This window comes from Tepidimonas fonticaldi, assembly GCF_007556755.1.
Lineage (GTDB): Bacteria > Pseudomonadota > Gammaproteobacteria > Burkholderiales > Burkholderiaceae_C > Tepidimonas > Tepidimonas fonticaldi.
Genome location: NZ_VJOO01000011.1, coordinates 1 through 53,081, shown reverse-complemented (window position 1 = coordinate 53,081; position 53,081 = coordinate 1). Strand labels below are relative to the sequence as shown.

The window sequence follows — 53,081 nt, the reverse complement described above, 5'->3', positions numbered from 1 at the left end:
TGGAGGACGTCGGCATCACCCTCGGGCAGGCGGTGGCGCGCGCGGTCGGTGACAAGCGCGGCATCCGCCGTTACGGCCACGCCTACGTGCCGCTGGACGAGGCGCTGTCGCGCGTCGTGGTGGATTTTTCCGGCCGTCCGGGCCTGCACATGGACGTGCGCTTCACGGCCGGTATGATCGGCCAGCTCGACACCCAGCTCGTCTACGAGTTTTTTCGGGGCTTCGTCAACCACGCCGGCGTGACGCTGCACATCGACAACCTCAAGGGCCACAACGCGCACCACCAGTGCGAGACCATCTTCAAGGCCTTTGCGCGCGCCCTGCGGGCCGCGCTGGAGCGCGACCCCCGGCTGGGGGATGCCATCCCCTCGACCAAGGGCAGCCTGTGAGGCCAGTGCACGCCGAATCTCCCCCCACCACGATGAACATTCCGGTCAGGCGCGAGACGGTTGCGGTCGTCGACTACGGCATGGGCAATCTGCGCTCGGTGGCGCAGGCGGTCATCCATGCGGCGCTGGCCACCGACCATGTCGAGGTGGTCGTGACCGCCAGTCCGCAGGTGGTGCGCGATGCGCACCGCGTCGTGCTGCCGGGGCAGGGCGCCATGCCCGACTGCATGGCCGAGCTGGAGCGCAGCGGCCTGCGCGAGGCGGTCCTGCACGCCGCGGCCACCAAGCCGCTGTTCGGGGTGTGCGTCGGCATGCAGATGCTGCTGGAGCACTCCGAGGAAGGCGACACTGCCGGCCTGGGCCTGATCCCCGGTCAGGTGGTTCGGTTTCGCCTGGAGGGCCAGAGTCAGCCCGATGGCAGCCGCTTCAAGGTGCCGCAGATGGGCTGGAACCGGGTCTGGTACGGCTTCGAGCACGGCGCTGCCGAGCGGCCCGCGCCCCATCCGCTGTGGGCCGGCATCCCGGACGGCAGTTACTATTATTTCGTGCACAGCTACCACGCCCATCCGGCCGACCCGGCCCATGCCGCCGGTATGACCGAGTACGGCGTGCGCTTTGCCAGCGCCATCGCGCGCGACAACCTGTTCGCCACCCAGTTCCACCCCGAAAAAAGCTCGGCCCAGGGGTTGGCGCTGTACCGCAACTTCCTGCACTGGAACCCCTGAAGCCCCACCCCCGACGAGCCATGCTGCTGATTCCTGCCATCGACCTGAAAGACGGTCAATGCGTGCGCCTCAAGCAAGGCGACATGGACCAGTCCACCGTGTTCAGCGACGACCCCGCCGCCATGGCCCGCCACTGGGTCGAGCAGGGCGCGCGCCGCCTGCACCTGGTGGACCTCAATGGCGCATTCGCCGGCAAACCCCGCAACGAAGCCGCCATCCGCAGCATCCTGCGCGAGGTCGGCGACGAAGTCGATGTGCAGCTCGGCGGCGGCATCCGCGACCTCGACACCATCGAGCGCTACCTGGACGCCGGCCTGCGCTACGTCATCATCGGCACCGCGGCGGTCAAGAACCCCGGCTTCCTGCAGGACGCCTGCACGGCGTTTGGGGGACACATCATCGTCGGGCTGGACGCCAAGGACGGCAAAGTCGCCACCGACGGCTGGAGCAAGCTGACCGGCCACGAGGTGGTGGACCTCGCGCGCAAGTTCGAGGACTACGGTGTCGAGTCCGTCATCTACACCGACATTGGCCGCGACGGCATGCTCACCGGCATCAACATCGAGGCCACGGTGCGGCTGGCGCAGGCCCTGTCCATCCCGGTCATCGCCTCGGGCGGGCTGTCCAACCTGGACGATGTCCGTCGGCTGTGCGAGGTCGAGTCCGAAGGCGTGGAGGGCGTCATCTGCGGCCGCGCCATCTACAGCGGCGACCTGGACTACGCCGCGGCGGTCCGCCTCGTCGACGGCGTGGGCGCCTGACGATGCTGGCCAAGCGCATCATCCCCTGCCTGGACGTCACCGGCGGGCGCGTCGTCAAGGGCGTCAACTTCGTCGAGCTGCGCGATGCCGGAGACCCGGTGGAAATCGCCGCGCGCTACAACGAGCAGGGCGCCGACGAGCTGACGTTTCTGGACATCACCGCCACCAGCGACGGGCGCGACCTGATCCTGCCCATCATCGAGGCGGTGGCGAGCCAGGTGTTCATTCCGCTGACGGTGGGCGGCGGCGTGCGCACCGTGGAGGACGTGCGCCGGCTGCTCAATGCCGGGGCGGACAAGGTCAGCTTCAACTCCGCTGCCATCGCCAATCCCCAGGTCATCCGCGATGCGTCGGGCAAGTACGGCTCGCAGTGCATTGTCGTGGCCATCGACGCCAAGCGGCGCACGCCCGACGAGTGCCAACGCCCCGGCCCGGACGGCCAGCCTCTGGGGCCGGGATGGGACGTCTATTCCCACGGGGGGCGCAAAAACGTTGGGCTGGATGCGGTCGCCTGGGCGCGCCAGATGGCGGACTTTGGCGCGGGCGAAATCCTGCTCACCAGCATGGACCGCGATGGCACCAAGGCGGGCTTCGACCTCGAACTCACCCGTGCCGTCAGCGATGCGGTGGATGTGCCCGTGATCGCCTCGGGCGGGGTGGGTAACCTGGATCACCTGGTGGATGGCATCCGGGTCGGCGGTGCCGACGCGGTGCTCGCGGCCAGCATCTTCCACTACGGCGAATACACCATCGCCCAGGCCAAGCAGCGCATGGCCGAGGCGGGCATCCCCGTGCGGAGGTGAGCGGCATGGCTGACTGGCTCGATCGCATCAAATGGGACGCGCAGGGCCTGGTGCCCGTGATCGCCCAGGAGCGCGGGACTGGCGACGTGCTGATGTTCGCCTGGATGAATCGCGAGGCCCTGCAAAAGACCGCCGAACTGGGCCGCGCCGTCTACTACAGCCGCTCGCGCGGCCGCCTGTGGTACAAGGGGGAGGAATCCGGCCATGTGCAGCAGGTGCACGAAATCCGCCTCGACTGCGACGACGACGTGGTGCTGCTGCAGGTGACGCAACTGGGCCACGAGCCGAGCATCGCCTGCCACACCGGGCGCCACAGTTGCTTTTATCAGCGCCTGGACACGCAGCGCGGCGAGTGGCAGGCCGTCGATCCCGTGCTCAAGGATCCGCAATCCATCTACCGCTGACCATGACCGACATCCCGCCGCTCGACACCCTGCTGCGCCTGGCCGCCGTCATCGACAGCCGCAAGCCGGCCGCCGGGGGCGACCCCGAGCGCAGCTACGTCGCGCGCCTGCTGCACAAGGGGCCGGATGCCTTTCTGAAAAAAATCGCCGAGGAGGCGGGCGAGGCCGTGATGGCCGCCAAGGACCTGCAGCACGGTGCCGGCAGCGCGCAGGCGTTCGTGGGCGAGGTGGCCGACCTCTGGTTCCACAGCCTGATCGCGCTGGCGCATTTCGGCCTTGGGCCGGCCGATGTGGTGGCCGAGCTGGCGCGCCGCGAGGGCCTGTCCGGGCTGGAAGAAAAAGCCCTGCGCAAGGCCCGCGCGCGCGAGGCCGAGGCGCAGTCCCCGCTCCCCCAACCCTGAGCCCGACCTGCAGGAGGCGCCCATGTCGACCCCGCCCGTGATCGACGTCACCCCCAAGACGCCCGAGCAGCTCGCCAGCCTGCGCCGGCTGACGCTGGCGGTCTACATCCTCTATGCGGCATCGTGGTTCGTCGCCGTGACCGCGCTCGTGGGCATCATCGTCAACTACGTCAAGCGCGAGGATGTCGCCGGCACCCTCTACGAGAGCCATTTCACCTGGCAGATCCGCACCTTCTGGTGGAGCCTGCTGTGGGCCGCGCTCGGCTTTCTCACGCTCGTCCTCGGGGTGGGCGCGGTGATTCTGCTCGCCGCGGCCGTCTGGTCCCTGTACCGGTTGGTCAAAGGTTTTCTGTACTGGAACGACCGCCGGCCCATGCCCGTCTGATCCGCACTCCTTCCGATCCCGACCCGACCGACCATGTCGCACGACCCCAACTGCATTTTTTGCAAGATCGTCGCCGGCCAGATCCCCAGCCGCAAGGTGTACGAAGACGACGAGCTGTACGCCTTCCACGACATTCAGCCCTGGGCGCCGGTGCATTTTTTGATCGTCCCCAAGGCGCACATCCCGTCCATGGCCCAGTTGACCGCCGAGCACGAGCGCCTGATGGGCCGCCTGATGGTGCTCGCCCCGCGTCTGGCGCTGGAGCAGGGCTGCCAGCCGTACCCGGAAGGGGGGTTTCGCATCGTCGCCAACACCGGCGAGCACGGCGGGCAGGAGGTGCACCACCTGCACGTGCACGTCATCGGCGGCCCGCGCCCCTGGCGCAAGGGCTGACCCCATCCCCGAGCCCTTTCGGGCACAATCGCGGCATTCCCGCGTCCGGGCGAACCCCCGGCGCTGCGTAGAATCAAACACGGCATCGGGGCCGGCTGCCCCGTCGTTGGAGTAGAACATGGGCAGTTTTTCCATTTGGCACTGGCTGGTCGTCCTGCTGATCGTGGTGCTGGTCTTCGGCACCAAGAAGCTCAAGAACATCGGGTCCGACCTGGGCAGCGCGGTCAAGGGCTTCAAGGACGGCATGCGCGACGGCAGCGCGCCGGAGTCGTCGTCCACCGCCACGGCGCAGGTGGGACAGGACAAGGCGGCCGAAAAGACCACCATCGACGTCGACGCCAAGACCAAGTCGTGAGCGCGGCCACCCCCGCATGATCGACCTCGGTATCTCCAAGCTCGCCCTCATCGGGGTCGTGGCGCTCGTCGTCATCGGCCCCGAGAAGCTGCCGCGCGTGGCCCGCACCGTGGGCGCGCTGCTGGGCAAGGCGCAGCGCTATGTGGCCGAGGTCAAGGCCGAGGTCAACCGCACCATCGAGCTCGAAGAGCTCAAGCGCATGAAAGAGGCGGTCGAAAAGACCGCCCGCGACGTCGAGACGCAGGTCAGCTCGACCGCGGCCGAGTTCGAGCGCGAATGGTCCGAAGTGACGGCCGGGCTCGAAGGCCAATCGTCGTCGAGCGCATCGACGTCCTACGACGATCTGGCGTCCATCGGTGCGCCGGTCTATCCCGAATATCGGCGGCCGAAAAAGAACTTCCGCCTCAAGCGCCAGGCCGTGCCCCAGTGGTACAAGGCCCGCGCCGGCGTGCGCACCCGGGCCCTGTCCGGCGCGGCGCGCGTGGCGCGCTACCGTCCCAAGACTCCCCTGCGCTGATCCATGGCCGATCCCCGAGACTCCGCCGACGAGCTCGCCGGCACCGAGCAGCCGTTCGTCGCGCACCTGATGGAACTGCGCGACCGCATCCTATACGCCCTGGGGGGCGTGGGGGTGTGCATGGTGCTGCTCGCCATCTGGCCCGGCCCGAGCGGCCTGATCGACCTGATCGCCGTGCCGATCCGGGCGCACATGCCGCCGGATGTCAAGCTCATCGCGGTCGGGGTGTTCACCCCGTTTTTCGTGCCGCTCAAGGTTCTGATGATGGCGGGGCTGCTGCTGGCGCTGCCCTGGGTCATCTACCAGATCTGGGCGTTCGTCGCGCCGGGCCTGTACAGCCACGAAAAGCGCTTTGCCCTGCCGCTCATCATCATCGGCAGCCTGCTGGCCTACCTGGGCATCGCGTTCGTCCAGTTTTTCGTGCTGGACAAGATGTTCGCCTTCATCCAGGGCTTTACCCCGGCCAGCGTCAACGCCACGCCGGACATCGCGTCTTACGTGGAGGCGATTCTGTCGCTCTACCTGGCCTTCGGTCTGGCCTTCCAGGTCCCGGTGGTGGTGATGCTGTTGGTCCGCTTCGAGATGGTGTCCATCGAGAAGCTCAAGTCCTTTCGCGGCTACTTCATCGTCGTGGCCTTCATCATCGCGGCGGTGGTCACCCCGCCCGACGTGATTTCGCAGCTGGCGCTGGCCATCCCGATGTGTTTGCTGTACGAATTGGGCATCATCGGCGCGCGCTGGTTCGCGCGCGGCAAACCCAGCGCCGAAGCGGACGAAACCGCTTCCGCGACCGACGGCCCCTCGTCGTCGTGACCGCGTCAACGCGCGGCGGCTGACGGCCGGCGCGCGGGGACGACGGTCAGTGTGCGCGCGCCGTCTCGCCGCTGTACTTCCAGCTCGGCGGGTGTGCCGGGTTTGAGCGCCGCCACCGCGGCGAGCAGGCCCGCCACATCCCGGATGGGCGTCTGCTCGACGCGGCCGATGACATCCCCCGGGCGGATGCCGGCATTGGCCGCAGGCCCGTCCTGCAGGACGCCCGTCACGATCACCCCGCTGGCCTGCGGCACGCCAAAATGCTCGGCCAGCTCGGGTGTCAGCTCCTGCGGCTCGACGCCGATCCAGCCGCGCGTGACGGCGCCGTCGCGCACGATGGCCTCCATCACCTCCCGCGCCGTCGCCATCGGGATGGCAAAGCCGATGCCCATCGAGCCGCCCGAGCGGGAATAGATCGCCGTGTTGATGCCGACCAGGTGCCCCTCGGCGTCCACGAGCGCCCCGCCGGAGTTGCCCGGGTTGATCGCCGCATCGGTCTGGATGAAGTTTTCGAAGGTGTTGATGCCAAGCTGGCTGCGCCCCAAGGCACTGACGATGCCCGCCGTCACCGTCTGGCCCACGCCGAACGGATTGCCGATGGCCAGCACCCGGTCGCCCACCTCGAGCGATTCGGATCGCCCCAGCACGATCACCGGCAGATCGGGCAGGGCGATGCGCAGCACCGCCAGATCGGTATCGGGGTCGGTGCCGATGACCTGGGCCGGTGCCTGCCGGCCGTCGCTGAGCTGCACGAGGATCTCGTCCGCCTCTTCGACCACATGGTTGTTGGTCAGGATGTAGCCGGCGGGGCTGACGATCACGCCCGATCCCAGCCCGGCCTGGGGTTGGAATTCCGGCCGTTCGCCAAAGAAGAACCGGAACCACGGCTCCTGGGCATGCGGGTGCCGCACCGCCTTGCTCGTGCTGATGCTCACCACCGCGGGAGCGGCCGCCCGCGCCGCGGCACTCAGGCTGGCCCCGGCGATGGTGGGGCTGCGCGTGTCGGGCCCGACCTCGAAGACCGGCACCACGCTCGACAGCGAGGGCCGCTGGGTCAGCCAGTGCGGTTTGAGCGTCGCCACCACGAACCAGATGGCCAGCAGCACGGTGACGGTCTGGGAGAAGATCAGCCAGTGGCGCTTCATGGACACTTTCCGCCGGCAGCCCGCCGGCCAAACCCCTGTTTGCATCAGGGTTGATATGGGTCAATGCGCCTGTCGCCGTCCGCGGCTCCAATAGGCAAGCGGTTCAAATGACGCAGGAGCGCAGTATGAAAGCAATTGTGGACCTTTTTTCGACCGATTACGGGCTCATGAGCGCGGGGGTGATTGCCTTCATCGTCGTCATGGCGGTGTGGTTCTACCGCTTCTTCTCGCGCAAGATGGCCGAGTCCGAGCGCGCCGCTGGCAAGTCCTGACGATCGGCGCGCGGGCGGTGCGACAATCCGCCCATGCAGGATCTGCCCCTCTCCGCCGCGGACGTTGCGTCCGGTGGCACCACCCGTGACGCGCTGTTGGCCGCGCTGGACGCGCTGCTGGAGCCGGCGCGCTTTCAGGACTATGGCCCCAACGGATTGCAGGTCGAGGGGTGCCGGCCGATCCGCCGCCTGGTCAGCGGCGTCACCGCCAGCCTGGCCTTGATTGAAGCGGCCATCGACGTCGGTGCCGATGCCATTTTGGTGCACCACGGCTTGTTTTGGCGCGGACAGCGCGGCACCGTCACCGGCTGGATGAAAACCCGCCTGCAGCGGCTGCTGGCGCACGACATCAATCTGTACGCCTACCACCTGCCGCTCGATGCGCATGCCGAGCTGGGCAACAACGCCCAACTCGGGCAGCGCCTGGGCTTCGCGCCGCTGGGCGAGGGGTGGGGACGGTTTGGCGAGCAGCAGCTCGGCTTCCTGGGCGGGTGCGACGCGCCGGATGCGGCGGCACTGGCCGCCCGCGTCGAGGCGGCGCTGGGCCGGCGCGTCACCTGCGTGGCGGGGGACGGCCGGCCGATTCGCCGCGTGGCCTGGTGCAGTGGCGGGGCGCAGGGCTATTTCGAGGCGGCCATCGCCGCCGGCGCCGATGCCTTTTTGACCGGCGAGATCTCCGAACCCCAGGCGCACTTGGCGCGCGAGTGCGGCGTGGCTTTCCTGGCGTGCGGGCACCACGCCACCGAGCGCTACGGCGCGCCCGCCGTTGGCGCGCATGTGGCCGCCCAGCTCGGCATCGAACACCGTTTCATCGACATCGACAATCCCGCCTGATGGACGCGCCCCGCTTGTCCGCTGACGGGGGCGACGCCCCCATCGCCATCACCATGGGGGATGCGGCCGGCATCGGGCCGGAGATCGTGGCCGAGGTGTTCCGGCGCTGGCCCGAGTGGTCGTCCCGCTGCGTGGTGGTGGGGGATGTGGCCGTGATGCGGCGGGCGGCGCAGGTGGGCGGGGGGCTGCTGCCGATCGCCGTGCTGGACGGGCCGGCGCAGGCGGGGCGTGTGCCGCCGCGGTGCGTGCCCGTGTGGCCCGTGGTGTCGATTCCGGCGCTGCCGCGCTTTGGCGAGGTCAGTGCCGTGGCGGGCCGGGCGGCCGCCGATGCCGTCATCGCCGCCGCCCAGGCCGCGCTGCGCGGGGAGGTCAGCGCCCTCGTCACGGCCCCCCTGCACAAGGCGGCGCTGGCCGCTGCCGGCGTCGATGTGCCCGGCCACACCGAGCTGCTGCAGCGCATCGCCGCGCAGGCGCGCGGCCTGTTGCCTGCCGAGCTGCCGGTGCGCATGATGTTGTCGAACGATGTGCTGCGCACCGTGCTCGTCAGCATCCACATCCCTTTGCGCGCCGCGATCGAGGCCGTCACCGAGGCGGCGGTGTGGGAGACGCTGCGCATCACCCACGACCATTTTTGCGGGCTGCTGGGCTGGCCGCGCTGCCGCATCGCTGTCGCGGGGCTCAATCCGCACGCGGGCGAGGGCGGGCTGTTCGGGCGGGAGGAGATCGACGCCATTGCCCCGGCCGTCGCTCGCGCGCAGGCCGCCGGGTGGGCGGTCACCGGCCCGCACCCCCCCGACACCGTGTTCATGCGCGCGCGGGCCGGGGAGTTCGACGTGGTCGTCGCCATGTACCACGACCAGGGCCTCATCCCGGTGAAGTACCTGGGCCTCGAGCGGGGCGTCAACACCACGCTGGGCCTGCCGTTCGTGCGCACCAGCCCCGACCATGGGACGGCGTTCGACCTGGCGGGGCGGGGGCTGGCCGATCCCTCCAGCCTACTGGCGGCGCTGGAGTCGGCCTGGGCGATGCGTGCACGGCGGGCGACGGCGGCGGTTTGACCTGCCGACGTCACGGATCAGGGTTTGTCCGAACGGCGATCCCTTACAATGCGCAGCGGCTTTTGTGCGCAGGCCGCCCGGTGGCGGTGCGCGCGTCCCGTCTTGCTCCAGCATTTCAGAAAGACCTCCCCCATGAGCGAAGCCAACCTAGACCAAGACCGCCGGACCTGGCTGATCACCTCGTGTGCCGTGGGTGGCGCGGGCGTGGCCGCCGCTGCGGTCCCCTTCGTCCGTTCGTTCTCGCCGTCCGAGCGCGCCAAGGCCGCCGGCGCCTCGGTGGAGGTGGACGTGTCCAAGCTCCAGCCTGGCGAGAAGGTCGTCGTGGAATGGCGGGGCAAGCCGGTGTGGGTGATGCGCCGCACGCCGGAGCAACTGGCGTCGCTGGAGCAAGTCGAGTCTCAACTGGCCGACCCCGCATCCGACCGCAAGGCGTATCCGACGCCGCCGTATGCGAAGAACCGGCACCGCTCGATCAAGCCGGAAATCCTCGTCGCGGTGGGCATTTGCACGCACCTGGGCTGCTCGCCCGTGGACAAGCTGCAGCCCGGTCCGCAGCCGTCGCTGCCGGACGACTGGAAAGGCGGTTTCCTGTGCCCCTGCCACGGCTCCACCTTCGACATGGCGGGCCGGGTGTTCAAGAACAAGCCGGCGCCGGACAACCTCGAAGTGCCGCCGCACCACTACGTCTCGGACACGGTCGTGCTGATCGGCGAAGACCCGCCCAAGGCCTGATCCGCCGCGTTTGCACCGAATCCACGCACTAGGGAACCACCATGGCCGAATTCAAGGAAGCCCCCCCCAACGCGTCGCGCGGCGAGCAGCTCCTGACCTGGATCGACAACCGCTTCCCGTTGTCGAAGCTCTACAAGGAGCACCTGTCCGAATACTACGCGCCGAAGAATTTCAACTTCTGGTACTTCTTTGGCTCGCTCGCCCTGCTGGTGCTGGTGATCCAGATCGTCACCGGTATCTTCCTCGTCATGCACTACAAGCCGGACGCCTCGCTCAACGCGGCAGGCGTCCCCGTGGCCTTCGCCTCGGTCGAATACATCATGCGCGACGTGCCGTGGGGCTGGCTGATCCGCTACATGCACTCCACGGGCGCTTCGGCGTTCTTCATCGTGGTGTACCTGCACATGTTCCGCGGCCTGATCTACGGCTCGTACCGCAAGCCGCGCGAGCTGGTGTGGATCTTCGGCTGCGCGATTTTCCTCGCGCTCATGGCCGAGGCCTTCATGGGCTATCTGCTGCCCTGGGGCCAGATGTCGTACTGGGGTGCGCAGGTGATCGTCAACCTGTTCTCCGCCATCCCCTTCATCGGCCCCGATCTGGCGATCCTCATCCGTGGCGACTTCGTCGTCAGCGATGCGACGCTCAACCGCTTCTTCAGCTTCCACGTCATCGCCGTGCCGCTGGTGCTGCTGGGTCTGGTGGTCGCGCACATCATCGCGCTGCACGAGGTGGGCTCCAACAACCCGGACGGCATCGAGATCAAGGCCACCAAGGGGCCGGACGGCAAGCCGCTGGACGGCATCCCCTTCCATCCGTACTACACCGTGCACGACATTCTGGGCGTGTCGGTGTTCCTGATGGCGTTCTCGGCGATCGTCTTCTTCGCGCCGGAGCTGGGCGGCTACTTCCTCGAATACAACAACTTCATTCCGGCCGATCCGATGGTGACGCCGCCGCACATCGCGCCGGTGTGGTACTTCACGCCGTTCTACTCGATGCTGCGCGCGACCACGACCGAGATGATGTACGTGCTCGTCGCGGTGGTGCTGATTGCGGCCGTGCTGGGGGCGATCAAGTCGTCCATGGGCCCGGTGGGCAAAGGCGGCCTGCTCGGCGGCGCGGTGGTGCTGTCCGCGCTGATGCTCAGCATCGACGCCAAGTTCTGGGGCGTGGTCGTGATGGGCGGCGCGGTCATCATCCTGTTCTTCCTGCCCTGGCTGGACTACAGCCCGGTCAAGTCGATCCGCTACCGCCCGAGCTGGAACAAATACCTGTACGCGCTGTTCGTCGTCAACTTCCTGATCCTGGGCTACCTGGGCGTGCTGCCGCCGTCGCCGGTGGGTGAGCGCGTCTCGCAGGTGGGCACGCTGTTCTACTTCGGCTTCTTCCTGCTGATGCCGTGGTGGAGCCGCCTGGGCGAGTTCAAGCCCGTTCCGTCCCGCGTCAACTTCCAGGCCCACTGAAACTCGAGGAGTCGAATCCCATGAAGCGATGGATTGCCACGGGTCTGGTGGCCCTCGGTGCGATGTTCGGGGCGTCCGGCGCGCTGCACGCCGCAGGCGCAGGCTTCCCGATGGACAAGGCCCCGCGCCTGACCAACGATCTGGCTGCGCTGCAAAACGGCGCCAAGATCTTCACCAACTACTGCCTGAGCTGCCACTCGGCGTCGTTCGTGCGCTACAACCGGCTGACCGAAATCGGCCTGACGGAAAAGCAAATCCGCGAGAACCTGATGTTCACCACCGAAAAGGTGGGTGACCAGATGATCGCCGCGATCGACCCCAAGCAGGCCAAGGCCTGGTTCGGCGCGCAACCGCCGGATCTGTCGCTGGTGGCCCGCTCGCGCGCCGCGCAACTGAGCTACAGCGGCACCGACTATCTGTACACGCTGCTGCGCGGCTACTACCGCGACCCCAACCGCCCCACGGGCTGGAACAACGTCGCCTTCCACAACATCGGCATGCCCCACCCGTTGTGGGAGCTGCAGGGCGAGCGCAAGCCGGTGTTCGAGAAGGTCTCCAGCCACGGCCACGAGGTGGAAGTCTTCCGCGGGTGGGAAGTCGTCAAGCCCGGAAAGCTGACCGAGGCGGAATACGACCGCACCGTCGCCGAGCTGGTCGCGTTCCTGGAATGGATGGGCGAGCCCGCCAAGAATGACCGCATCCGCCTTGGTGTGTGGGTGCTGATCTTCCTGGGCGTGTTCACCTTCATCGCCTGGCGCTTGAACGCCGCCTACTGGAAGGACGTCAAGTAATCCCCATCTGACCGCGTGCCAGCGCGCGGTCCGCGCAGTGGGTGAGCCAGCCGGCAGGCGGCCATCCACTGTTTTCTTTTGTCGAGGAGCGAACACACCATGATGGTTCTGTACTCGGGCACCACCTGCCCGTATTCGCACCGTTGTCGTTTCGTGCTGTTCGAGAAGGGCATGGATTTCGAGATCCGCGACGTGGATCTCTACAACAAGCCCGAGGACATCGCGGTCATGAACCCCTACGGCCAGGTACCGATCCTGGTCGAGCGCGACCTGATCCTGTACGAATCCAACATCATCAACGAGTACATCGACGAGCGCTTCCCGCATCCGCAGCTCATGCCGGGCGACCCGGTGGACCGTGCGCGCGTGCGGCTGTTCCTGCTCAACTTCGAGAAGGAGCTGTTCTCGCACGTCTCGGTGCTGGAGCAGCGCACGCCCAAGCCGACCGATAAACAGATCGAGAAGGCCAAGGCCCACATCCGCGACCGCCTGACCCAGTTGGCCCCCGTGTTCCTGAAGAACAAGTTCATGCTGGGGGACAACTTCTCCATGCTGGACGTGGCGATCGCCCCGCTGCTGTGGCGCCTGGACCACTACGGCATCGAGCTGAACAAGAATGCCGCCCCGCTGCTGAAGTACGCCGAGCGTATCTTCTCGCGGCCGGCCTACATCGAGGCCCTGACGCCGTCCGAAAAGGTCATGCGCAAGTGATGGACACCGATCTGCCCTCCACGCGCCCGTACCTCATCCGTGCCCTGCACGAATGGTGCACGGACGGGGGCTTCACGCCCTACATCGTGGTCGCGGTGGACGAGCGCGTGCAGGTGCCGCGCGAGTTCGTGCGCGACGGTCAAATCGTCCTCAACGTCAGCTTCGACGCCACCAGCGGCCTGCGGCTGGGCAACGACGTGGTCGAGTTCAAGGCCCGCTTTGGCGGGGTGCCGCGCGACGTGGTGGTGCCGGTGGACCATGTGATCGCCATTTACGCGCGCGAGAACGGGCAGGGCATGGCCTTTCCCGCCCCGCAGCCGGCCTCGGCGGATACGCCGTCCCAGCGGCTGCAGGTGGTGGCCAGCGACGAGGCACGTGAGCCGACCGATACCCCGGCCGACGCCCCCGCTGAGACCGCCCACGACGGCGGCGATGGTGATGGCCACCCGGCACGTGGCGGCAAGCGCCCGACGCTGACCCGGATCAAGTGATCCCGGCAGGGCTACAATGGAGCCCTGCCCGACGGGCGACCCTGCGCACGGGTTGCCCGCTCAGCCGCTTTAGCTCAGTTGGTAGAGCACCCGCCTTGTAAGCGGTAGGTCGTCTGTTCGAGTCAGACAAGCGGCACCAAGCAACGTGCGCACTCCCGCCTCTCTTGTCGAGGCAGTTCCCCGCCATCCCACGAAGCCACGCTGAAAAAACAAAACCCTTTCCGGCTGTCGTCGGAAAGGGTGGATTCGTGGCGGAGAGAGAGGGATTCGAACCCTCGATACGGGGAAGACCCGTATACCGGATTTCGAGTCCGGCGCATTCGACCACTCTGCCATCTCTCCGCGGTCGACAAGCCTGCTATTGTAGCAGGCTAGAGGGAGCGGTTTTTGGGGGCGATCGGCCCGCAGCGTTCAGGCCTCGCGCAGCAGGGCCAGAGCAGCATCGATGCGTTCGGCCGGCGCGTACGCCTCGAGCAGTGCGTGCAGATCCGGGGAGCCGCTCCAGCCTTCGGCCTTGAGGCGGGCGACGGCCTGTCCCGCGGCCTTGGGCGAGTCGAACCCCGTGCTTTGCAGCAGCACATGGCCCTTGGCGTCGGTCAGCTTGAAATAGAAGCGGCCGTCGCTTTCGCGGTACTGCTTGAAAACCGGCGGTGCGACCTTGGTGCCGGTTGCCTCGGCGGCGGGGGGCGGGGCCAGGTCGTCCAGGGGCCGCAGACCGACGGCGGCGCGCAGCCGTGCGGTGAACGGCGTGGCCTGCACGCGCGCCTTGGCCGCGCCCGCGCGCAGCAGGGCCTCCACCCGCTGCGGGTGCGCCATCAGGTCGTCGTAGGTCGCGCGCATGGGGGCGATTTCGCGGTCGATGCGCTCGAACAGCCGCTCTTTGGCCTCGGCCCAGGCGATGCCGGCAGCAAAGTCGCGCGCCAGGGCGGCGGTTTCCTCGGCCGTGGCGAAGGCCTGGTAGATCTGGAACAGCGCCGAGCCCTCGGTGTCTTTGGGTTCGCCCGGCGCGCGGGAGTCGGTGACGATGCCCATGATGAGCCGCCGCAGCTGCTCGCGCGGGGCGAACAGCGGGATGACGTTGTCGTAGCTCTTGCTCATCTTGCGGCCGTCCAGGCCGGGCAGGGTGGCCACCTGTTCGTCGATCACGGCCTCCGGCAGCGTGAAATGCTCGCCGTAGTGGTGGTTGAAGCTGGAGGCCAGATCGCGCGCCATTTCGATGTGCTGGATCTGGTCGCGGCCCACGGGCACGCGGTGCGCATTGAACATGAGGATGTCGGCCGCCATCAGCACGGGGTACATGAACAGGCCCATGGTGACGCCGTCGTCGGCGTCGCGCCCGTCGGCGGTGTTTTTGTCCACCGCCGCCTTGTAGGCGTGGGCGCGGTTGAGCAGCCCCTTGCCGCAGACGCAGGCCAGCAGCCAGGTCAGCTCCGGGATTTCGGGGATGTCGGACTGGCGGTAGAAGGTGACGCGCTCGGGGTCCAGTCCGCAGGCGATCCAGGTGGCGGCGATTTCCAGCGTGGAGCGCTGCACGCGCGCCGGGTCGTGGGTGGAGATGAGGGCGTGGTAGTCGGCGAGGAACAGGTAGCTGTCGATGTCCGGCTCGCGGCTGGCACGCACCGTGGGGCGGATGGCGCCGACGTAGTTGCCCAGGTGCGGGGTGCCGGAGGGTTTGATGCCGGTGAGGACGCGGACGGTGGTCATGGGGGAACGGTGGGGGTGGAGCGGGCCGGGGCCCGCACTCAGAACAGCAGCCAGCGCAGCGGCGTGAGCAGCCACTCGATGGCTTGGGCGGTGATCTGCATGAGCGGGCGCAGCCACAGGGTGCTGACCACGCCGGTCACGACCAGCGCCAGGACGATGAAAAAGCCATACGGCTCGACGCGCGACAGCGTCATGGCCGGGCGCATGGGCAGCAGGCCGACCAGGATGCGCCCGCCGTCCAGCGGCGGCAGCGGGAACAGGTTGAAGGCGAACATCACCAGATTGACCAGGACGCCTGCGCGGGCCATGCCGTTGAAGAACGGCTCCTGCACGTCCAGCGCGACGAGCAGGTAGCCCGCGGCGGCCCAGGCGATGGCCTGCGCCAGATTGGCCGCCGGGCCCGCCAGGGCCACCCAGACCATGTCGCGCTTGGGGTGGCGCAGCCGACCGAAGTTGACCGGCACCGGCTTGGCGTACCCGAACAGAAAGGCCCCGGCCGTGGCGAAGTACAGCAGCAGCGGCATGGCGATGGTGCCGATCGGATCGATGTGCCGCATGGGGTTGAGCGTGATGCGGCCCAGCCGCTCGGCCGTCGGGTCGCCAAAGTGGCGCGCGGCGTAGCCGTGCGCGGCTTCGTGCACGGTGATGGCAAACAGTACCGGCAGCGCGTAGATCGCGACGGTCTGGATGATCTGGGCCAGGTCCATGGCGGGATTGTCGCAGGTGGCGCGGGTGCGGGCCTTACAGGCCCAGCGGTGCGAGCGGTCCGCGCCCGATGCGCAGCACCTCGGGGTCGCCGCCGGTGCCCATCGGCGTCAGATCGACGACGGTGGTGGGCTCCAGCGGGCAGGCGCCGGCGTCGATGACGGCGGCCACGGCGTGTTCCAGCCGTTCGCGGATGGTGTGCGCATCGTTCAACGGCCCCTCGTCGCCCGGCAGGATCAGCGTGGTGCCGAGCAGAGGGGCGCCGTGCAGGGCCAGCAGTTCGCGCAGGGCGCGGTGTTCGGGCACGCGCAGGCCGATGGTCTTGCGCGAGGGGTGGCTGACGCGGCGCGGGACTTCCTTGCTCGCCTCCAGGATGAAGGTGTACGGCCCCGGCGTGGCGGCCTTGAGCAGGCGGTACTGGCGGTTGTCTACCCGTGCATAGGCGGCCAGCTCGGACAGGTCGCGGCACAGCAGCGTCAGGTGGTGGCGCTCGTCCACGCCGCGGATGCGCCGCAGCCGTTCCACGGCCGCCTTGTCGTCCAGGTGGCACACCAAGGCGTAGCTGGAGTCCGTGGGCACGGCCAGCACGGCGCCGCCTTGCAGGGCCTGGGCCGCCTGGCGCAGCAGGCGGGGTTGCGGGTTGTCCGGGTGGACTTCGAAAAACTGGGCCATGCGCGCCGTCCCCGGCGTCAGTGCTGGATGCGGTGGGCCAGCAGCTCCCACACGGGGGTCAGTCGACCGTCCAGGTAGGGCAGGGCGCCCAGGTCGGTGTGCGACTCGTCGGGGCTGTGGAAGTCGCTGCCGCGCGAGGCGGCCAGCCCAAACTCCAGCGCCATGTCGGCATAGCGCACGGCCTCGGCGCTGCTGTGGCTGCCGGTGACCACCTCCACCGCCCGGCCGCCGTGCGCCGCGAATTCGGCGAACAGCGCGTATTCCTGCGTGGGGTTGGGGTGGGCATAGCGCGCCGGATGGGCGATGACGGCGATGCCGCCGGCCTGGGTGATCCAGCGCACGGCGTCGCCCAGGGTGGCCCAGTGGTGTTCCACGTAGCCAGGTTTGCCCTCGGTCAGAAAGCGCCGAAACACCTCGTGCGTGTCGTGGCAGACGCCCGCCTCGACCAGAAACCGCGCAAAGTGCGTGCGCGAGATGAGCTCTGGGTTGCCCACGTATTTGAGCGCGCCTTCGAACGCGCCCCGGATGCCGACGGCGGCGAGCTGGTCCGCCATCTCGCGCGCGCGCCGCTCGCGCCCGCCGCGCGTGTGTGCGAGGCCCTGCATGAGTTGGGGATCGTCCGGGTCCACCCCCAGGCCGACGATGTGCACCGTCAGGCCGGCGAAGGTGACCGAAATTTCCACGCCGCTCAGGTAGGGCAGGCCGAGTGCGTGGGCCGCCGCTGCCGCCCGGTGCTGGCCGCCGACCTCGTCGTGGTCGGTCAGCGACCACAGCTCCACCCCGTTGGCTTTTGCGCGCTCGGCCAGCGCCTCGGGCGCAAGCGTGCCGTCGGAAACCGTGGAGTGGCAGTGCAGATCGGCGTTCAGAATGGTCATGTCGGGCCATTGTAGGCGCGCGGCTACACTCGCGCCGTGTCGCTGTTCAAATCCGCTTCGATCGTCTCGCTGCTGACGCTGGCGTCGCGCATCACCGGCCTGGTGCGGGAGCTGCTGATCGCCGCTACCTTCGGGGCCAGTGCGCTGACCGACGCCTTCAATGTCGCGTTTCGCATCCCCAATCTGCTGCGCCGCTTGTTTGCCGAGGGGGCGTTTTCGCAGGCGTTCGTGCCGGTGCTGGCCGCCACGCGCGAGACGGATGGCGACGCCGCCACGCGCGAGCTGATCGACCGCGTGGCGACGCTGCTGGTCGCGGCGTTGCTGCTGACCTGCGTGATCGGGGTGGCTGGCGCCCCGCTGCTGGTGTGGGCGATGGCGGCGGGCCTGCAGCAAAACCCGCACGGCTTCGACGTGGCCGTGGTGCTGACGCGCTGGATGTTCCCCTACATTGGCTTCATGTCGCTGGTGGCGCTGAGTGCCGGCATCCTCAACACCTGGCGGCGCTTTGCGGTGCCGGCTGCGACCCCGGTGCTGCTCAACGTGGCCATGATCGGCGCGGCGTGGTGGGGGGCGCCGGTGCTGGGGCGCTGGGGCCTGGAGCCCATCTATGCCCTGGCCGGTGGCGTCATGCTGGGGGGGGTGCTGCAGCTGGGCGTGCAGATCCCCGCGCTGGCGCGGCTGGGGCTGCTGCCCCGTGTGCGGTTGACCCGCGCGGGGCTGCGCGCCGGCTGGCAGCACCCGGGCACGCGCCGCATCCTGACGCTGATGGGGCCGGCCCTGCTGGGGGTGAGCGTGGCCCAGGTGTCCCTGTTGATCAACACCCAGATCGCGTCGCATCTGGCCACGGGCAGCGTGTCGTGGCTGACCTACGCCGACCGGTTGATGGAGTTTCCCACGGCGCTGCTGGGGGTGGCGCTGGGGGTGGTGCTGTTGCCGCAGTTGGCGGCGGCGCAGGCGGCGGGCGACGGTGACCGGTACAGCCGCCTGCTGGACTGGGGGTTGCGCTGGGTGGTGCTGCTGGCCGTGCCCAGCGCCGTCGGGTTGCTGGTGTTTGCCCAGCCGCTCGTGGCGGTGCTGTACCACTACGGTGCTTTCACGGCGGCCGATGTGCGGCAGACCGCGCAGGCGTTAATGGGGTACGGCGTGGGGCTGCTCGGGCTGATCGCCATCAAGGTGCTGGCGCCGGGCTTCTATGCCCGGCAGGACATCCGCACGCCGGTGCGCATTGCCGTGGTGGTGTTGATCTTCACCCAGGTGATGAATGCGGTGCTGGTGCCGCATCTGGCCCATGCGGGACTGGCGCTGGCGATTGGCCTGGGGGCGCTGCTCAACGCCGGGTGGCTGCTGACCGGGCTGGTGCGGCGGCGGGCCTATGTGCCGCAGCCGGGCTGGGGCCGTTTTGCGTTGCAGGTGCTGGCCGCCGCCGTGGTGCTGGCGGTGTACCTGCTGTGGCTGGCGCAGGCGTATGACTGGACCCACCCCGACGGTCGCGCGTTGCGCGCGGCGGTGCTGACCGCCGGTGTGCTGGGGGCCGGCGCGGCCTACTTTGGGGTGTTGGCCCTGGCCGGTTTGCCGTTGCGCCAGTTTGTGCGAAAGTAGCGGCATGAACTGGGCCGCGCGGGCACCTTCTTCGCTCGACTACTTCGCCTCGCTGGTGGCGCAGGACGAGGGGTTTCCGTTGCTGGAGGCCACGGCCGCCGTCGCTTTGGATGAGTATCCCGACCTCGACGTCCAGGCGGTGCTCGACGGGGTGGACCGGCTGCTCGAGCGGCTGCGCCGGCGCCTGCCGGCAGACGCGGGGCACCTGCACCGGCTGCGCGTGCTCAACCAATTTTTCTTTCACGATCTGGGGTTTGGCGGCAACGTCAACGACTACTACGACCCGGAAAACAGCTATCTGCACACGGTGCTGCGCACCCGCCGCGGCATCCCGATCAGCCTGGCGGTGATCTGGCTGGAACTGGCGCAGGGCATCCGTTTGCGCGCGGCCGGGGTCAACTTCCCCGGGCACTTTTTGGTCAAGGTCAATCTGCCGCAGGGGCAGGTGATTCTGGATCCGTTCACCGGCCACTCCCTCAGCCGCGAGGATCTGGCCGAGCGGCTGGAGCCCTACAAGCGCCGCAACGGGCTGGTGGACGACTTCGATGTGCCGGTGGGCCTGTATCTGCAGGCCGCGGCGCCGCGCGACATCGTGGCGCGGGTGCTGCGCAACCTGAAGGAGATCCACCGCACGCAGGAGGACTGGCAGCGCCTCATTCCGGTGCTCGACCGCCTGATCGTGCTGCTGCCCGAGGCCTGGACCGAGGTGCGCGATCGCGGACTGGCCTGGGCCGAACTGGGGCAGCCCAGCCGGGCGCTGCCGGATCTGGAGGCGTACCTGGCCCACGCCGACGATCCGCTGGAAGCGGATGCGATTGCCCAGCGCGTGCGCGAGCTGCGCGGCGGGGCGGCCTGACGGCGAGGGGTTGGAGGATGGATGGGGCGGCCGCCCCCGTGGACGATAGGCCCGTCAGCGCACGATGACGGCGGCCCCGTCGCCGCGCGGCGCGATGGTGCCGATGGGATAGACCGTCTCGCCCTGCGCGCGCAGGGTCGCCGCCGTGGCGTCGGCGTGGTCGGCTGCGACCACCACCACCATGCCGATGCCGTTGTTGAAGGTGCGGTTCATCTCGTGGTCGTCGATGCCGGCGGTGCGCTGCAGCCAGCCGAACAGTTCGCTCTGCGGCCAGCTGCCCTTGACCAGGTGCGCCGCCAGCCCCTCGGGCAGCACACGCGGGATGTTTTCCAGCAGGCCGCCGCCGGTGATGTGCGCCAGCGCCTTGATCGGGTGTTGCTGCAGCGCGGCCAGCACCGGCTTGACGTACAGCCGCGTCGGGGCCATGACGGCCTCGCGCAGCGGCCGGCCGTCCAGCGTGGCCGGCAGGTTGGCGCCGGCGCGCTCCAGGCACTTGCGCACCAGGCTGAAGCCGTTGGAGTGCACGCCGTTGGAGGCCAGGCCCAGCACCACGTCGCCGGCGCGCACGTCGGCGCCGGTGAGGATGCGCGACTTTTCCACCACGCCGACGCAGAACCCCGCCAGGTCGTACTCGCCGGGCGGGTACATGCCGGGCATCTCGGCGGTCTCGCCGCCGATCAGCGCGCAGCCGGATTCCTCGCAGCCGCGGGCGATGCCGGCCACCACGCGCGCGGCGGTGTCGACGTCGAGCTTGCCGCAGGCGAAGTAGTCGAGGAAGAACAGCGGCTCGGCCCCCTGCACCAGCACGTCGTTGACGCTCATCGCCACGAGGTCGATGCCGACGCCGTCGTGCATGTCCCACTCGAAGGCGAGCTTGAGCTTGGTGCCGACGCCGTCGGTGCCGCTGACCAGCACCGGCTCGCGGTAGCGCTTGGGGACCTCGAACAGCGCGCCGAAGCCGCCGATGCCGGCCAGCACCCCCTCGCGCATCGTGCGGCGGGCCAGCGGCTTGATGCGCTCGACGAGCGCGTCGCCGGCGTCGATGTCCACGCCGGCGTCTTTGTAGGAGAGGGGTGTCGTGTTCATGGGGTCGGTAGAATCCCCGCGATTGTACGGGTGCCCCGGTCGGCCGCGATGGGGGCGTTTGCCCGCCGCCGTGACCGCCCCGATGCTGCTGACCGATTCCCAACGACAGGTTCTGCTGTGGCTGGCCCTGGCCGTCGCCGGCTGGTGGGGGGTGTCGCTGCTCGCGCCGGTGTTGTTGCCGTTCGTGGTGGCGGCGGTGTTGGCCTACGCGCTGCGGCCGGTGGTGGCGTGGTTGGCCGCGCGCCGGGTGCCCCAATGGCTGGGCGCCGGGCTGGCCATCGCCCTGCTGATGCTGGTGCTGTTGGCAGTGGTGCTGATCATCGTGCCGGTCGTCACCCAGCAGTGGCCCTTGCTGCGCGAGCAGATTCCGCCGCTGTTGGAGCGGCTCAATACCTGGCTGGTGCCGCTGGCGCAGCGCCACGGGTTCGACATCGCCATCGACGTGGAGGGCGTGCGCGCGCTGCTGCGGCGCCTGATCAGCGGCCATGAGGGGCAGTTGCTGGACCATGTGCTCGCGTCGCTGCGCATCGGCGGCAGCGCGATGCTTGCGGTGCTGGGCAATCTGGTGTTGATGCCGGTGGTGGCCTACTACCTGCTGATCGACTGGGAGGCGGTGGTGACGCGCTGCCGCGCGCTGGTGCCGCCGCCGTGGCGCCCGGCCGTCGGGCGGTTTCTGGCCGAGGCCGATGCGGTCCTGGGGCAGTACCTGCGCGGTCAGTTGCTGGTCATGGGGGCGCTGGCGGTGTTCTACGCCGTCGCCTTGGCGCTGGTGGGCCTCAAGCTCGCGGTGCCCATCGGGGTCTTCACGGGGCTGGCGGTGTTCGTGCCGTATCTGGGCTTTGGGCTGGGGCTGGTGTTGGCCCTGCTCGCGGCGCTGTTGCAGTTTCAGAGCCTGCTGGGCGTGCTGCTGGTCGCGGCGGTGTACGGGGCGGGGCAGGTGATCGAGAGCTTTTTTCTCACCCCCCGGCTGGTTGGCGAGCGCATCGGGCTGCACCCCATCGGCGTTATCTTTGCCCTCATGGCGTTTGGGCATCTGTTCGGCTTCGTGGGCGTGTTGATCGCGCTGCCCGCATCGGCGGTGCTGCTGGTGGCCGTGCGGCGCGTGCAGGGCTTGTACGTCAGCAGCCCGTTGTACCGCCCGCGCGACGCGGCGCACTCGCCGGAGGAGGACTGAGTGGAGCAGCTCGTCCTCGACCTGGGGCTGGCGCCCATGCCGACCCTGGCCAACTTCGTGCCCGACGGCAACGAGCCGGCCTGGGAACACCTGCGGCTGTGGGTTCAGGCGCAGCCGCGCGCGCCGCTGCCCATTTATCTGTGGGGGCCGGCCGGCAGCGGCAAGACGCACCTGCTGCGCGCCGTGGCCCAGTCGCTGCTGGGGCGGGGCGAGTCGGTGGGCTGGCTGGGGGCCGAGGTGACCCGTCCGGCGCCTTTCGACGAACGGTGGTCGGCCGTGCTGCTGGACGATGTGCAGCTCTACACGGCCGCTCAGCAGGCCGCGGCCTTCAATTGGTTCGTCAACGCCCAGTCCCCGGCGGTTGGGCCGCAGCGTGCGGTGCTGGCGTGCGGCGACCGCCCCCCGGCCGATCTGCCGTTGCGCGAGGATTTGCGCAGTCGCCTGGGCTGGGGCCATGTGTTCCAATTGCAACCGCTGGACGAGCCGGCGCGCCGCGCCGTGCTGCGCCGCGCGGCCGATGCCCGGGGCATCGCGCTGTCCGACGAGGTCATGGACTTCATGCTCAACCGCTTTGCGCGCGATCTGTCCAGCCTGATGGCGCTGCTGGACCGGCTGGATGGCTATGCGCTGCGCACCCAGCGCGCCATCACCATCCCGCTGGTGCGGGCGATGCTGGCGGCCGAGTGAGCGCGCATCGACCGTGCATGGACCGCCGAATGACGCCGATGGATTGCCTCGCTACGATGACCCCGACCGCCGTACCCGTTCCGTCACCTGCCGCCACCTCGCCACAAAGCACGAGGGGCCGAGTGGGCATCGCCCTGTTCGACCTGGACCACACGCTGCTGCCGCTCGATTCGGACTACGCCTGGGGTGAGTTCACCACCCGCATCGGGTGGACCGATCCGGTGGATTTTGCGCGGCGCAACGACGCCTTTTTTGCCGATTACCAGGCGGGCCGGCTGGATGTGCATGCCTATGTGCGCTTTGCCACCGACGCGGTGCGCGTGCGCGGCCCGCAGGCGGCCGCCGAGGCGCACGCGCGCTTCATGGCCGAGGTGATCGAGCCGGCGATTCGGCCCGCTGCCCGCGCCTTGCTGGCCGCGCACCGCGAGCGTGGCGACCGGGTGGCCATCGTCACCGCCACCAACGAGTTCGTCACCCGACCGATTGCCCGCGCGCTGGGGGTCGAGACGCTGATCGCCGTGGAGCTGGAGCGCGGCCCCGACGGCTGGATCACCGGGGCCATCCGTGGCGTGCCCTCGTTTCGCGAGGGCAAGGTCACGCGCGTGGCGCAATGGCTGGCGGCCCAGGGGCTGGACTGGGACGGCGTGCATGTGACCTTTTATTCCGACTCCACCAACGACCTGCCCCTGCTGGAGCGCGCCGACGTGCCCGTCGCCACCAATCCGGGGGCGGGTTTGCGTCAACTGGCGCGCGAGCGCGGCTGGCGCATCCTGGACCTGTTCGACCCTCTCCCATGATCAAGACGCTGATCGACAAACTGCTGGACAAAACGGTGCGCCCCACCTTGCGCCGGTCCCGCTTTGGCAAGCGCGAGGACGTGCCGGTGTCCGTGCACGGCATCGACCCCTCGCTGGTCGATGGCCGGGCGCTGGACGTGGTGCACACCCTCAAACGCGCGGGCTACGAAGCCTACATCGTGGGCGGCGCGGTGCGCGACCTGCTGCTGGGCCTGCGGCCCAAGGACTTCGACGTTGCCACCAACGCCACGCCGGAGCAGGTCAAGGCGCTGTTTCGGCGCGCTTTCATCATCGGGCGGCGTTTTCGCATCGTGCATGTGGTGTTCGGCCGCGGGCGGGAGCACGAGGTCATCGAGGTTTCCACCTTCCGGGCCTACCTCGATTCGGCGGCGGCCGAGCCCGTGGTGGGGGATGAGCGCTCCAAACGCGCCCTGGCCGGGGTGTCGCTGGCGGTGGACGCCAGCGGCCGCGTGCTGCGCGACAACGTCTGGGGGCCGATCGAGCAGGACGCGGCGCGGCGCGACTTCACCATCAACGCCATGTACTACGACCCGGAGACCGAGACCGTGGTCGATTTCCACCAGGGCATTCGCGACGCCCGCAAACGCGTGCTGCGCATGATCGGGGACCCGCCCACCCGCTACCGCGAGGATCCGGTGCGCATCATCCGCGCCGTGCGTTTTGCGGCCAAGCTCAGCGGGCTGGGCTTCAAGCTCGACGACAAAACCCGCGCGCCCATGGCGGCGCACCTGCCGCTGCTGGCCGACGTGCCGCCGAGCCGGCTGTTCGACGAGATGCTCAAGCTCCTGCAGACCGGGCACGCGATCGCCAGCGTGGAGGCGCTGCGCGCCAATGGGCTGGCGCGCGGCATTTACCCGCTGCTGGATGTGGTGGTCGAGCGGGGGGAGGATCCCTTCGTGCGCGCGGCGCTGCAGGACACCGATCGCCGCGTGGCCGAGGGCAAGCCGGTGGCGCCGAGCTTTTTGCTCGCCTGCGTGCTGTGGCAGGACGTGCGCACGGCGTGGCAGCGTCGCTTGGGCGAGGGGGTGCCGCCGTTTCCGGCCCTGGCCGAGGCGGTGGACGAGGTGTTCGAGTCGCGCATCGGCGATGTCTCCGGCCGCGGCAAGCTCGGCGCCGACATGCGCGAGATTTGGATGATGCAGCCGCGCTTCGACAAGCGCACGGGGCAGAGCCCCTTCACGCTGGTCGAGCAGCCGCGCTTTCGGGCGGGCTTCGATTTTTTGCGCCTGCGTGCGCAGGTGGGCGAGGTGGAGGAAGAACTCTCGCACTGGTGGGAGACCTTCAGCCTGGCGGGCGAAGCCGTGCGGCGCGACATGGTGGAGGCCGTCCGGCTGGAGCAGCAGCGTGCCAAGGCGCCCGGCAAAGCCCCGCGCAGCCGCCGCCGGCGCGCCGACGACCCCACCGGGGACGAGGCCATGGCACCCGTCGCACCCGCCGTACCGGAGGCGGTGGTGCCGTCCCCGGATGGTCCGGATGGCGAGGCGCCAAGCCCGACCGCACCGCGCAAGCGTCGCCGGCGTCGGCGCAAGCCCGCTGGCGGCGGCGAGGGTGGGGGCACCCCGGCCGATGGCGGGGCACCCGATGCGTGATGCCGTCACGGCCTACATTGGCATCGGCGCCAACCTGGGCGACGCCCCGGCGCAGGTGCGGGCCGCGCTGCAGTGGTTGGATGAGCTGCCGCAGACACGGCGCATCGCCGCTTCGGGCCTGTGGCGCACCGCGCCGGTGGATGCCGACGGGCCGGACTATTGCAATGCGGTCGCCGCGGTGTCCACCCACCTGAGCGCCCCGGCGCTGTTGCAGGCGTTGCATGCGCTGGAGGCCCGCGCCGGCCGCGAGCGTCCGTATCGCAATGCCCCGCGCACGCTGGATCTGGACCTGCTGCTCTACGGCAGCGCACGCATCCAGTCCCCGCACCTCACCGTACCCCACCCGCGCATGGGGCAGCGCGCGTTCGTGCTGATGCCGCTGGCACAGATTGCGCCCGACCGGGTGCCGGCCGATGCGCTGAAGGCGGTGGCGGGCCAGGCCATCGAGCCGATGGCGTCCCCGGCCTGATCGACCTCCGTCGGGGTGGCAACCGGCGGGATCTCAGCCCAGGTAGTGATACCGCAGCTGTGCAATCAGCAGCGCGTCCGCCTCTGTCCTATACACCATCCGGTGTTCGTCGGTGATGCGCCGTGACCAGTAGCCTGTCAGGGCGTGTTTCAAGGGTTCGGGCTTGCCGATGCCGCTGAAGGGCTCGCGCTGGACTTCCTTGATCAGTTTGTTGATGCGCTCGACCATCCGCCTGTCTTGCTGCTGCCAGTGGAGATAGTCCTCCCAGGCGGCATCGGCAAAGATCCGCTTCATTCCGCCAGCGCCCGTTCGCTGCCACCCCCTGCGTTGAGCTGCTCGATGGCCCCGAGCAGCCGTTGTGCGTTGGCGGGGCTGCGCAACAGGTAGGCGGTCTCTTCGAGGGCGTTGTAGTCTTCGAGGGACAGCATCACCACCGACCGCTCACCCTTGCGGGTGATGATCAGCGGTGCGTGGTCGTTGCACACACGGTCCATGGTGCTGGCCAAGTTGGCCCGGGCGGCGGAGTAGGTGATGGCGTCCATGGGAGTGCATTGGTCATGTTGTACGTGCAATTGTACGTTTGCGGGCTCCCGATGTCGAGACCGCTCACGAGGGTAAGGATGGCCGACATGGCAGCCCGGTTGGACTCGATGGGACCGAAGCAGCCCGACGCCGCGGGCCGGGCTCAGGGCGCCAGCCGCTCCCGGATCCAACGCCCGCTCTCCAGCCGGTAGCGCAGCCGGTCGTGCAGCCGGCTCTTGCGGCCCTGCCAGAACTCCCAGGCGTCGGGTTTGAGGCGGAAGCCGCCCCAGTGCGGCGGCCGCGGCGGGTTCATCAAAAATTGCGCGGCATATTTGGCGGCGTTGGCCACCAGCACGCCGCGCCCGTCGATCACCTGACTCTGGGGGCTGGCCCAGGCGCCGATGCGGCTGTCCAGGGGGCGGCTGGCGTAGTAGGCGTCGCTTTCCTCGGGGCTGACTTTCTCGACCACGCCCTCGATGCGCACCACGCGCTCCAGCTCCACCCAGTGGAACTGCAGCGCCGCGTACGGGTTGCCGGCCAGCTCACGGCCCTTGCGGCTGTCGTAATTGGTGTACCAGACGATGCCGCGCTCGTCGTAGCCCTTGATGAGCACCACGCGGGTGCTCGGGCGCAGGTCGCTGCCGACGGTGGCCAGCGTCATGGCGTTGGGCTCGGGCAGCTCGGCGCGGATGGCCTCGTGCAGCCACTGCTCGAACTGGCGCAGCGGATCGGCGTGCGAGGCGTCCTCGCTCAGCTCGGCCTTCTCGTAGCTCTTGCGCAGATCGGCGATGTTCATGGCGGCAGTATGGCATGGCTGACCCGGCGGGGGATAATCCGCCGTATGCGTGTCCCCAACCCCCATGCCGCCGAGCCCCATGACTGGATCGACGTCGATGCGCTGACGCGCCGCGGCGACGGCCTGTCGGGGGTGTTTGCCCTGATCCGCTTGCCCCGCGTGCTGGCCGACGCCCCCGATCTGCCCGGGCAGGCGCAGGAGGCCGTCCGCTGGCGCGTGCATGCCGAATGGCGCGATCCGCCGCCGGCGGTGGCGGCGGCCGTGCGTGCGCTGGCCGGTGGGCGACGCGCGGCGGTGCCGCGGCAGTTGTGGTTGCATCTGCAGGCGGAGGGTCGGGTGCCGCTGGTTTGTCAGCGCTGTCTGGATCCGTACTGGCAGCCGGTGATGGTGGATCGCTGGTTCCGCTTCGTCGCCAACGAGGCCGCGGCCGAGGCGGAAGACGAATCCTGCGAGGAAGATTTGCTGGTGCTCGACGGTCCGCGCTACCCCTTGCTGGAGCTGGTGGAGGAGGAGCTGCTGCTGGCTGCGCCGCTGGTGCCGCTGCACGAGGTGTGCCCGCGCCCCCTGCCGCTGGCGGTGGGCGATGCTCTCGGGGCGGGTCTTGGGGCGGGAGGGGAGGCCGCGGCCCCCGTATCGCCCGCATCGCGTCCGAATCCCTTCGAGGCGCTGGCGGCCCTGAAGGCTGGGCGCCGCTCCTGACCGAAGGGATCCGCCCGCCCATGGAATTTGTGCTCGCAAGAACGGTCCGGGTATAATGCAGGGTTTTCTTAGCCAGCACTCGTATTCCAGGAACCGATCATGGCCGTTCAGCAAAACAAGAAGTCGCCGTCCAAGCGCGGCATGCACCGCTCGCACAATGCGCTGTCGGCGCCGGGCATCGCCGTCGAGCCCACCACCGGCGAGACGCACCTGCGCCACCACATCAGCCCCAACGGCTTCTACCGCGGCCGTCAGGTCCTCAAGAACAAGTCCGAGGCTTGATCTCCACGGCGGACATGGGCGGCGCGGCGTCGAGCGTGCGGTCGCCTGAAACTGCCGTGATCCGGATCGCCGTCGATTGCATGGGGGGGGATCACGGCCCCTCCGTGACTCTGCCGGCCTGCGCCGCCTTTTTGGCGGCGCACCCTCAGGCGCGCCTGCTGCTGGTGGGTCGCCCCGAAGTGCTGTCCGCGCTGCCGCCGGGGCTGGACGCCAGACGTTGCACCGTCGTGCCCGCGGCGGAGGTCGTCGAGATGGACGATCCCGTCGAGGTTGCCCTGCGCCGCAAGAAAGATTCGTCCATGCGCGTGGCCATCGCGCAGGTCAAGGACGGGGCGGCGGATGTGGCGGTGTCGGCCGGCAACACCGGGGCGCTGATGGCCATCGCGCGCTATGTGCTCAAGACGCTGGACGGCATCGACCGCCCGGCGATCGCCACCCAAATGCCCAACGCGGCCGGCGGCGCGACCACCGTGCTGGATCTGGGGGCCAACGTCGATTGCTCCGCGGAGCATCTGCTGCAGTTTGCCGTCATGGGCTCGGCCCTGGTCGCCGCCAATGGCCGCGAAAACCCGAGTGTGGGCCTGCTCAACATCGGGGAAGAGGTCATCAAGGGCAACGACGTCATCAAGCGCGCCGGCCAGTTGCTGCGCGAGGCGGCCGCCCGCGGCGACCTCAATTTCCACGGCAACGTCGAGGGCAACGACATCTTCAAGGGCACCACGGACATCGTCGTCTGCGACGGCTTCGTGGGCAATGTCGCGCTCAAGGCGAGCGAGGGCCTGGCCAGCATGATCGGGGCCTTCCTGCGCGAGGAGTTCGGGCGCGGCTGGCATTCGCGGCTGGCGGCGCTGGTGGCGTGGCCGGTGCTCGCGCGCTTCAAGCGCCGCGTGGATCACCGCCGCTACAACGGGGCGGCGTTGCTTGGTCTGCGCGGACTGGTTTTCAAGAGCCACGGCTCGGCCGATGCGTTTGCCTTCGAGCAGGCGCTGCGGCGCGCGTATGATGCGGCCGAGGCCCGGTTGCTCGAGCGCGTGCAGCGCCGCATCGCCCGGGCGGCGCCCCTGATGGCGACGCCGTCGGGCGAGTCGCCGGCTGCCACCCCCCTCTGAGCGGGCGCTCCGTCGTCCATTGCCAGGAATCTGATCGCCGATGAGTCTGTACGCCCGCATCACCGGGACGGGCAGCCACCTGCCCGACAAGCGCCTGACCAACCACGACATGACGGCCCTGCTCGCCGCGCGTGGGCTCGAGACCAGCGACGACTGGATCGTCGAGCGCACCGGCATCCGCGCGCGCCACTTCGCCGCCGATGGCGAGATGGCCAGCGACCTGGCGCTGCAGGCCAGCCTCAAGGCGCTGGCTGCCGCCGGCCGCCAGCCGCACGAGGTGGACCTGATCGTCGTGGCGACCTCCACGCCGGACATGGTCTTTCCGTCCACCGCCACGATCCTGCAGCGCAAGCTGCACGAGGCGGCGCAGGCCGCCGGCGCTCACGGGCCGATCGGCGCCGCGGCGTTCGACGTGCAGGCGGTGTGCACCGGCTTCATCTACGCGCTGACGGTGGCCGACGCGCTGATCCGCACCGGCGGCGCGCGCCGCGCGCTGGTGGTGGGCGCGGAGGTGTTCTCGCGCATCCTCGACTTCGACGACCGCACCACCTGCGTGCTGTTCGGCGACGGCGCCGGTGCGGTGGTGCTGGAGGCCGTCGAGCACGACGGCGACGGCCCCGGGGTGCTGGCCACCGACCTCCATGCCGATGGCCGCCACACCGGCATCCTGTGCGTGCCGGGCACGGTGGCCGGAGGCCACGTGCTGGGCGAGCCGCTGCTGCGCATGGACGGGCAGGCGGTGTTCAAGCTGGCGGTCGGTGTGCTGGAGGAGACGGCTCGCACCACGCTGGGCAAGGCCGGCAAGACCGAGGCCGATGTCGACTGGCTGATTCCACACCAGGCCAACATCCGCATCATGCAAAGCACGGCGCGCAAACTCAAACTGCCGCTGGAGCGGGTCGTCGTCACCGTCGATCAGCACGGCAACACGTCGGCGGCGTCGATTCCGCTGGCGCTGGACCACGCGGTGCGCGCCGGGCAGGTGCGACCGGGCCAGTTGCTGTTGCTGGAAGGGGTGGGCGGCGGCTTCACCTGGGGCTCGGCGCTGGTGCGCTACTGACGACACAACACGCGGGAGCATTCGCAAGATGACGACGTTCGCATTCGTGTTTCCGGGCCAAGGTTCGCAATCGGTGGGCATGCTCGACGCCTGGGGCGACCACCCGGTGGTGCGTGCCACGCTGCAAGAGGCCTCCGACGCGCTCGGTGAGGACCTGGGCCGCCTGATCCACGAGGGGCCGAAGGAGGCGCTGGCGCTGACCACCAACACGCAGCCGGTGATGCTGGTGGCGGGCGTGGCGGCCTGGCGCGTCTGGAAGGCCGAGGGCGGGGCGGACCCCATCGCCGTGGCCGGCCACTCGCTGGGTGAGTACTCGGCCCTGGTGGCGGCCGGGGCGCTGACGCTGGCGCAGGCCGCGCCGCTGGTGCGGCTGCGCGCGCAGGCCATGCAGCAGGCCGTGCCGGTGGGCGCCGGGGCGATGGCCGCCATCCTGGGGCTGGACGCCGAGGCGGTGCGCGCCGGCTGCGCCGAGGCACAGGCTGCGTTTGCGCCCGACAGCGGCGAGATCGTCGAGGCGGTCAACTTCAACGACCCGGCGCAGACCGTGATCGCCGGCTCCAAGGCCGCGGTGGACAAGGCCTGTGAGGTGCTCAAGGCGCGCGGCGCCAAGCGCGCGCTGCCGCTGCCGGTGTCGGCGCCGTTCCACTCCAGCCTGATGCGCCCGGCCGCTGAGGCGCTGCGCGCGGCGCTGGCCGAGGTGACCATCCAGACCCCGGCGATTCCGGTCGTCAACAACATCGACGTCGCGGTGGAGACCGACCCGGCGCGCATCCGCGACGCCCTGGTGCGCCAGGCCGCCGGCCCGGTGCGCTGGGTGGAGTGCGTGCAGGCGCTGCGCGCGCGCGGCGCGCAAGCCATCGTCGAGTGCGGCCCCGGCAAGGTGCTGGCCGGGCTGACCAAGCGCATCGCGCCGGAGCTGCAGGCCGCCGCCCTCTACGACCCCGCGACGCTGGCCGAGGTGCGCGCCCTGCTGGCGGGCTGATCCGCGCGCCGCTGGCACCCCATCGAATTCGCAGGAGGATATCGTTCCATGTCTGAACCGGTTTTCGCGGGCCAGGTGGCCTTGGTCACGGGCGCGTCGCGCGGCATTGGCGCGGCCATTGCGCGCGAGCTGGCCGGCCGTGGCGTGCGCGTCGTCGGCACCGCCACCAGCGAGGAAGGCGCCCAGCGCATCACGCAGGCGCTCGCCGGCTTCGAGAGCTGCCGCGGCGCGTGCCTGGACGTCAACGACGCCCCCGCCGCCGAGGCGCTGGTGGACGCGCTGGTCAAAGAGCACGGGGCGTTGCACATTCTGGTCAACAACGCCGGCATCACGCGCGACATGCTGGCCATGCGGCTCAAGGATGAAGACTGGGACGCGGTGCTCGACACCAACCTGAAGGCGGTGTTCCGTCTGTGTCGCGCCGCCATCCGCCCGATGATGAAGCAGCGCTACGGCCGCATCGTCAACATCACCAGTGTCGTCGGCGCCTCGGGCAACCCCGGGCAGGCCAACTATGCGGCGGCCAAGGCCGGGGTGGCGGGCATGACGCGCGCCCTGGCGCGCGAGCTGGGCAGCCGGCGCATCACCGTCAACTGCGTGGCGCCGGGCTTCATCGAAACCGACATGACCGCGAGCCTGCCGCCGGAGCAGCAGCAGGCGCTGCTGGCGCAGATTCCGCTGGGCCATCTGGGCAAACCGGCCGACGTGGCGCATGCCGTGGCCTTTTTGGCCAGCCCGCAGGCCGGCTACATCACCGGGCAGGAGCTGCACGTCAACGGCGGCATGTTCATGGCCTGATCCCCGTCCGATCGCCGGCTGGCGGGCCCGCAGCGGCGGGGCCGCTACAATGCCGGGGCTGTTTTCAACCACCCGCAGAGGGAACTATGAGCGACATCGAAGCACGTGTGAAGAAGATCATTGCCGAGCAACTCGGCGTGGAGGAGAGCCAGGTCACCCCCGAGAAGGCGTTCGTCGCCGACCTGGGTGCCGACTCCCTCGACACCGTGGAGCTGGTGATGGCCCTCGAAGACGAGTTCGGCATCGAGATCCCTGACGAGGACGCCGAGAAGATCACCACCGTGCAGCAGGCGATCGACTACGCCAAGGCGCACCAGAAGGCCTGATCCCCCATGAGCCGCCGCCGTGTCGTCGTGACCGGCTTGGGCTGCGTCAGTCCCGTGGGCAACACGGTGGAGGCGGCCTGGGCCAATTTGCTCGCGGGCCGCTCGGGTATCGACCGCATCACCAAGTTCGATGCCAGCGCCTTTGCCTGCCAGATCGCCGGTGAGGTCAAGAACTTCGACCTCGAGTCCTACATCCCGCCCAAAGAGGCGCGGACGATGGACACCTTCATCCACTACGGCATCGCTGCCGCGGCCCAGGCCGTGGCCGACGCGGGCCTGCCGGTGGGCGAGGCGCTGTCCGAGGACGAAGCCTGTCGCATCGGCTGCGTGATCGGCTCGGGCATCGGCGGCCTGCCGCTCATCGAGGCGACGCACACGGAACTCACCAACCGCGGGCCGCGCCGCATTTCGCCGTTCTTCGTGCCCGCCTCCATCATCAACATGGTGGCCGGCCACGTGTCCATGCGCTACGGCTTCAAAGGCCCCAACCTGGCGGTCGTCACGGCCTGCACCACCGGCCTGCACTGCATCGGCGAGGCGGGGCGCATGATCGAGTATGGCGACGCGGACGTGGTCATCGCCGGCGGGACGGAATCCACGGTATCCCCGCTGGGCATCGGCGGCTTTGCCGCGATGCGGGCCTTGTCCACGCGCAACGACGATCCGCAGGCCGCCTCGCGCCCGTTCGACAAGGACCGCGACGGCTTCGTGCTGGGCGAGGGGGCCGGTGTGTTGGTGCTGGAGGAGTACGAACACGCCAAGGCGCGCGGCGCCAAGATCTACGCCGAGCTGGCCGGCTACGGCATGAGCGCCGATGCGGGGCACATGACCGCCCCCAACATGGACGGCCCCCGCCGCGCCATGCTCAACGCCCTGCGCAACGCCGGCGTGAATGCGGACCAGGTGGACTACCTCAACGCGCACGGCACCTCCACCCCGCTGGGCGACGTCAACGAGACCAACGCCATCAAGGCCGCGCTGGGCGATCACGCCCGTCGCATGGTCGTCAGCTCCACCAAGTCGATGACCGGCCACCTGCTGGGCGGCGCAGGCGGGCTGGAGAGCGTCTTTACCGTCCTTGCCGTGCATCACCAGAAGATTCCGCCGACCATCAACCTGGCCGAGGCGGACGCCGAGTGCGATCTGGACTACTGCGCCAACACGGCGCGGGATGCCCGCATCGACGTCGCGCTGAAGAACAACTTCGGCTTCGGCGGCACCAACGGCACGCTGGTCTTCAAGCGCGTCTGACGCCCATGGCCCGCACCGGGGCAGCCGGCATCCGCTACCCGGCCGGCTCCGCCCGGCTGGACACCTGGGCCGCCGCCCTCGGCGTGTCGAGTGGTGTGGCCATACTGGGCCTGTGGGCCTGGGCGCGGCCCGATCTGCCTGCGGCATGGTGGGGGCTGGCGGCCGGGGTGCTCGCCAGCACGCTGTGGGCGGTCTGGAGCCTGCGCCATACCCGGTACGGCGAGTTGGCGTGGCAGCCGGCGCCCGGCCCCGACGGTGCGCGCGGCGGCACCTGGCGCTGGTTCGGCGCGGCGCGGCCGTCCGGGGTGCCCTTGCTCGATGTGCGCATCGCATGGGACATCACGGATGTGCTGCTGCTGGAGGGCCGAACGCCCGACGGGCAGCGCCTGTGGTTGTGGTGCCAGCGGGCCGCCGCCGGCGACGATCCCGCGGACTGGCTGACCTTGCGCCGGGCCCTGGCGGCCGCGGCCGACCCCGAAAGGCGATCGGGTATATTCGGGCGCCCCGCGCCGACGCCATGATGGACGAAACCCGCCGCTCCCCCGACGCCGACGCCGCGCTCGTGCAGCGCGCGATCGCTGGCGACCAACGGGCGTTCGAGCTGCTGGTCATCAAATACCAGCGCCGGGTCGAGCGCCTGATCGGGCGTCTCGTGCGCGACACCGACCTCGTCCCCGACTTGGCGCAGGAAACCTTCATTCGCGCCTACCGGGCGCTGGGGCAGTTTCGGGGCGATGCGCAGTTCTACACTTGGCTGTACCGCATCGCCGTCAACACCGCCAAGAAGGCGCTGCAGGAGCTCAAGCGCGATCCGCTGGTGCTCATGAGCGCCCTGCACAACGGCGACGATGGCGATGAAACTTCCGCCCTGGAGCAGGAACTAACCGCGCAGGTGGCCGATACCGAAACCCCGGACGCGGTGCTGGCGAGCAAGGAGATCGCCCAGGCGGTGCAGGCGGCGGTGGATGCCCTGCCGACCGAGCTGGCCCAGGCGATCACGCTGCGCGAAATCGATGGTCTCAGTTACGAGGAGATCGCGCAGGCGCTCGACTGCCCGATCGGAACGGTGCGCTCGCGCATCTTCCGCGCCCGGGAGGCGATCTCGGCGCGCATCAAGCCCATGCTGGAGCGCCAGTCCGGCAAGCGTTGGTAGCGTGCCTGTGCAGGGTCACCAGATTGGATGTCCGACCATGAAGCCTGTAGCCCTATCGAACGATCCGTCCGCCGCCGACGCCGCGCGGCGGGAATGGCTGTCGGCGCTGTTCGACGGCGAATGCGGGCCGTCGCAGGTGCAGACCGCGCTCGACGGGGCCGACGCCGGCGCCGACCGGGCGGCGTGGGATGCGTACCGTTGCATCGGCGATGCCCTGCGCGCCCGCGCGGGCAGCGCCGAGGGCGGGGCGGACCCCGCCTTCGTGCGCGCCGTGATGGCGCGCGTGGCGGCCGAGCCCGCGCCGCCGCGCAGCGAGGCGCCGCCGGTCGTGGCCGACCCGCTGCCGGTCGCGGCCAACGATGCCGTTTTCCGCTGGAAGATGGTGGCGGGTGTGGCCGCACTGGCCGCCGTGGTGGCCGTCGCGTGGCAGGTGGGGGCGGTGCCGGGGGCGGTCGAGACCGCGCCGCGCATGGCCCAGGCCGAGCCGCCCCAGACCGTGACCGTCAGCCTGCCGAGTGCCCCCGCCCCGGTGGCGGGTGTGGTGGTGCGCGATCCCCAGCTCGAGGAGCTGATGGCCGCGCATCGCCAGTGGGGCGGGGCGTCGGCGCTGCAGACCAGCGCCGGTTTTCTGCGGGCGGCCAGCTACGACGTGCCGGCGCGCTGAGGCGGGGTGAAACGGTCCATGACGATGCGACACGCGTACCCCACCCGCTGGGGCCAACGCTGGGCGGGTCGGGTGGCGGCGGCCGCTTTGGGCTTGTCCGTGCTCACGGTCGGGATGCAGACCGCCCAGGCTGAGGCCCCCGAGCCCGCGGGCGACATCCAGGCCTGGATCGAGCGGCTGCACGACGCCACGCGCAACCGCGCCTACAGTGGGACGTTCGTCGTCACGCGCGGCAGCGAAATCGCGGCGGCGCGCATCGCGCACGTCTGTGACGGGCGGCAGCAGATCGAGCGCATCGAGGCGCTCAACGGGCCGGCGCGCATCATCTGGCGCCGGGACGACGAGGTCATGACCCTGCTGCCGGACAAGCAGTGGGCGGTGCGCGATCGGCGCGAGCTGCTGCGTCTGTTCCCGGGGCCCGTGCGGGTGCCGGGCATCGAAGTTGCCGGCTTTTACCGCGCGGAAGTGCGCGGCAGCGAACGGCTGGCCGGCTTCGATGCCTGGGTGGTGGAGTTTCAGCCCCGCGATGCGCTGCGCTACGGCTACCGCATCTGGTCCGAGAAGCGCACCGGCCTCGTGCTCAAACTGCAGACGCTGAAGGCCGACGGCGAGGTGCTGGAGCAGGTCGCGTTCACGGAGCTGCAGCTCGATGCGCCGTTGCGGATGGAGGTGATGGCGCGGCAGATGGACGACACGCGCGGCTACCGCATCGAGCGCCCGACACTGCGCAAAACCACACCGGAGGCCGAGGGCTGGCGCCTGAAGACCGAGGTGCCCGGGTTCCGCCCCGTCACCTGCTGGGCCCGGGCCGAGGAGCCGGCGCGGGCGCGTCCGCCGCTGCAGTGCGTTTATTCGGACGGATTGGCGTCGGTGTCGCTGTTTTTCTCGGCGGCTGACGGGCCCCCGGTGCACCGCACCCAGGCGGGGGCCACGCATGTGCTGTCGCAGCGGGTGGGCGGCTATGCGGTCACCGCGCTGGGCGAAGTGCCGCTGGCCACGCTGGAACGTTTTTTGGGCGCGCTCGAGCGCACGCGATGAGCCGTCCGCGGAACCGGCCCCGCCCAGCGGCCGGGACCCTTGTATCCGACGAGGATTCCACATGATGAACCGATCTGAACCTTCCGTGGCGGCCGGGATGCCGCAGCGGCGCCGTTCCGTGGCGCTGGCGGGTGTGTCGCTGGTGGCGGCCGTGGCCCTGCTGTGGGGCGCGGCGCAGCATGTCGTCGGCGCCCAGCCGGCGGCGGGGGCGGCCGCACCGCCCAGCACGTCGGCGGCCGCGCCACGCCTGACCGGGTTGCCGGATTTCACCGTGCTGGTCGACGAGGTCGGCCCGTCGGTCGTCAACATCCGCACGGTCGAGCGCGTGCAGCCCCGCGAGTCGGACCCGGCTGCGCCGGACGAGGACATGCGCGAGTTTTTCCGCCGCTTTGGCATTCCGCTGCCCCCCGGCGCGCTGCCGCGCGGGCCCCAGCGCCCCGACCGGGGGCCGGAGCAGCGCCAGCGCGGGGTCGGCTCCGGCTTCGTCTACAGCGCCGACGGCTTCGTCATGACCAATGCGCACGTCGTCGACGGGGCGGACGAGGTGATCGTCACGCTGCCGGACAAGCGCGAGTTCAAGGCACGCGTGGTCGGCGCCGACAAGCGCACCGACGTGGCGCTGGTCAAGATCGACGCCACGGGCCTGAAGCCCGTGCGCATCGGCGATGTCGAGCGGCTCAAGGTCGGCGAGTGGGTGATGGCGATCGGCTCGCCGTTCGGGCTGGACAACACCGTCACCGCCGGCATCGTCAGCGCCAAGCAGCGCGAGACCGGCGACTTCCTGCCGTTCATCCAGACCGATGTGGCGATCAATCCCGGCAACTCCGGCGGCCCGCTGATCAACATGCGCGGCGAGGTGGTCGGCATCAACAGCCAGATCTACTCGCGCTCGGGCGGTTTCATGGGCATCAGCTTCGCCATCCCGATCGACGAGGCGGTGCGCGTGGCCGAGCAGCTCAAGGCCAGCGGCAAGGTCACGCGCGGGCGCATCGGTGTGGCCATCGAGCCGGTGGACAAGGACGTGGCCGAGTCGCTGGGCCTGCCGCGGCCGGGCGGGGCGCTGGTGCGCGGGGTGGAGGACGGCTCGCCCGCAGCCAAGGCCGGCATCGAGCCGGGCGACATCATCCTGCGCTTCGACGGCAAGGCGATCGAGAAGTCGGCGGATCTGCCGCGCATCGTCGGCAACACCAAGCCGGGCACCCGTGCCGCGGTCGAGGTGTGGCGGCGCGGGGCGACCAAGTCCCTCACCCTCACCGTGGGCACGTTCGAGGACGAGTCGGCCGCCGCCCCGGCGACGGAGGAGCCCAAGACCGCCAAGGCCGGCCCGCTGGGCTTGACCGTGCGCGAGCTGACCGCCGCCGAGCGGCGCGAGCTGAAGGTGGCCGGCGGCGTGCGCGTCGCCGAGGTGGCGGGCCCGGCCGCGACGGCGGGCCTGCGGCCGGGCGATGTCATCGTCGGGCTGGGCAACCAGACCATCGCCAGCGTGCGCGAATTCGAGCGCGCGGTGGCCGAGTGGCCCAAGGGCCGGCCGGTGAGCCTGCTCATCCGCCGCGGCGACTGGGCGCAGTGGGTGCTGGTGCGGCCCTGAACGGCGCCGTCCGCGGCCACGGCCGCACTGAACGCCTACAATCGCGGCTTTGAACCGATCGGGCGCGCTGCTTGGGGAGCGCGCCCTTTTTCTGTGGCCATGAAGCACATCCGCAACTTTTCCATCATCGCGCACATCGACCACGGCAAGAGCACGCTGGCCGACCGCCTGATCGCGCGCTGCGGGGGCTTGAGCGAGCGCGAGATGACCGAGCAGGTGCTCGACTCCATGGATCTGGAGAAAGAGCGCGGCATCACGATCAAGGCGCAGACCGCGGCGCTGCAGTACACCGCGCGCGACGGGCAGGTCTACAACCTGAATCTGATCGACACGCCCGGCCACGTGGACTTCTCGTACGAGGTCAGCCGCTCGCTGTCGGCGTGCGAGGGCGCGTTGCTGGTGGTGGATGCGAGCCAGGGCGTCGAGGCGCAGACGGTGGCCAACTGCTACACCGCGCTGGACCTGGGGGTCGAGGTGCTGCCGGTCCTCAACAAGATGGACCTGCCGCAGGCCGACCCCGAGCGCGCCCAGCAGGAGATCGAGGACGTCATCGGCATCGATGCCTCCGAGGCCATCCCCTGCTCGGCCAAGACCGGCATGGGCATCGACGACATTCTGGAGGCGGTGGTGGCCAAGATCCCGCCGCCGCATGGCAACCCGGATGGCCCGCTGCGGGCGATGATCATCGACTCGTGGTTCGACAACTATGTCGGCGTGGTGATGCTGGTGCGGGTGGTGGATGGCTGCCTGAACCGGGGCGACCGCATCCGGCTGATGGCCACGGGCGCACAGTACCCGTGCGAGAAGGTGGGCGTCTTCACCCCCGCCAACCAGCCGCGCGAGCGCCTGCAGGCGGGCGAGGTGGGCTATGTCATCGCCGGCATCAAAGAACTGAAGTCGGCCAAGGTGGGCGACACCATCACCTCGTTCAAGACCGCCAGCGGCGCCAACCTGGCCGCGGCCACCGAGCCGCTGCCCGGCTTCAAGGAGGTGCAGCCGCAGGTGTTTGCCGGGCTGTACCCCACCGAAGCGAGCGAATACGACCAGTTGCGCGACGCGCTGGAAAAGCTCCAGCTCAACGACGCGTCCCTGCACTTCGAGCCGGAGGTGTCGCAGGCGCTGGGCTTTGGCTTTCGCTGCGGCTTTTTGGGCCTGCTGCACATGGAGATCGTGCAGGAGCGCCTTGAGCGCGAGTTCGACCAGGACCTCATCACCACGGCGCCGAGCGTCGTGTACCAGGTGGTCAAAGGCGACGGCGAGGTGCTGATGGTGGAAAACCCCTCGCGCATGCCGGAGCCGAGCAAGATCCAGGAGATCCGCGAGCCCATCGTCACCGTGCACATCTACCTGCCGCAGGACTATGTGGGCCCGGTCATGACGTTGTGCAATGGCAAGCGGGGGGTACAGCTCAACATGGCCTACCACGGCAAGCAGGTGATGCTGACCTATGACCTGCCGCTGGCCGAGATCGTGCTGGACTTCTTCGACAAGCTCAAATCCGTCAGCCGCGGCTACGCGTCGATGGACTACGAGTTCAAGGAGTACCGCCCCTCGGACGTGGTGAAGGTGGACATCCTGCTCAATGGCGAGAAGGTGGACGCGCTGTCGATGATCGTGCACCGCAGCCAGTCGCAGTCGCGCGCGCGGGCGGTGGTCAGCAAGATGCGCGAGATCATCAGCCGCCAGCAGTTCGACGTCGCCATCCAGGCCGCCATCGGCGCCAACATCATCGCGCGCGAGACCGTCAAGGCGCTGCGCAAGAACGTGCTGGCCAAGTGCTACGGCGGCGACATCACCCGCAAGCGCAAGCTGCTGGAAAAACAAAAGGCCGGCAAGAAGCGCATGAAGCAGATCGGCACCGTCGAGGTGCCGCAGGAGGCGTTCCTCGCCATCCTGCAGGTGGAGGAGTCATGAACGACCAGACCATGGGCGCCCTGACGGGCGTCGTCCTGGCGGCATTCGCCGGCTACGGCATCGCGTGGTATGTGGGGGCCATCGATGGCAACTTCGCGCTGCTGCTGCTGTTGGCCGTGGTGGTGACGGGCGCCTACTGGGTGGCCGAGCGCTGGGTGTTCCTGCCGCGGCGGCGGGCCGCCGCCGAGCGCGCCGTGGCCGAGGCCCGCCGCCGCCGCGAAGAGTTGGCCCGCCAGGGCATTACCGCCGATCACGGCGACCCGGAGGAGGCCCTGCGGCGCCGGTTCCTGGCCCAGCCGTGGTGGCTGGACTGGACGGCGGGGCTGTTCCCCGTCATCCTGGCGGTGTTTTTGCTGCGCTCGTTTTTGTTCGAGCCGTTCAAGATCCCCTCCGGCTCCATGATCCCGACGCTGCGCGTGGGCGACCTGATCCTGGTCAACAAATACCACTACGGCATCCGCCTGCCGGTGGTCAACACCAAGGTCGTGGACAACCACAGCCCGCAGCGCGGCGATGTCATCGTCTTTCGCTACCCGCCCCAGCCCAGCCTGGACTACATCAAACGCGTCGTCGGCGTGCCGGGTGACGAGGTGGCGTATCTGAACAAGCGGCTGTTCATCAACGGGCAGCCGGTGCCGCGCACCGCCGAGGCGGACTTTTACGATGCCGAGGCGATGCGCTACCGCAAGCAGTTCGTCGAGGAGATCGGCGGGCGGCGGGTGCACATCCTGCTGGACGACGAGCGGCCGGCCTTCATCCCGGCGGCGGCCGATTTTCCGGGGCGCGAGCACTGCCGCTACACCGTCGAGGGTGTGACCTGCCGTGTGCCCGAGGGGCACTACTTCGTCATGGGCGACAACCGCGACAACTCGCTCGACTCGCGCTACTGGGGCTTCGTGCCGGAGCGCAACATCGTCGGCAAGGCGGTGTTCGTGTGGATGAACTTCGGCGATCTGGGGCGCATCGGCGCGTTCGAATGAACGAACCCGGTTCGATTGGCGCTATCATGGCTCCGACCGTCGCCAAGGGCGGCGTTTGACGTCTGCACGGGGGTGAGCATGAAGCGGGGTCAGCTCGGGGTGACCGTCATCGGGATGGTGTTTTTCGGGATCGTGGCGGCACTGCTGATCGTGCTGGCGGCCAAGGTCGTGCCCACGGTGACCGAGTACCTGGCGATCCAAAAGGCCGTCAACCGCGCTGCGCAAAGCGGCACCACCGTTGCCGAGATCCGCAACGCCTTCGAGCGGGCCAAGACCGCCGATTACTTCGAGGCCGTCAGCGGCAAGGATCTGGAGATCAGCAAGGACGGCGACCGCATCGTCGTCGAATTCGCTTACGACAAGGAAATCCACCTCTTCGGCCCGGCGTACCTGCTGCTCAAGTACCGGGGCCGCAATTCGTGATCCATGACTGATTCTTTGGCGCCGGGGCTGGAGGCGCTGCAGCGCCGTTTGGGGCACCGCTTCCGCCAACCCGATTTGCTCGTGCGGGCGTTGACGCACCGCAGTTATTCGGCCGATCACTACGAGCGGCTGGAGTTTTTGGGCGATGCCGTGCTCGGCTTGGCGGTGTCCACGCTGCTCGTCGAGCGCCTGCCGCAGCAGGCGGAGGGCGAGCTGTCGCGCGCGCGCGCCAGCCTCGTGCGGCAAGATGCCCTGCACCGCATCGCGCTGGACCTTGGCCTGCCGGCTCTGCTGCGCCTGGGCGAGGGGGAGCAGCGCTCGGGCGGGCGCGAGCGGGCCTCCATCCTGGCCGATGCGGCCGAGGCGGTGCTGGGCGCCCTGTATCTGGATGCGGGTTTCGAGGCGGCGCAGGCCGTGGCCCGCCGCTGGTACGAGGGCGTCGAGCTGCGGCCGGGCCTGGGCAAGGACGCCAAGACGGCGTTGCAGGAGTGGCTGCAGGCCCGCCGTCGGCCGCTGCCCGTCTACGAGGTGGTCGCCATTCACGGGGAGGCGCATGCCCAGACCTTCGAGGTGGCGTGCCGCGTCGAGGGCGCGGCGCCCACCACCGGGCGGGGGGCCTCGCGCCGCGCGGCCGAGCAGGCCGCCGCTGCCGTGATGTTGGACCATCTGCACACCCACGGCCTGTCCAGCCGAGTCCTCCAGCCATGACACCACCGCCCCCCGGCGCGCCATCTGCGCCATCCGCGCCCCCCGACGACGACCTCGAGGCCATGCTGGCGCGCGCCTTGGGCCGAGCTGCCGACGTCCCCACCACGTCCGAAACGGCCGAGTCGGCGTCGGCCCCAGCCGCCGCGCCGACCGGCCCGCAGCGCTGCGGCTTCATCGCCATCGTCGGCAAGCCCAATGTGGGCAAGTCCACGCTGCTCAATGCCCTGGTGGGCCACAAGGTCAGCATCACCTCGCGCAAGGCGCAGACCACCCGCCACCGCATCACCGGCATCCGCACCGAGGGGGCGACGCAGTTCGTCTTCGTGGACACGCCGGGTTTTCAGACCCGGCACGGCAACGCGCTCAATCGCGCGCTCAACAAGACCGTGCTCGGCGCGGTGGCCGATGTGGACCTGCTGCTGTTCGTGGTCGAGGCGGGGCGCTTCGACCTGGCGGACGCCAAAGTGCTGGCGCTGCTGCCCCCCGGCGTGCCGGTGATCCTGGTGGCCAACAAGCTGGACCGCGTGCACCGCCGCGTGGAGATCGCGCCCTGGCTGCGCAGCATGCAGGACCGCCACCCGTTTGCCGAGTTCTTCCCCATGTGCGCCAAGCAGCCGCGCGATGTGCAGCGCCTGCTGGCGCTGTGCGAGCGCTACCTGCCCGAGCAGCCGTGGCTGTACGACGCGGACGACCTCACCGACCGCAGCGAGCGGTTTCTGGCCGGCGAGCTGGTGCGCGAAAAGCTCTTTCGTCTGACGGGGGACGAGCTGCCCTACACCTCGACGGTCGTCGTGGACCGCTTCGAGCAGGAGGGCGAGCTGCGCCGCATCGCCGCCACCATCATCGTCGAGCGCGAGGGCCACAAGGGCATGGTCATTGGGGAGGGGGGCGAGCGCCTCAAGCGCATCGGCACCGAGGCGCGCCAGGAGCTGGAGCGCCTGTGGGGCGGCAAGGTGTTCCTGGAGCTGTGGGTCAAGGTGCGCTCCGGCTGGTCCGACGACGAGGCCCGGGTGCGCGCCTACGGTTACGAGTGACGTGGCCACACGCCAGCGGGTGCGGGTGCACGACGAGCCCGCCTTCGTGCTCCACCGCCACGACTGGAGCGAGTCCAGCCTGATCCTGGAGCTGTTCACCCGCCACCACGGCCGCGTGGTGCTGGTGGGCAAGGGGGTCAAGCGGCCCACGTCGCAGTTTCGCGCCGTGCTGCTGCCCCTGGTGCCGTTGCGTGTGGATTGGTCGGGCGAGGCGGAGGTGCGCACCCTCAAGGCCGCGCAGTATGCCGGCGGCCATGTGATGCCGGCGGGCGATGCGCTGCTGGCGGGCTACTACCTGAACGAGCTGATGCTGCGCCTGATGGCGCGCGACGATCCCCACCCCGCGCTGTTCGACCCGTATGCCGCGGCGGTGCAGGCCCTGGCCCGCGGGGCCGACGTGGCGGTGACGCTGCGCGCCTTCGAGCTGCTGCTGTTGTGCCAGTTGGGCTGGTTGCCCCATCTGGCGCAGGAGGGGCTGCGCCTGCTGCCGCTGGCGGCGGCGCAGTCCTACCGCCTGCTGCCGGAGGCCGGCCTGCAGCCCAGCGGGCCGGACGATGCCGGCAGCTTACCCGGTACGCACTGGCAGGCGGTGCAGGCCGCGCTGGACGCGCCCGACCCCTGGTCCGCCCTGTGGGCGCAAGCGCCGACCCTGAGTACGGCGGCGATGCGCGTCGGCCTCGCCGGCCTGCTGCACTACCATAGTGGGGTGCGGTCCTTCCGGACCCGCGAGCTCATGCGGGCGCTGCGCCGCATCGGGCCGCGTCCCGCCCCGCCGCTGAACGACCCCTCGCCATGAGCCACCCCTCCGCCCTCGGTGCATCCCGCACGGCACTGTCCGTCAACGTCAACAAGGTGGCGCTGCTGCGCAACAGCCGCCACCTGGGCATCCCCAGCGTGACGCGGGCGGCGACGCTGTGTTTGCAGGCAGGGGCCGATGGCATCACCGTGCACCCCCGCCCGGACGAGCGGCACATCCGCTGGCACGACGTGTTCGATCTCGCGCGCCTGCTGCGCGACTGGCCCGACCGCGAGTTCAACATCGAGGGCAACCCGTTCCACAACCTGCTCGACGTCGCGCGCGAGGTGGTGCAGCAGGGTCTGCCGCTGCACCAGCTCACCTTCGTGCCGGATGCGGTGGACCAGTTCACCAGCGACCACGGTTGGCGCTTTCCCGAGGACGCGCAGCGGCTGCGGCCCGTGATCGAGCAGGCGCAGGCGCTGGGCGCGCGGGTGAGCCTGTTCATGGACCCCGATCCGGCCCAGATGGCCGGCGCCCGGGCCGTGGGCGCCGACCGCGTGGAGCTCTACACCGAGCCCTACGCCGCTGCCTGGCCCGACGCCGCCGCGCGCGCCGCCCAGTTGCAGCGCTACCGCGACGCCGCCGTGGCCGCCCAGGCGGCCGGGCTGGGCGTCAACGCGGGGCACGACCTCAACCGCGACAACCTGACCGACTTTCTGCGCGCCGTGCCGGGCGTGGCCGAGGTCTCCATCGGCCACGCCCTGATCGCCGATGCGCTGGAGCTGGGCTACGCCGCCACCGTGCAGGACTACCGGCGCTGCATCGCGGCTGCTGCGGGCTGAGCCCATGATCTACGGCGTGGGCACCGATCTGTGCGATGTGCGCCGCATCGCCGCCGCCCTGGAGCGGCACGGCGATCGCTTTGCGCAGCGTGTGCTGGCCGAGGGCGAGCTGGCCCTGTGGCACGAGCGGCGCGCGCGCTGGCCCGAGCGGGGCGTGCGTTTCGTGGCGACGCGCTTTTCGGCCAAGGAGGCGTTCAGCAAGGCCATCGGCCTGGGCCTGCGCGCACCCATGATCTGGCGCGACTGCGAGGTGATCCGGCGGCCGAGCGGTCAGCCCGCCTTCCGCCTGCACGGGGCGCTGCTGGCGTGGTGCACCGAGCGGCGATTGCGCGCCCACCTGAGCGTGACCGACGAATCCGACTATGCCGCCAGCTTCGTGGTGGTGGAGCAAGACCCATGACCCTGCATGCCCCCCTCGTCATCGACGTCGCCGGCACCCGCCTGACCGACGCCGACCGCGCCCGCCTGAGCCACCCGCTGGTCGGCGGGGTGATCCTGTTCGCGCGCAACTGGCGCGATCGGGCGCAGTTGCAGCGTCTGTGCGCCCAGATCAAGCGGGTGCGCCGCGACCTGCTCATCGCCGTGGACCACGAGGGCGGGCGCGTGCAGCGTTTTCGCACCGATGGCTTCACCCACCTGCCGCCGATGCGCGACTTCGGCCGCCTGTGGCGCGAGGCGCCCGAGACGCGCCCCGGCGAGGCCGCGCTGGCCGCCTGCAATGCGGCGACGGCCGCGGGCTATGTGCTCGGGGCCGAGCTGCGTGCCTGTGGCGTGGACTTGAGCTTTGCGCCGGTGCTGGACCTGGATTACGGGCGCAGCGAGGTGATCGGCGACCGCGCCTTCGACGGCGATGCCCGCGTCGTGACGGCGCTGGCGCAGGCCCTGATGCACGGGCTGCGCCTGGCCGGCATGGCCAACTGCGGCAAGCATTTTCCCGGTCACGGCTGGGCCGAGGCCGACTCGCACGTGGACCTGCCGGTGGACGATCGGCCGCTGGAGGCGATTCTGACCGACGACGCCGCGCCCTACGGGTGGCTGAGTGCGTCGCTGGCGGCCGTGATGCCCGCACACGTCGTGTACCCGCAGGTGGACGCGCGGCCGGCGGGATTCTCGCGCCGCTGGTTGCGCGACATCCTGCGCGAGGGGCTGGGCTTTACCGGCGCCGTGTTCAGCGACGACCTCAGCATGGCCGGTGCGCGCGTGCTGGACGGCCGCGACGTCACCCCCACCGAGGCGGCGCTGGCCGCGCTGGAGGCCGGCTGCGACTTGGTGCTGCTGTGCAACCAGAGCACCGTGGACGGCGGCGAGCCGATCGACGACCTGATCGAGGGCCTGAGCCGTGCCCTCATCGAGGGCCGCTGGGTGCCGGACGAAACCGCCGACGCCCGCCGGCGCGCGCTGCTGCCCACGGCCCCCGCGCCGGACTGGGACGCCCTGATGGCCGATCCCCGCTACCAGCACGCGCTGGAACTGCTGCCCTGACGGGGGCCGTGCTCGCCGGGGCGGCCGCCGCCTCAGGCCGGGACCGGATCGGCCCGGAACCCGCCGGCAGGATCGACGCACACGACGCGGTTGCGCCCGCCGGCCTTGGCCTCGTACATGGCCGCATCGGCCCGGCGCAGCAGGTCCGACAGGGTGGTGTCGTCGTCCGTCGCCATGGCCAGGCCGACGCTGATGGTCGGGCGGATGGTTACGCCCGGCAGCGGGATGGCCAGTGCGGCGGTGGCCGAGCGCAGCCGCTCGGCCAGATCGCGCGCCTGGGCGAGCTGGGTGTCGGGCAGCACGAGCGCGAACTCCTCCCCGCCCAGGCGGCCAAAGCAATCGCCGGCGCGCACATGCTGCGCACAGGTCCCGACCACCGCCACCAGCACCTCGTCGCCGCCCAGGTGCCCGTGCTGGTCGTTGATGCGTTTGAAGTGGTCCAGGTCGATGATCAGCAGCGCCAGCGGCTCGCCGCTGCGGTGGCGCTGCTGGAGCAGCCGCGCGCCGGTCTCCAGCAGATAGCGGCGGTTGATGAGCCCGGTCAGCGCGTCGCGCGTGGCCTGCGAGTGCAGCTCCTGGATGAGCTGCTCGTTGCGCTGGCGCAGCTCGATCGCCTCGGTGGTCGCCGCGTTGATCTGCCGGCCCACCAGCACCATCAGCGCGCAAAAGCCGATCCCGAGCAGGCTCAGGCCGAGGTGGAACGCACTCGGCTCCAGCAGCGGCGGCGCGATCAGGGCCAGTACCGGAAACGTCATGTCCAGCCACAGCAGGCGCAGGTGCGCGTTGGACATGGACACCGTCAGCGAGATCAGGCCGACGTGCACCAGCATCACGAACATGAGGTTGCCGAAATCGCCCGGCTGCCACGCCCACACCACCAGCGACGACCAGGCCAGCATGTGCGCGCCGTGCGCCAGCGCGATGCGGTTGGCCCAGCGGCGCTCCTCGCTCGGCGGTGGGTCGGCCCGTTTGAAGCGCCGGTACACCCACAGATAGTGCGCGATGATGAGCAGCTCGAGCACCAGCCAGCCCAGCGCCCACGGCGTGGGCACCCAGTGCGACAGCAGCAGCGCCGTGATGATCGCCAGCACCGGCGCCACATACCGGTCGTGGCGATGCACATCCACGTACAGGTGCAACTGGGCCAGCCGCACACGGGCACGCGGATCGGCGATCATCCGGGGGCTCGGCGCAAGGGGGCGAGGGGCCGACGCCGCGGCGTCAGGCCACCGCGTCGGCGCTCTGGCGCTGCAGCATCGCCAGGACGTTGGCCACGGTGCCGCGCAGCTCGCGCCGGTCGCAGATGAAGTCCACCGCGCCTTTGCTCTGCAGAAACTCCGCGCGCTGGAAGCCCTCCGGCAGCTTGACGCGCACGGTGTTTTCGATCACGCGCGGGCCGGCAAAGCCGATGAGCGCCTTGGGCTCGGCGATGACCACGTCGCCCATGAAGGCGAAGCCCGCCGACACGCCGCCCATGGTCGGGTCGGTGAGCACGCTGATGTAGGGCAGGCGCTTCTTGGCCAGCCGGGTCAGCGCCGCGTTGGTCTTGGCCATTTGCATCAGGGACAGCAGCCCTTCCTGCATGCGCGCGCCGCCCGTCGCGGTGAAGCAGATGAAGGGCACCTTCTGTTCGATGGCGTTTTCGACACCACGCACGAAGCGCTCGCCGACCACCGAGCCCATCGAGCCGCCCATGAAGTCGAACTCGAAGCAGGCCGCCACCACCGGCAGGGTGTGCACCGCGCCGCCCATGACGATCAGCGCGTCGGTCTCGCCGGTGGCCTCCAGCGCCTCTTTCAGGCGCTCGGGGTACTTGCGGCTGTCCTTGAACTTCAGCGCATCGACCGGCAGCACCTCCTGCCCGATCTCGTAGCGGCCCTCGGGGTCGAGGAAGGCGTCCAGCCGCGCGCGCGCGCCGATGCGGTGGTGGTGTGCGCAGTGCGGGCAGACGTTGAGGTTTTTCTCGAGGTCGGTCTTGTAGAGCACGGCCTCGCAGCTCGGGCACTTGATCCACAGACCCTCGGGGATGCTGCGCCGCTGGGCGCCCGCCGGGGCGATCTTGGGCGGCAGCAGTTTTTCCAGCCAGGACATGGCAACTCCTTGCAATGGCGGCACGGCAGGCCCGCAGGGCCCGCCACGCCGGGGCGAGGGCGATTATGCGACAGCCGCGGCGGACCGGGCGGGCAGGGCGTCCAGCGCCGTGCGGATCTCGCGCAGGAAGGCCGCGGCAACCTCGGGCGCACGCTCGGGCGGTTCGTTCTCGATCAACTGAATGAGGCGCGTGCCGATCACCACCGCATCGGCGCTGCGACCCACGGCCTGGGCGCTGGCCGCATCGCGGATGCCGAAGCCGACCCCCACCGGGATGGACACATGCGCGCGAATGCGCGGCAGCATCGCCTCCACCGCCGCGGTGTCCAGGTGGCCGGCCCCCGTGACGCCCTTGAGCGAGACGTAGTACACATAGCCGCTGGCCAGCCGGCCGACTTGCGCCATGCGCGCGTCGGTACTGGTCGGCGCGAGCAGAAAGATCAGGTCCAGCCCGTGCGCGCGCAGCGTGGCGGCAAAGGCCTCGCATTCCTCGGGCGGGTAGTCCACCACCAGCACGCCGTCCACGCCCGCGGCGGCCGCCTCGCGCGCAAAGCTGCCAGCGCCGTGCCGGTGTTCCCAGGCCTCGATGGGGTTGGCGTAGCCCATCAGCACCACCGGCGTGGTGATGTCGCGGGTGCGGAAGTCGCGCACCATCTGCAGCACCTGCGCCAGGCCCACGCCCGCGGCCAGCGCGCGCTCGCCGGCGCGCTGGATCACGGGGCCGTCGGCCATCGGGTCCGAAAATGGCACGCCCAGCTCGATCACATCGGCCCCGGCGGCCACCAGGGCGTGCATCAGCCCGGGCGTCGCATCGGGTTGCGGAAAACCCGCGGTGACGAAGGGGATCAACGCCCGGCGCCCCTGGGCGCGCAGGCGGTCGAAGGTGGCGGCAAGGCGGTGCGGGCTCATCGGGCGGCTCCCGGCGTCAGGGTGAGGGGCTGCTCGGCGGTCTTGACGGTCTGTCCCCGGCAGCTCGGGCGGCAGTAGAAATCCGCCTGCGACAAATCGGCCACGGTGCCAATGTCCTTGTCGCCGCGTCCGGAGAGGTTGACCAGCAGCGACTGGTCGGGGCGCATCGCCGGCGCCAGCTTCATGGCGTAGGCCACGGCATGGCTGGACTCCAGCGCGGGGATGATGCCTTCGGTGCGGCACAGGCGATGGAAGGCCTCCAGCGCCTCGCCGTCAGTGACGCCCACGTATTCGGCGCGGCCGCTGTCCTTCAGCCAGGCGTGCTCGGGGCCGACGCCGGGGTAGTCCAGGCCGGCGCTGACGGAGTGCGTCTCGGTGATCTGGCCGTCGGCGTTTTGCAGCACGTAGGTGCGGTTGCCGTGCAGCACGCCAGGCACGCCGCGCTGCAGCGACGCAGCGTGGCGGCCGCTGTCCAGGCCGCTGCCGGCCGCTTCCACGCCGATCAGGCGCACCCGCTCGTGGGGGATGTAGGGGTAGAAGATGCCCATGGCGTTGCTGCCGCCGCCGACGCAGGCGATCACCGCGTCCGGCTGCGCCTGCGCGCCGTTGCCGGGCAGGCCCAGGTCGGCCAGCATCTCGGGCATCTGGCGCAGGCATTCCTCGCCGATCACGCTCTGGAAGTCGCGCACCATCATGGGGTAGGGGTGCGGCCCGGCGACGGTGCCGATGATGTAGAAGGTGTTTTCGACGTTCGTGACCCAGTCGCGCAGCGCCTCGTTGAGCGCGTCCTTCAGCGTCTTGCTGCCGGACTCCACCGGCACCACGGTGGCGCCGAGCAGCTTCATGCGGTAGACGTTGGGGCTTTGGCGCTTGACGTCCTCGCTGCCCATGTAGACCACGCATTCCAGCCCGTAGCGCGCGCAGATGGTCGCGGTGGCCACGCCGTGCTGGCCGGCACCGGTCTCGGCGATCACGCGCGGCTTGCCCATGCGCCGCGCCAGCATCGCCTGGCCGATGACGTTGTTGATCTTGTGCGCGCCGGTGTGGTTGAGGTCCTCGCGCTTGAGGAAGATTTGCGCCCCGCCCAGCTCGCGGCTCAGGCGCTGGGCGTGGTAGATGGGCGAGGGGCGGCCGACGAAGTGCGCCAGCTCGTAGCGGAATTCGCGCTGGAAGTCGGGATCCTGGCGGTAGCGGTCGTAGGCGGTGCGCAGCTCGGCGATGGCATGCGTCAGCGTCTCGCTGACGAAGCTGCCGCCGTACGGGCCGAAGTGGCCCTGGGCGTCGGGATAGGCGTAAGCGGACATGGGGCTCCAATCCTGGGGGCGGACGGTAACCCGCGCGCGGCGGGGCCCGTCAGGGGTGGGGAGGGTCGGTCGGCGTCAGATCGGCGCGGCGCACCGCGGCGATGAACGCCTCGACGCGGGCCGAATCCTTGATGCCCTTGGCGGCTTCGACGCCGGAGGAGACGTCAACCGCCCACGGGCGCACCAAACGGACGCCATCGGTCACATTTGCGGGTGTGAGTCCACCAGACAAAACGACCCGATCGGCGGCGTTGAGTCGAGGGTGTGACCACGGGAACGCTGTCCAGTCGAAGGGTTGTCCGCCACCGCCATAGCCGGGGACGTGCGCATCGATCAGCACGGCCCGCGCGGCGGCAAAACGCTGCGCGTATTCTAGGAGATCGAAGCCGGCGGCGCCAGCGCCGACCGGGACGCGCGCGGCCCGCATCCAGGGCCGGGGGCCGGCCAGGGCCGCGCATTGGTCCGGCGTTTCGTCGCCGTGGAACTGCAGCAGCGCGTTCGGTACCGCCTCCAGACCGGCGGCCACCTCGTCCGCCGTGGCGTTGACGAACAGCAGCACCGGCGTGACGAAGGCGGGCAGGCGGCGCGCCAGTTCGGCGGCGCGCCGGACGCTGACGTGGCGAGGGCTGGCCGAATAGAGCACGAAGCCGATCGCGTCCGCGCCGGCAGCGGCGGCGTGGTCCACATCGGCTTCGCGCGTCAGGCCGCAGATTTTGATGCGGGTGCGTCGCATGGCGGGGCGGAATGGGGCGCGCAGGTGCGGCCCGGGTGGGGGGCGTTCACAGGGGCAGCCAGTCGAAGGCCGGGGTGTGCCGCGGCAGCCCGAGGTCGGCATCGTACACGGGGCCCAGAAAGTACAGCCCGTCCGGTGCGAAGGTCGGCGCGGCGATCTCGCGGTTGCGCGCATCGCGCACGGTCGCCATCCAATCGGGTGGGCGCAACCCCTGGCCGACGGCGATCAGGCACCCCATGATGTTGCGGATCATGTGGTGCAAAAAGGCGTTGGCCTCGAAATCGAAGCGCCAGTAGGGACCGCGGCGGCCGATGTCGATGCGGTACAGGTGCTTGACGGGCGACAGCGCCTGGCACTGCGCGGCGCGAAACGAGCTGAAGTCGTGCTCGCCGAGCAGGTGGTGCGCGGCGCGTTGCATGGGCTCGAGCGCCAGCGGGCGAAACACCCAGCCCACGCGCCCGGCTTCGACGCTGGGGCGCACGGGCGACTCCAGCAGCACATAGGCATAGCGGCGCGAGCGGGCGCTGTTGCGGGCGTGGAAGGTGGCGGGCACGGGCAGTGCCCACTGCACCGCGATGTCGTCGGGCAGATAGCGGTTGGTGCCCCGCACCCACGAGTTCATGGCCCGCTCGACCGGGGCATCGAAATGCACTACCTGGTTCAGGCCGTGCACCCCCGCATCGGTGCGGCCGGCGCACAGGGTGGCGATGGTGGGCACGTCGGCAAAGGTGGCCAGCGCCCGCTCCAGCCGGTCCTGCACGGTTTGCCCTCCGGGCTGGCTTTGCCAGCCCTGGTAGGCAGTGCCCAGATAGCTCACCCCCAGCGCTATGCGCATCGCTCGATCGCTGCCGTGCTCGCGTGGCGGGCGGCGTCAGGCCAGCTGCGCCAGGAAGGCGCGGGCGCGTTCCTGCAGCTCGCCGCTGGCCTCGGCGACGACTTCCTCGGCCAGGGTGCGCGCACCGTCCACGTCGCCGATGGCCTCGAACTCGCGCGCCAGCGACAGCTTGGTTTCCAGCGGGTCGTTTTCCCCGAGTCCCTCGGCGATCTCCAGGCTCGACAGGTCGTCGGCCGGCGCCTCGTCGGCGGGCGCGGCCGCGCTGGCTGGCTCCGCGCGGGGTGGTTCGTCCGTGGGCAGATCGAGCGACAGGCCATCCAGCTCTGGCGGCAGTCCCGGCGCGGCGGCCCCGGTTGGCGGGGGCGATGCGTCGTCGGGTTCCGGTGTCGGGGCTTCTGCGGTCAGGTCGAGGTCGAAGTCCAGGTCGTCCGCGGGCGGGGCGGCGGTGGCGGCCGTCGCGCTGGCGGGTTCGGCCGCCGAGGTGTCGAAGGTCAGGTCCAGCTCGGGCACGATGTCGGCGTCCGGCGTGGCTGTGCCCGCCAAGCCAGCGGCCCCGGCTGCCATCGTTCCCGCCGCGGCCGCTGCGCCGCCGGCACCCGCGGGGCGGTAGAGCGGATTGTCGGGGTCGAGGGTCATGCCCAGCTCGCAGGCGCGCTGCCACTCGGGGCCCTGGCCCTGGGTCAGGGCGTGCAGCTCGCGCGCGGCGGCCTCGAAGCGGGCCGCATCCGGCCGCTGCGCATAAATCTCCAGCAGCTTGAGCCGCACCGGCAGCCGGTCGGGGTGCAGTCGCAGCGCCTCGAGCAGGATTTCTTCGGCCTGCTGGTCGCGGCCGTAGGCCAGGTACACATCGGCCTCGGCCACGGGGTCGACATCGCCACCGGCGTCGAGCTGGCTGGGCGAGTACATCATCGACGACACCGGGGCCTCGTCGTCGGTGTCCACGGTTTGGCCCACCGCATCGACATGCGGTTCGGCCGGCTGATCGTTGCCCGCCTGCCGCTGGCGTTGCCGCAGGCGCCACCACGCCAGCACGGCCAGCAGCACGGCCACACCACCGGCCGCCGGAAGGGTCAGCGGATGGGCCAGCAGGGTGCCCACCACGCCGGCTTCGGGCGGGGTGGGGGCCGGTGCCGGCGCAGGTG

64 protein-coding genes and 2 tRNA genes (1 of these 66 running past the window's edge) are annotated in these 53,081 nt (G+C 70.0%); 49 read left to right on the top strand and 17 right to left on the bottom strand.

All coding sequences use genetic code 11. The features are described from left to right. From hisB to tatC, 11 genes are all read left to right on the top strand, one after another. Nucleotides 1-389, top strand: the 3' portion of a protein-coding gene (gene hisB, locus Tfont_RS07295) for an imidazoleglycerol-phosphate dehydratase HisB (protein WP_143968937.1). It extends 229 nt beyond the left edge of the window; only the last 389 of its 618 coding nucleotides appear in the window; the start codon falls outside the window, past its left edge; its stop codon occupies nt 387-389. A 32-nt stretch (nt 390-421) separates the two neighbouring features. Continuing rightward, nucleotides 422-1,114: an imidazole glycerol phosphate synthase subunit HisH gene (hisH, locus tag Tfont_RS07290; protein WP_068606184.1), complete on the top strand. Its 693-nt coding sequence runs from the start codon at nt 422-424 to the stop codon at nt 1,112-1,114. Nucleotides 1,115-1,134: 20 nt separating this feature from the next. Beyond that, the gene (gene hisA / locus Tfont_RS07285) at nt 1,135-1,875 is read left to right on the top strand and encodes a 1-(5-phosphoribosyl)-5-[(5-phosphoribosylamino)methylideneamino]imidazole-4-carboxamide isomerase (RefSeq protein ID WP_068606186.1); all 741 of its coding nucleotides are present in this window, start codon (nt 1,135-1,137) and stop codon (nt 1,873-1,875) included. Nucleotides 1,876-1,877: 2 nt separating this feature from the next. Continuing rightward, on the top strand, nt 1,878-2,678 hold the full coding sequence (gene hisF, locus Tfont_RS07280) for an imidazole glycerol phosphate synthase subunit HisF (RefSeq protein WP_068606188.1): 801 nt from the start codon (nt 1,878-1,880) through the stop codon (nt 2,676-2,678). Nucleotides 2,679-2,683: 5 nt separating this feature from the next. Beyond that, complete coding sequence (gene hisI / locus Tfont_RS07275) at nt 2,684-3,082, top strand: phosphoribosyl-AMP cyclohydrolase (RefSeq protein WP_143968936.1); 399 nt, start codon at nt 2,684-2,686, stop codon at nt 3,080-3,082. 2 nt (nt 3,083-3,084) lie between these two features. Further along, nucleotides 3,085-3,483: a phosphoribosyl-ATP diphosphatase gene (locus tag Tfont_RS07270; RefSeq protein WP_068606194.1), complete on the top strand. Its 399-nt coding sequence runs from the start codon at nt 3,085-3,087 to the stop codon at nt 3,481-3,483. 22 nt (nt 3,484-3,505) lie between these two features. Then, nucleotides 3,506-3,868, top strand: coding sequence for a DUF4870 family protein (locus Tfont_RS07265; protein ID WP_185974492.1), 363 nt, complete (start codon nt 3,506-3,508; stop codon nt 3,866-3,868). A gap of 33 nt (nt 3,869-3,901) precedes the next feature. Beyond that, the gene (locus tag Tfont_RS07260; protein ID WP_068606195.1) at nt 3,902-4,261 is read left to right on the top strand and encodes a histidine triad nucleotide-binding protein; all 360 of its coding nucleotides are present in this window, start codon (nt 3,902-3,904) and stop codon (nt 4,259-4,261) included. A 118-nt stretch (nt 4,262-4,379) separates the two neighbouring features. Next, a complete protein-coding gene (tatA, locus tag Tfont_RS07255; RefSeq protein WP_068606197.1) occupies nt 4,380-4,616 on the top strand; it encodes a Sec-independent protein translocase subunit TatA in 237 nt (78 codons plus the stop codon). Between the two features lie 16 nt (nt 4,617-4,632). Then, the gene (gene tatB, locus Tfont_RS07250) at nt 4,633-5,133 is read left to right on the top strand and encodes a Sec-independent protein translocase protein TatB (RefSeq protein WP_068606199.1); all 501 of its coding nucleotides are present in this window, start codon (nt 4,633-4,635) and stop codon (nt 5,131-5,133) included. A 3-nt stretch (nt 5,134-5,136) separates the two neighbouring features. Beyond that, complete coding sequence (gene tatC / locus Tfont_RS07245; protein WP_068606201.1) at nt 5,137-5,946, top strand: twin-arginine translocase subunit TatC; 810 nt, start codon at nt 5,137-5,139, stop codon at nt 5,944-5,946. A gap of 5 nt (nt 5,947-5,951) precedes the next feature. On the opposite strand, the gene Tfont_RS07240 is transcribed toward tatC, so the two are convergent. Continuing rightward, nucleotides 5,952-7,091: a S1C family serine protease gene (locus Tfont_RS07240; RefSeq protein WP_068606206.1), complete on the bottom strand. Its 1,140-nt coding sequence runs from the start codon at nt 7,089-7,091 to the stop codon at nt 5,952-5,954. 125 nt (nt 7,092-7,216) lie between these two features. On the opposite strand from Tfont_RS07240, the gene Tfont_RS07235 reads away from it, so the two are divergent. The 9 genes from Tfont_RS07235 (at nt 7,217) to Tfont_RS07195 (ending at nt 13,582) form a co-directional block, all read left to right on the top strand. Beyond that, nucleotides 7,217-7,363, top strand: coding sequence for a DUF3149 domain-containing protein (locus Tfont_RS07235; protein WP_082955236.1), 147 nt, complete (start codon nt 7,217-7,219; stop codon nt 7,361-7,363). 33 nt (nt 7,364-7,396) lie between these two features. Then, nucleotides 7,397-8,197 (top strand): Nif3-like dinuclear metal center hexameric protein, encoded by an 801-nt coding sequence (locus tag Tfont_RS07230; protein WP_143968935.1) that lies wholly within the window; start codon nt 7,397-7,399, stop codon nt 8,195-8,197. Next, nucleotides 8,197-9,255 (top strand): 4-hydroxythreonine-4-phosphate dehydrogenase PdxA, encoded by a 1,059-nt coding sequence (pdxA, locus tag Tfont_RS07225; protein WP_143968934.1) that lies wholly within the window; start codon nt 8,197-8,199, stop codon nt 9,253-9,255. The genes Tfont_RS07230 and pdxA overlap by 1 nt, the downstream gene beginning before the upstream one ends. Before the next feature lie 132 nt (nt 9,256-9,387). Then, entirely contained in the window at nt 9,388-9,987 is a 600-nt protein-coding gene (gene petA / locus Tfont_RS07220) for a ubiquinol-cytochrome c reductase iron-sulfur subunit (protein WP_068606209.1), read from the top strand. Nucleotides 9,988-10,028: 41 nt separating this feature from the next. Then, complete coding sequence (locus tag Tfont_RS07215; RefSeq protein WP_068606210.1) at nt 10,029-11,450, top strand: cytochrome b; 1,422 nt, start codon at nt 10,029-10,031, stop codon at nt 11,448-11,450. A 20-nt stretch (nt 11,451-11,470) separates the two neighbouring features. After that, nucleotides 11,471-12,241: a cytochrome c1 gene (locus tag Tfont_RS07210; protein ID WP_143968933.1), complete on the top strand. Its 771-nt coding sequence runs from the start codon at nt 11,471-11,473 to the stop codon at nt 12,239-12,241. Between the two features lie 99 nt (nt 12,242-12,340). Beyond that, the gene (locus Tfont_RS07205) at nt 12,341-12,952 is read left to right on the top strand and encodes a glutathione S-transferase N-terminal domain-containing protein (RefSeq protein WP_068606212.1); all 612 of its coding nucleotides are present in this window, start codon (nt 12,341-12,343) and stop codon (nt 12,950-12,952) included. After that, nucleotides 12,952-13,443 (top strand): ClpXP protease specificity-enhancing factor, encoded by a 492-nt coding sequence (locus Tfont_RS07200; RefSeq protein WP_143968932.1) that lies wholly within the window; start codon nt 12,952-12,954, stop codon nt 13,441-13,443. The genes Tfont_RS07205 and Tfont_RS07200 overlap by 1 nt, the downstream gene beginning before the upstream one ends. A gap of 63 nt (nt 13,444-13,506) precedes the next feature. Beyond that, nucleotides 13,507-13,582: transfer RNA gene (locus Tfont_RS07195), tRNA-Thr, on the top strand. Between the two features lie 110 nt (nt 13,583-13,692). Here the strand turns inward: Tfont_RS07195 and Tfont_RS07190 are convergent. The 5 genes from Tfont_RS07190 to Tfont_RS07170 all read right to left on the bottom strand — a co-directional run bounded on the left by Tfont_RS07190 (nt 13,693) and on the right by Tfont_RS07170 (nt 17,399). Continuing rightward, nucleotides 13,693-13,785: transfer RNA gene (locus Tfont_RS07190), tRNA-Ser, on the bottom strand. A 69-nt stretch (nt 13,786-13,854) separates the two neighbouring features. Next, nucleotides 13,855-15,147, bottom strand: coding sequence for a tryptophan--tRNA ligase (locus tag Tfont_RS07185; protein ID WP_143968931.1), 1,293 nt, complete (start codon nt 15,145-15,147; stop codon nt 13,855-13,857). A gap of 38 nt (nt 15,148-15,185) precedes the next feature. Then, entirely contained in the window at nt 15,186-15,854 is a 669-nt protein-coding gene (locus Tfont_RS07180; protein ID WP_068606705.1) for a site-2 protease family protein, read from the bottom strand. Nucleotides 15,855-15,888: 34 nt separating this feature from the next. After that, nucleotides 15,889-16,524, bottom strand: a complete 636-nt coding sequence (locus Tfont_RS07175; RefSeq protein WP_143968930.1) for an L-threonylcarbamoyladenylate synthase — start codon at nt 16,522-16,524, stop codon at nt 15,889-15,891. Between the two features lie 17 nt (nt 16,525-16,541). Continuing rightward, nucleotides 16,542-17,399 (bottom strand): 3',5'-nucleoside bisphosphate phosphatase, encoded by an 858-nt coding sequence (locus Tfont_RS07170; protein WP_143968929.1) that lies wholly within the window; start codon nt 17,397-17,399, stop codon nt 16,542-16,544. 36 nt (nt 17,400-17,435) lie between these two features. Between Tfont_RS07170 and murJ the strand changes: the two genes are divergently transcribed. Continuing rightward, nucleotides 17,436-18,998, top strand: coding sequence for a murein biosynthesis integral membrane protein MurJ (gene murJ, locus Tfont_RS07165; RefSeq protein ID WP_143968928.1), 1,563 nt, complete (start codon nt 17,436-17,438; stop codon nt 18,996-18,998). Between the two features lie 4 nt (nt 18,999-19,002). After that, nucleotides 19,003-19,854 (top strand): SirB1 family protein, encoded by an 852-nt coding sequence (locus tag Tfont_RS07160; RefSeq protein WP_068606697.1) that lies wholly within the window; start codon nt 19,003-19,005, stop codon nt 19,852-19,854. A gap of 54 nt (nt 19,855-19,908) precedes the next feature. On the opposite strand, the gene purM is transcribed toward Tfont_RS07160, so the two are convergent. After that, nucleotides 19,909-20,940: a phosphoribosylformylglycinamidine cyclo-ligase gene (gene purM, locus Tfont_RS07155; protein WP_068606695.1), complete on the bottom strand. Its 1,032-nt coding sequence runs from the start codon at nt 20,938-20,940 to the stop codon at nt 19,909-19,911. A 70-nt stretch (nt 20,941-21,010) separates the two neighbouring features. Between purM and Tfont_RS07150 the strand changes: the two genes are divergently transcribed. The 5 genes from Tfont_RS07150 (at nt 21,011) to folK (ending at nt 25,677) form a co-directional block, all read left to right on the top strand. Further along, the gene (locus tag Tfont_RS07150) at nt 21,011-22,114 is read left to right on the top strand and encodes an AI-2E family transporter (RefSeq protein WP_313906460.1); all 1,104 of its coding nucleotides are present in this window, start codon (nt 21,011-21,013) and stop codon (nt 22,112-22,114) included. Next, nucleotides 22,115-22,801 (top strand): DnaA regulatory inactivator Hda, encoded by a 687-nt coding sequence (gene hda, locus Tfont_RS07145; RefSeq protein ID WP_143968927.1) that lies wholly within the window; start codon nt 22,115-22,117, stop codon nt 22,799-22,801. 122 nt (nt 22,802-22,923) lie between these two features. Then, on the top strand, nt 22,924-23,598 hold the full coding sequence (locus Tfont_RS07140) for an HAD family hydrolase (protein WP_143968926.1): 675 nt from the start codon (nt 22,924-22,926) through the stop codon (nt 23,596-23,598). Next, entirely contained in the window at nt 23,595-25,208 is a 1,614-nt protein-coding gene (gene pcnB, locus Tfont_RS07135) for a polynucleotide adenylyltransferase PcnB (RefSeq protein ID WP_143968925.1), read from the top strand. The genes Tfont_RS07140 and pcnB overlap by 4 nt, the downstream gene beginning before the upstream one ends. Further along, nucleotides 25,201-25,677 carry a 2-amino-4-hydroxy-6-hydroxymethyldihydropteridine diphosphokinase gene (folK, locus tag Tfont_RS07130; RefSeq protein WP_143968924.1) on the top strand — a complete coding sequence of 159 codons (477 nt, stop codon included), beginning with the start codon at nt 25,201-25,203 and terminating at the stop codon, nt 25,675-25,677. Before pcnB ends, folK begins: the two co-directional genes overlap by 8 nt. 33 nt (nt 25,678-25,710) lie before the next feature. Here folK and Tfont_RS07125 read toward each other — a convergent pair whose 3' ends face one another. From Tfont_RS07125 to pdxH, 3 genes are all read right to left on the bottom strand, one after another. Then, the gene (locus Tfont_RS07125; RefSeq protein ID WP_143968923.1) at nt 25,711-25,971 is read right to left on the bottom strand and encodes a Txe/YoeB family addiction module toxin; all 261 of its coding nucleotides are present in this window, start codon (nt 25,969-25,971) and stop codon (nt 25,711-25,713) included. After that, entirely contained in the window at nt 25,968-26,219 is a 252-nt protein-coding gene (locus Tfont_RS07120; RefSeq protein WP_068606681.1) for a type II toxin-antitoxin system Phd/YefM family antitoxin, read from the bottom strand. Before Tfont_RS07120 ends, Tfont_RS07125 begins: the two co-directional genes overlap by 4 nt. Before the next feature lie 143 nt (nt 26,220-26,362). After that, a complete protein-coding gene (gene pdxH / locus Tfont_RS07115) occupies nt 26,363-26,995 on the bottom strand; it encodes a pyridoxamine 5'-phosphate oxidase (RefSeq protein ID WP_143968922.1) in 633 nt (210 codons plus the stop codon). A 45-nt stretch (nt 26,996-27,040) separates the two neighbouring features. Between pdxH and Tfont_RS07110 the strand changes: the two genes are divergently transcribed. The 22 genes from Tfont_RS07110 (at nt 27,041) to nagZ (ending at nt 46,067) form a co-directional block, all read left to right on the top strand. Continuing rightward, on the top strand, nt 27,041-27,694 hold the full coding sequence (locus Tfont_RS07110) for a YceD family protein (RefSeq protein ID WP_185974490.1): 654 nt from the start codon (nt 27,041-27,043) through the stop codon (nt 27,692-27,694). 99 nt (nt 27,695-27,793) lie between these two features. Beyond that, on the top strand, nt 27,794-27,976 hold the full coding sequence (rpmF, locus tag Tfont_RS07105) for a 50S ribosomal protein L32 (RefSeq protein ID WP_068606675.1): 183 nt from the start codon (nt 27,794-27,796) through the stop codon (nt 27,974-27,976). Between the two features lie 56 nt (nt 27,977-28,032). Continuing rightward, nucleotides 28,033-29,085 (top strand): phosphate acyltransferase PlsX, encoded by a 1,053-nt coding sequence (plsX, locus tag Tfont_RS07100; protein ID WP_143968920.1) that lies wholly within the window; start codon nt 28,033-28,035, stop codon nt 29,083-29,085. A gap of 40 nt (nt 29,086-29,125) precedes the next feature. Then, nucleotides 29,126-30,145 carry a beta-ketoacyl-ACP synthase III gene (locus tag Tfont_RS07095; RefSeq protein WP_068606674.1) on the top strand — a complete coding sequence of 340 codons (1,020 nt, stop codon included), beginning with the start codon at nt 29,126-29,128 and terminating at the stop codon, nt 30,143-30,145. 28 nt (nt 30,146-30,173) lie between these two features. Beyond that, nucleotides 30,174-31,127: an ACP S-malonyltransferase gene (gene fabD, locus Tfont_RS07090; protein WP_143968919.1), complete on the top strand. Its 954-nt coding sequence runs from the start codon at nt 30,174-30,176 to the stop codon at nt 31,125-31,127. A 48-nt stretch (nt 31,128-31,175) separates the two neighbouring features. Then, the gene (fabG, locus tag Tfont_RS07085) at nt 31,176-31,925 is read left to right on the top strand and encodes a 3-oxoacyl-ACP reductase FabG (protein WP_143968918.1); all 750 of its coding nucleotides are present in this window, start codon (nt 31,176-31,178) and stop codon (nt 31,923-31,925) included. Between the two features lie 86 nt (nt 31,926-32,011). Next, the gene (gene acpP / locus Tfont_RS07080) at nt 32,012-32,251 is read left to right on the top strand and encodes an acyl carrier protein (RefSeq protein ID WP_068606668.1); all 240 of its coding nucleotides are present in this window, start codon (nt 32,012-32,014) and stop codon (nt 32,249-32,251) included. Between the two features lie 6 nt (nt 32,252-32,257). Continuing rightward, a complete protein-coding gene (gene fabF, locus Tfont_RS07075; protein ID WP_143968917.1) occupies nt 32,258-33,502 on the top strand; it encodes a beta-ketoacyl-ACP synthase II in 1,245 nt (414 codons plus the stop codon). A 5-nt stretch (nt 33,503-33,507) separates the two neighbouring features. Next, nucleotides 33,508-34,023: a hypothetical protein gene (locus Tfont_RS07070; protein WP_143968916.1), complete on the top strand. Its 516-nt coding sequence runs from the start codon at nt 33,508-33,510 to the stop codon at nt 34,021-34,023. Beyond that, nucleotides 34,023-34,655 (top strand): RNA polymerase sigma factor RpoE, encoded by a 633-nt coding sequence (gene rpoE, locus Tfont_RS07065; protein ID WP_068606661.1) that lies wholly within the window; start codon nt 34,023-34,025, stop codon nt 34,653-34,655. The genes Tfont_RS07070 and rpoE overlap by 1 nt, the downstream gene beginning before the upstream one ends. A 37-nt stretch (nt 34,656-34,692) precedes the next feature. Then, the gene (locus Tfont_RS07060; RefSeq protein ID WP_143968915.1) at nt 34,693-35,319 is read left to right on the top strand and encodes an RseA family anti-sigma factor; all 627 of its coding nucleotides are present in this window, start codon (nt 34,693-34,695) and stop codon (nt 35,317-35,319) included. An 18-nt stretch (nt 35,320-35,337) separates the two neighbouring features. Further along, nucleotides 35,338-36,357, top strand: coding sequence for a MucB/RseB C-terminal domain-containing protein (locus Tfont_RS07055; protein ID WP_068606657.1), 1,020 nt, complete (start codon nt 35,338-35,340; stop codon nt 36,355-36,357). A gap of 97 nt (nt 36,358-36,454) precedes the next feature. Then, nucleotides 36,455-37,945, top strand: coding sequence for a DegQ family serine endoprotease (locus Tfont_RS07050; RefSeq protein WP_068606655.1), 1,491 nt, complete (start codon nt 36,455-36,457; stop codon nt 37,943-37,945). Nucleotides 37,946-38,044: 99 nt separating this feature from the next. Next, a complete protein-coding gene (gene lepA, locus Tfont_RS07045; protein ID WP_068606653.1) occupies nt 38,045-39,859 on the top strand; it encodes a translation elongation factor 4 in 1,815 nt (604 codons plus the stop codon). An 11-nt stretch (nt 39,860-39,870) separates the two neighbouring features. Further along, a complete protein-coding gene (gene lepB, locus Tfont_RS07040) occupies nt 39,871-40,839 on the top strand; it encodes a signal peptidase I (RefSeq protein ID WP_143968952.1) in 969 nt (322 codons plus the stop codon). 78 nt (nt 40,840-40,917) lie between these two features. Beyond that, nucleotides 40,918-41,262 carry a DUF4845 domain-containing protein gene (locus Tfont_RS07035; RefSeq protein ID WP_068606651.1) on the top strand — a complete coding sequence of 115 codons (345 nt, stop codon included), beginning with the start codon at nt 40,918-40,920 and terminating at the stop codon, nt 41,260-41,262. Nucleotides 41,263-41,277: 15 nt separating this feature from the next. Beyond that, nucleotides 41,278-41,970 (top strand): ribonuclease III, encoded by a 693-nt coding sequence (gene rnc / locus Tfont_RS07030; protein WP_185974494.1) that lies wholly within the window; start codon nt 41,278-41,280, stop codon nt 41,968-41,970. Next, complete coding sequence (gene era / locus Tfont_RS07025) at nt 41,967-43,004, top strand: GTPase Era (RefSeq protein ID WP_068606647.1); 1,038 nt, start codon at nt 41,967-41,969, stop codon at nt 43,002-43,004. Before rnc ends, era begins: the two co-directional genes overlap by 4 nt. Nucleotide 43,005: 1 nt before the next feature. Beyond that, nucleotides 43,006-43,800, top strand: coding sequence for a DNA repair protein RecO (gene recO, locus Tfont_RS07020; RefSeq protein ID WP_068606646.1), 795 nt, complete (start codon nt 43,006-43,008; stop codon nt 43,798-43,800). After that, complete coding sequence (locus Tfont_RS07015; protein ID WP_068606644.1) at nt 43,797-44,585, top strand: pyridoxine 5'-phosphate synthase; 789 nt, start codon at nt 43,797-43,799, stop codon at nt 44,583-44,585. The genes recO and Tfont_RS07015 overlap by 4 nt, the downstream gene beginning before the upstream one ends. A gap of 4 nt (nt 44,586-44,589) precedes the next feature. Further along, entirely contained in the window at nt 44,590-44,985 is a 396-nt protein-coding gene (gene acpS, locus Tfont_RS07010; RefSeq protein WP_143968913.1) for a holo-ACP synthase, read from the top strand. Beyond that, nucleotides 44,982-46,067 (top strand): beta-N-acetylhexosaminidase, encoded by a 1,086-nt coding sequence (nagZ, locus tag Tfont_RS07005; RefSeq protein WP_143968912.1) that lies wholly within the window; start codon nt 44,982-44,984, stop codon nt 46,065-46,067. The genes acpS and nagZ overlap by 4 nt, the downstream gene beginning before the upstream one ends. A gap of 32 nt (nt 46,068-46,099) precedes the next feature. Here the strand turns inward: nagZ and Tfont_RS07000 are convergent, their stop codons facing one another. The 7 genes from Tfont_RS07000 to Tfont_RS06970 form a co-directional block, all read right to left on the bottom strand. Next, the gene (locus tag Tfont_RS07000) at nt 46,100-47,245 is read right to left on the bottom strand and encodes a GGDEF domain-containing protein (protein WP_143968911.1); all 1,146 of its coding nucleotides are present in this window, start codon (nt 47,243-47,245) and stop codon (nt 46,100-46,102) included. 43 nt (nt 47,246-47,288) lie between these two features. After that, the gene (accD, locus tag Tfont_RS06995) at nt 47,289-48,158 is read right to left on the bottom strand and encodes an acetyl-CoA carboxylase, carboxyltransferase subunit beta (RefSeq protein WP_068606637.1); all 870 of its coding nucleotides are present in this window, start codon (nt 48,156-48,158) and stop codon (nt 47,289-47,291) included. A 63-nt stretch (nt 48,159-48,221) separates the two neighbouring features. Beyond that, a complete protein-coding gene (gene trpA / locus Tfont_RS06990; protein ID WP_143968910.1) occupies nt 48,222-49,067 on the bottom strand; it encodes a tryptophan synthase subunit alpha in 846 nt (281 codons plus the stop codon). Then, nucleotides 49,064-50,371 carry a tryptophan synthase subunit beta gene (trpB, locus tag Tfont_RS06985; protein WP_143968909.1) on the bottom strand — a complete coding sequence of 436 codons (1,308 nt, stop codon included), beginning with the start codon at nt 50,369-50,371 and terminating at the stop codon, nt 49,064-49,066. The genes trpA and trpB overlap by 4 nt, the downstream gene beginning before the upstream one ends. A 49-nt stretch (nt 50,372-50,420) precedes the next feature. Further along, nucleotides 50,421-51,104 carry a phosphoribosylanthranilate isomerase gene (locus tag Tfont_RS06980; protein WP_143968908.1) on the bottom strand — a complete coding sequence of 228 codons (684 nt, stop codon included), beginning with the start codon at nt 51,102-51,104 and terminating at the stop codon, nt 50,421-50,423. A gap of 46 nt (nt 51,105-51,150) precedes the next feature. Then, the gene (gene truA / locus Tfont_RS06975) at nt 51,151-51,939 is read right to left on the bottom strand and encodes a tRNA pseudouridine(38-40) synthase TruA (protein ID WP_143968907.1); all 789 of its coding nucleotides are present in this window, start codon (nt 51,937-51,939) and stop codon (nt 51,151-51,153) included. A 36-nt stretch (nt 51,940-51,975) separates the two neighbouring features. Continuing rightward, the coding region (locus tag Tfont_RS06970; protein WP_313906459.1) for a FimV/HubP family polar landmark protein at nt 51,976-53,081 on the bottom strand (1,106 nt) is incomplete at its 5' end.

What these genes read in the sequence shown, in the direction of transcription:
- fabF (WP_143968917.1), top strand. Translation starts at nt 32,258, where the DNA reads ATGAGCCGCCGCCGTGTCGTCGTGACCGGCTTGGGCTGCGTCAGTCCC.
- Tfont_RS07185 (WP_143968931.1), bottom strand. Translation starts at nt 15,147, where the DNA reads ATGACCACCGTCCGCGTCCTCACCGGCATCAAACCCTCCGGCACCCCG.
- pcnB (WP_143968925.1), top strand. Translation starts at nt 23,595, where the DNA reads ATGATCAAGACGCTGATCGACAAACTGCTGGACAAAACGGTGCGCCCC.
- Tfont_RS07070 (WP_143968916.1), top strand. Translation starts at nt 33,508, where the DNA reads ATGGCCCGCACCGGGGCAGCCGGCATCCGCTACCCGGCCGGCTCCGCC.
- Tfont_RS07055 (WP_068606657.1), top strand. Translation starts at nt 35,338, where the DNA reads ATGACGATGCGACACGCGTACCCCACCCGCTGGGGCCAACGCTGGGCG.
- Tfont_RS07240 (WP_068606206.1), bottom strand. Translation starts at nt 7,091, where the DNA reads ATGAAGCGCCACTGGCTGATCTTCTCCCAGACCGTCACCGTGCTGCTG.
- acpP (WP_068606668.1), top strand. Translation starts at nt 32,012, where the DNA reads ATGAGCGACATCGAAGCACGTGTGAAGAAGATCATTGCCGAGCAACTC.
- Tfont_RS07060 (WP_143968915.1), top strand. Translation starts at nt 34,693, where the DNA reads ATGAAGCCTGTAGCCCTATCGAACGATCCGTCCGCCGCCGACGCCGCG.
- Tfont_RS07095 (WP_068606674.1), top strand. Translation starts at nt 29,126, where the DNA reads ATGAGTCTGTACGCCCGCATCACCGGGACGGGCAGCCACCTGCCCGAC.
- trpB (WP_143968909.1), bottom strand. Translation starts at nt 50,371, where the DNA reads ATGTCCGCTTACGCCTATCCCGACGCCCAGGGCCACTTCGGCCCGTAC.
- Tfont_RS07180 (WP_068606705.1), bottom strand. Translation starts at nt 15,854, where the DNA reads ATGGACCTGGCCCAGATCATCCAGACCGTCGCGATCTACGCGCTGCCG.
- Tfont_RS07200 (WP_143968932.1), top strand. Translation starts at nt 12,952, where the DNA reads ATGGACACCGATCTGCCCTCCACGCGCCCGTACCTCATCCGTGCCCTG.
- folK (WP_143968924.1), top strand. Translation starts at nt 25,201, where the DNA reads ATGCGTGATGCCGTCACGGCCTACATTGGCATCGGCGCCAACCTGGGC.
- Tfont_RS07160 (WP_068606697.1), top strand. Translation starts at nt 19,003, where the DNA reads ATGAACTGGGCCGCGCGGGCACCTTCTTCGCTCGACTACTTCGCCTCG.
- Tfont_RS07270 (WP_068606194.1), top strand. Translation starts at nt 3,085, where the DNA reads ATGACCGACATCCCGCCGCTCGACACCCTGCTGCGCCTGGCCGCCGTC.
- Tfont_RS06980 (WP_143968908.1), bottom strand. Translation starts at nt 51,104, where the DNA reads ATGCGACGCACCCGCATCAAAATCTGCGGCCTGACGCGCGAAGCCGAT.
- acpS (WP_143968913.1), top strand. Translation starts at nt 44,590, where the DNA reads ATGATCTACGGCGTGGGCACCGATCTGTGCGATGTGCGCCGCATCGCC.
- Tfont_RS07230 (WP_143968935.1), top strand. Translation starts at nt 7,397, where the DNA reads ATGCAGGATCTGCCCCTCTCCGCCGCGGACGTTGCGTCCGGTGGCACC.
- hisF (WP_068606188.1), top strand. Translation starts at nt 1,878, where the DNA reads ATGCTGGCCAAGCGCATCATCCCCTGCCTGGACGTCACCGGCGGGCGC.
- hisI (WP_143968936.1), top strand. Translation starts at nt 2,684, where the DNA reads ATGGCTGACTGGCTCGATCGCATCAAATGGGACGCGCAGGGCCTGGTG.
- Tfont_RS07000 (WP_143968911.1), bottom strand. Translation starts at nt 47,245, where the DNA reads ATGATCGCCGATCCGCGTGCCCGTGTGCGGCTGGCCCAGTTGCACCTG.
- Tfont_RS07235 (WP_082955236.1), top strand. Translation starts at nt 7,217, where the DNA reads ATGAAAGCAATTGTGGACCTTTTTTCGACCGATTACGGGCTCATGAGC.
- Tfont_RS07175 (WP_143968930.1), bottom strand. Translation starts at nt 16,524, where the DNA reads ATGGCCCAGTTTTTCGAAGTCCACCCGGACAACCCGCAACCCCGCCTG.
- Tfont_RS07170 (WP_143968929.1), bottom strand. Translation starts at nt 17,399, where the DNA reads ATGACCATTCTGAACGCCGATCTGCACTGCCACTCCACGGTTTCCGAC.
- trpA (WP_143968910.1), bottom strand. Translation starts at nt 49,067, where the DNA reads ATGAGCCCGCACCGCCTTGCCGCCACCTTCGACCGCCTGCGCGCCCAG.
- truA (WP_143968907.1), bottom strand. Translation starts at nt 51,939, where the DNA reads ATGCGCATAGCGCTGGGGGTGAGCTATCTGGGCACTGCCTACCAGGGC.
- Tfont_RS07215 (WP_068606210.1), top strand. Translation starts at nt 10,029, where the DNA reads ATGGCCGAATTCAAGGAAGCCCCCCCCAACGCGTCGCGCGGCGAGCAG.
- Tfont_RS07035 (WP_068606651.1), top strand. Translation starts at nt 40,918, where the DNA reads ATGAAGCGGGGTCAGCTCGGGGTGACCGTCATCGGGATGGTGTTTTTC.
- Tfont_RS07015 (WP_068606644.1), top strand. Translation starts at nt 43,797, where the DNA reads ATGAGCCACCCCTCCGCCCTCGGTGCATCCCGCACGGCACTGTCCGTC.
- Tfont_RS07110 (WP_185974490.1), top strand. Translation starts at nt 27,041, where the DNA reads ATGCGTGTCCCCAACCCCCATGCCGCCGAGCCCCATGACTGGATCGAC.
- tatA (WP_068606197.1), top strand. Translation starts at nt 4,380, where the DNA reads ATGGGCAGTTTTTCCATTTGGCACTGGCTGGTCGTCCTGCTGATCGTG.
- pdxA (WP_143968934.1), top strand. Translation starts at nt 8,197, where the DNA reads ATGGACGCGCCCCGCTTGTCCGCTGACGGGGGCGACGCCCCCATCGCC.
- Tfont_RS07120 (WP_068606681.1), bottom strand. Translation starts at nt 26,219, where the DNA reads ATGGACGCCATCACCTACTCCGCCGCCCGGGCCAACTTGGCCAGCACC.
- nagZ (WP_143968912.1), top strand. Translation starts at nt 44,982, where the DNA reads ATGACCCTGCATGCCCCCCTCGTCATCGACGTCGCCGGCACCCGCCTG.
- fabG (WP_143968918.1), top strand. Translation starts at nt 31,176, where the DNA reads ATGTCTGAACCGGTTTTCGCGGGCCAGGTGGCCTTGGTCACGGGCGCG.
- hisH (WP_068606184.1), top strand. Translation starts at nt 422, where the DNA reads ATGAACATTCCGGTCAGGCGCGAGACGGTTGCGGTCGTCGACTACGGC.
- lepB (WP_143968952.1), top strand. Translation starts at nt 39,871, where the DNA reads ATGGGCGCCCTGACGGGCGTCGTCCTGGCGGCATTCGCCGGCTACGGC.
- rpoE (WP_068606661.1), top strand. Translation starts at nt 34,023, where the DNA reads ATGGACGAAACCCGCCGCTCCCCCGACGCCGACGCCGCGCTCGTGCAG.
- tatB (WP_068606199.1), top strand. Translation starts at nt 4,633, where the DNA reads ATGATCGACCTCGGTATCTCCAAGCTCGCCCTCATCGGGGTCGTGGCG.
- hisA (WP_068606186.1), top strand. Translation starts at nt 1,135, where the DNA reads ATGCTGCTGATTCCTGCCATCGACCTGAAAGACGGTCAATGCGTGCGC.
- Tfont_RS07125 (WP_143968923.1), bottom strand. Translation starts at nt 25,971, where the DNA reads ATGAAGCGGATCTTTGCCGATGCCGCCTGGGAGGACTATCTCCACTGG.
- Tfont_RS07050 (WP_068606655.1), top strand. Translation starts at nt 36,455, where the DNA reads ATGCCGCAGCGGCGCCGTTCCGTGGCGCTGGCGGGTGTGTCGCTGGTG.
- rpmF (WP_068606675.1), top strand. Translation starts at nt 27,794, where the DNA reads ATGGCCGTTCAGCAAAACAAGAAGTCGCCGTCCAAGCGCGGCATGCAC.
- Tfont_RS07260 (WP_068606195.1), top strand. Translation starts at nt 3,902, where the DNA reads ATGTCGCACGACCCCAACTGCATTTTTTGCAAGATCGTCGCCGGCCAG.
- Tfont_RS07265 (WP_185974492.1), top strand. Translation starts at nt 3,506, where the DNA reads ATGTCGACCCCGCCCGTGATCGACGTCACCCCCAAGACGCCCGAGCAG.
- purM (WP_068606695.1), bottom strand. Translation starts at nt 20,940, where the DNA reads ATGAACACGACACCCCTCTCCTACAAAGACGCCGGCGTGGACATCGAC.
- era (WP_068606647.1), top strand. Translation starts at nt 41,967, where the DNA reads ATGACACCACCGCCCCCCGGCGCGCCATCTGCGCCATCCGCGCCCCCC.
- tatC (WP_068606201.1), top strand. Translation starts at nt 5,137, where the DNA reads ATGGCCGATCCCCGAGACTCCGCCGACGAGCTCGCCGGCACCGAGCAG.
- Tfont_RS07210 (WP_143968933.1), top strand. Translation starts at nt 11,471, where the DNA reads ATGAAGCGATGGATTGCCACGGGTCTGGTGGCCCTCGGTGCGATGTTC.
- accD (WP_068606637.1), bottom strand. Translation starts at nt 48,158, where the DNA reads ATGTCCTGGCTGGAAAAACTGCTGCCGCCCAAGATCGCCCCGGCGGGC.
- pdxH (WP_143968922.1), bottom strand. Translation starts at nt 26,995, where the DNA reads ATGAACATCGCCGATCTGCGCAAGAGCTACGAGAAGGCCGAGCTGAGC.
- petA (WP_068606209.1), top strand. Translation starts at nt 9,388, where the DNA reads ATGAGCGAAGCCAACCTAGACCAAGACCGCCGGACCTGGCTGATCACC.
- lepA (WP_068606653.1), top strand. Translation starts at nt 38,045, where the DNA reads ATGAAGCACATCCGCAACTTTTCCATCATCGCGCACATCGACCACGGC.
- Tfont_RS07205 (WP_068606212.1), top strand. Translation starts at nt 12,341, where the DNA reads ATGATGGTTCTGTACTCGGGCACCACCTGCCCGTATTCGCACCGTTGT.
- fabD (WP_143968919.1), top strand. Translation starts at nt 30,174, where the DNA reads ATGACGACGTTCGCATTCGTGTTTCCGGGCCAAGGTTCGCAATCGGTG.